This window comes from Lentzea flaviverrucosa, assembly GCF_003350445.1.
Classification (GTDB): domain Bacteria; phylum Actinomycetota; class Actinomycetes; order Mycobacteriales; family Pseudonocardiaceae; genus Lentzea; species Lentzea californiensis.
Window position 1 is genome coordinate 113,105 of sequence record NZ_QQAU01000020.1, and the last position, 57,671, is coordinate 170,775.

Below are 57,671 nucleotides of genomic sequence, written 5' to 3' on the forward strand. Positions count from 1 at the left end.
GCATCGGCTGTCCCTCGAGCGTGGAGAGCAGCATCCGCGCGGCGGCGGCACCCATCTCCTGTGCCGGCTGGCGGATCGTCGTCAGCCGAGGTTCGGTGTGTCCCGCGACCGGGACGTCGTCGAATCCGACCACGGACACGTCGTCCGGGACGGTCCTGCCGGATTCCCGCAGCGCCCGCAGCACTCCGACCGCCGAGAGGTCGTTCTGCGCGAACACGGCGTCGAACGGGATTCCACTCGCGACGAGCTTGTCCACGGCGACCTCACCACCTTCCGTGGTGAAGTCACCGTCGACGACGAGGTCCGGGTGCAGCGTCAGGCCCGCTTCCGCCAAAGCGAGCCGGAACCCGTCCAGCCTCGCCTGAGTGCACCCGAAGTGCGGGGGTCCGGTGACGACGGCGAACCTGCGGCGGCCCGCCGCGACGAGATGCCTCGCGACATCCGCGCCTCCCTGCCGGTTCGTCGTCGTCACCGAAGGGAACTCCGGGTGCGAGCCGCGATCGTCGATCATGACGACCGGCAGGCCCGCCCGGTAGAGCGTGGAGATGTAGTGCAGGGCGTCCGGGGGCTCGACGACCAGCAGGCCGTCGAAAGCGTTGGCGGACACGTGGTTCGCGAACTGGTTGAGCGACTCGGGCCCGCGGTTCAGCGTGTACAGCAGCAGCCCGTACCCGTCGGCCTCGAGCGTGTCGACGATGCCCTGCAGCACCTCGCCCATCCACGGCCAGGTGAGCGAAGGCGCGAGCATCGCGACGGTGCGGGTGCGACCCCGGGCAAGGCCGACGGCGCGGGCGCTCGGCACGTACCCGATCTCGTCGATGACCTTGCGAACACGTTGCGCCGTAGAGGCGTCCACGTCCGGCTTGCCGTTCAGCACACGTGACACGGTCGCTTTGGACACCTGGGCGCGTTGGGCGACCTCTGCGATCGTGACACGCATGCCGAACTTCCTTCCGCCGCCTCCTGAAACCGGTTTCGGTACCGGTTCCGACGAGGTGTGACGGAGTCAACAGCCTGACGTGAGGATTAGTCAAGAGTCTTGCCGGAAGTTCGTGAGAGCGTTTCCACAGCCAGGCGCATCGGCGCAGGTAGAAGACTGTCGGGTGACACGAATCGAATCACCTTGATCGATTCCTCCTTCCGTGCTCCCTTGCGCCGAACGGACTACACGTCGCGTCTCAAGTGATCGTGCACAATCGAGGTCATGGGGGTTGTGACAGCGGTCAGCCGCAACGAGGAGTACACGTTCACCAAGCCCGTGCGCGAGAGCATCACCTTGCTCGCCGGTCTGGGTGTCGAGGGCGACGTCCACCAGGGCGTCACGGTCAAGCACCGATCACGCGTCGCACAGGACCCGACGCAGCCGAACCTGCGCCAGGTCCACCTGATGCACGCCGAACTCTTCGACGAACTGCGCGACAAGGGCTTCTCCGTGGCGCCAGGCGAGATCGGCGAGAACGTCACCACGCGGGGCATCGAGCTGCTCGCCCTGCCGACCGGAACGCTGCTGCACCTCGGCCCCGAGGCGGTGGTGGAGGTGACCGGTCTGCGCAACCCTTGCCTGCAGATCGACGCCTTCTCGAAGGGGCTGCTGAAGGAGGTCGTGGGCAAGGGGCCGGACGGCGAGCTCATCCGGCGCGCGGGCATCATGTCGGTCGTTCTGACGGGTGGCGTGGTCCGGCCCGGTGACGAGATCCGCGTGTCGCTGCCCGCGGGGCCGCACCGGCCCCTGGAAAAGGTCTAGCCCCGCCCCGGGGACGGGTCGGCGAGCACAGGCCCGGCTACTCGTTGCCGAAGTGGTCGTCGAGGATCACCGAGATCGTCCGAGGCGCCTCGACCACCGCCAGGTGCGCCGCGTCCCCCACCACGTAAAGCTCGGAATCCGGCAACTCGTCCGCGGTGTTCCGCACCAACTCCGTGGGCGTCGCATGGTCCTGAGCCGCCGCGATCACCACGGTGGGCACGTCGATCTTCGCCAGGTCCGGCCGCAGGTCCATCACCCGGACGGCCTCGACACAGGCGAGGTAGGTCGGCAGGTCGACCTCCAGCAACTCGGCGCGGAAGCGCGCGACGACGGCCGGCGCGCAGGTCGGCGTGAACCACCGGGAGACCACCGAGTCCGCGACGAACTCCATCCCGTGCGCGCGCACCAGCGCGATACGTTCGTCCAACCTGGCCTTGTCCGGCACCCACGCGGTGGTGCACACGAGCGCCAGCCGGGAGATCCGGTCGGTGTGCGCGGCCAGCCACATGCCGACCATGCCGCCGAGCGACACGCCGCAGTAGTACACCTGGCGCAATCCCAAGTGGTCCAGCAGTTCGACGACGTCGCCCGCCAGGTCCTCGATCGAGCACGGACCGGTGACCGGCGGGCTGGCACCGTGGCCGCGATGGTCGAAGCGCAGCAGCCGGAACGGCAGGGAGAACTCGCTCCACAGTTCGGTGGTCGTACCCAGGGCGTTGCCGAGCACCAGCACCGGTGCGTCCTCCGGCCCGGTCAGCGTGTGGTGAACGAGCACGGCGCCACCTCCTAGCGAGACCCCGACAACCGGGAGTCTGCCTGTGGTGTTCCCCACTCGCACGACGAATTCCACCTGCAGTTCCGCACCCGTGCACAACCACCGGCCTGGCCCCCGCCGAAACACTGTTACGGGGAGCAGAATAGGTGCCTGCCGCAACCACCGACCTCACCGGGAAGCCGATGAACTCCGTTGCCCCGTTCGCGCACGAAGCCCTGTTCTACCGGGACGAGGACACCTTCCTCTCCGGTACGGCCAGATTCGTGACGGAGGGTGTCGACAGGGGCGAGCCGGTGCTGGTGGCGGTGCCCGAGGAGAGCATCGGGCCGCTGCGCGAACGGCTCGGTGACGCGGCAGAGCAGGTGCACTTCATCGACATGACCGAGGCCGGTCGCAACCCCGGGCGGATCATCCCCGGTGTGCTGATGGCGTTCAGCGCGAGCACGCAGCGCCGGTTCCGGGTGGTCGGCCAGCCGATCTGGCCAAGCCGCACGGCACTGGAGTACCCGGCGTGCGTGCAGCACGAGGCGTTGATCAACACGGCGTTCGAGGGACGGCCGGGCGTCATCCTGTGCCCGTACGACGCGGCGGCGCTGCCCGGCCACGTGCTGGACGACGCGCGGCGCACCCATCCCGTCGTGATCGACGGCGAGCGGCGCGTGGCGAGTGAGTGGTACACGGAGCCCACTGGACTGGCCGACGTCTACAACGTGCCGTTGCCGCCTCCGCCCGCGGACGCCGAGGTGCACTCGTTCTCCGTCGGCACGCTCGCGCACATGCGCAAGCTCGTGTCGGCGTACGCGCACTGGCTGCGCCGCGAACAGGTCGAGGACCTGGTGCTCGCGGTGAACGAGCTCGCGACGAACAGCATCCTGCACGCGTCGGGGCGCGGGGTGCTGCGGCTGTGGAGAGAGGGCGACACCGTGGTGTGCGAGGTGAGCGACACGGGCTCCGGCTTCCCGCCGTCGTTCACCGGCCTGTCCGGCTTCGGGATCGTGATGGTGAACCTGCTGTGTGACCTGGTTCGCACCCACACGAGTCACAGCGGTACCACCGTTCGAGTGTACTTGGGGCGGTAGGGAGTCACCGCCATCTCATCGCAATGCGCACGACACGATGACCTGTTTTCCTTGCACAGATATGACAGACCACCTCTCCCCCCTCGACATCGCTTTCCTCGCGATGGAGGGCGACACGAATCCTTTGCACCTCGGCGCGGTCGCGACCTTCGCACCGTCCACTCCGGTGCATCCGGCCCGCATCGCCGCCGTGCTCTGCGAACGGGCGCAAGAGATCCCGCGCCTGCGCCAGCGCGCCCGCACCTCGATGCTCGGCGGCGCACGGTGGGTGGAGGACCCCGGTTTCGCGCCGGAGGACCACGTCTTCACGCACCACACGCGCGGCCGTGACCGGTTCGCCGCCCTGGTCTCGCACCTGATGGCGCAGCCGCTCGACCTCGCGCGCCCGCCGTGGGAGCTGCACGTCATCACCGGCCTCGCGGGCGGCAGGTTCGCCGTCGTCGCGAAGCTGCACCACTCGCTGTGCGACGGCATGAAGGCCGTCGGCCTGGGGATTCAGCTCTTCGACCCGTCACGGCTGTCCATTCCGGACGCCGCGGAGCCGGCGGCGAAGTCGATCATCCCGTCGCTGCCGTCGCTGCGCGGCATCAAGGACGCGATCGACATCGCGTCGAGCGTGCTGATGAACACCCGCCCGCCGACGCTCAACTCACCGGTGCTCACCGCGTCCACCCGGCCACGCCGCGTGGTGATGTCGCGCCTGGATCTTGCGGACGTGCACCGAATCCGCCGCGCGCACGGCGGCACGGTGAACGACGTGTTGCTCGCCCTCGTCACAGGTGCCTTGCGCCACTGGCTTTCCGCGCACGGCAGTGCGGGGCCCGATTCGGTCGTGCGCGCCCTGATCCCGGTTAACCAGCGCTCACGCTCCGGCGACGGCGGCTCGGGCAACCAGATCTCCGGCTTCCTGGTCACGCTGCCGGTCGGCGAGGCGGACCCGGTGGAACGGCTGCGGAACGTCCGCGCGCAGATGGAGTCCGCGAAGGCCGCCGGCCCGGACCGGGGTGCCGGGGCGCTGCCGCTGCTCGCCGACAAGGTGCCGCCGCTGGTCCACCGCCTGGCCGCGCCGGTCATGGGCCGCTGCGCTCCGCTGCTGTTCGACACGCTGGTCACGTCGGTGCCGCTGCCGTCCGTCGCCCTCTCCCTGGACGGCGCCGCGCTGTGCGAGATGTACCCGGTCGCGCCCGTCGCACCCGGCCACGCCGTCGGCATCGCGCTGTCCGTCTACAAGTCGTCCGTCCACGTCTGCCTGAACACGAACCAGTCGTGGATGTCGGACGCGCACTGGCTCGACAGCGTCCTGCGCCGCGAGCTCTCCTCGTTGCAGGAGAGCAGGGAGCTGGTGGGTTTGCCTAGGTAGACGTGCGGGCACACCTGTTTTCATGAGCAACACCTTGGTCCTCGACGTGGACGGCACCCTGGTCGACACCAACTACCACCACACGGTGGCGTGGCTGCGCGCCTTCCGCACGGTCGACATCACCGTGCCCGGCTGGCGCGTCCATCGTGCGATCGGCATGGGCGGCGACAAGCTGGTGGCCGCCGTGGCGGGCGACAAGGTCGAGCAGGACCACGGTGACAAGGTGCGCCAGGCCTGGGAGCGCAACTTCGACGAGGTGCTGGACGAGATCCAGCCGCTGGAGGGCGCACACCGCCTGGTCCGCGCCGCCACCGACCTCGGGCTGGCCGTGGTGCTCGCCAGCTCGGGCAAGCGCAAGCACGTCGAGCACTACCTGAAGCTGCTCGACCCCGGCGACGTCGCGTGGACGACCTCGGACGACGTCGAGGACAGCAAGCCGGCGCCGGACCTGATCGAGGTGGCGCTGCGCGAGGTCAAGGGTGAGCGCGCGGTCGTGGTGGGCGACTCGGTGTGGGACTGCGAGGCGGCCGCACGGATCGGGTTGCCGTCGATCGGGCTGCTGACGGGCGGGTTCGGTGAGGACGAACTGGTCGACAGCGGAGCCTCGGCCGTCTACTCGGACCTCGACACGCTGCGGGCGGAGCTGGCCGACCTGCCGTTCGCCGTGGTGGAGGACCCGAAGGCCTGAAATTCCGTCGCGGAGCCGTCCGGACGGCCGATTTCTCGCACCCCCGAACTGGCGCTTCGAGGTGGACGAACAGGGGCGCCTGGTCACGATGGTTGATCCGTACGAGGAGACGACAGGCGTGCCTTTGCCCGGCGCGGACTTCGTCCTGCCACCAGGATCCGCAGCTCCTCAGTGGGAGCTCGCGGTCGAGGCGCCCGGCCTCCGAGGTGAGCGGGTGAGCAGTCCGGAAGGTCTGACGTTCCAGGTCTACGGCTGAGGAACGGCCGACGGGGTCGGCAACTCCGAAGGCTTGCGGTTCTTCTTCTCCTTGCTGGTCTTCGTAGTCTCCCCGGTCGGCTCCACCTCGGTGGTCTCGACGACCGGGGTCGACGACTGCACGACCCCACCGGCGCCTGGCTGCGGCGCCCCGGGCTCACCGGGCGCGTTCGAGGCGTTCGAGGCATCCGAGGCGCCCGGCGTCTGCACCACGGTCACCGTCGACTGCGTCACCGTCACGACCTGGGTCTGCGCGTCCGGCGTCACCGGCTTGTCCGCCGCCGGCGCCTCGTTCCCGCCACCGGCGAAGTTCGCCACCACGACGGCCACCGCGCTGACGGCGACGGCCGCGGCCGCGATCGCCAGGCGCTTGCCCTTGCGGGACCGGGGCTCGGGCACGGCAGGAGGCGCGTCCGGTGCGACGGCCGCGTCCGGCAGCAACGCGGGCAGCCCGCGGCTGGCCTCGAAGGCGGCCTGCAACGACCGGGAGCACTGGGCGGCGGTCGGGCGGCGTGCGGGGTCCATGTCCGTCATCGCGGACAGCAGCGACACCCACGCCAGCGGCAGGTCGACGGGGATCCGCGGCGACCGGGCGAGGCGGGCGAGCGCGGCCTCGGCGTCGCCACCGGGGTACTCGGTCCGCCCGGTCAGGCACTCCAGCAGCACGAGGCCCAGCGAGTAGACGTCCGCGGGCGGGCCGACGTCGGCACCGCGCACCTGCTCCGGCGACAGGTACCCGGCGGTGCCGACCAGCACTCCGGACGTCGTCACCCGCGTCACCTCCGCGACCAGCGCGAGGCCGAAGTCAGCCAGGTAGGCCTGCTTCTCGGTGTCGTCGAGCAGGATGTTGGACGGCTTGATGTCGCGGTGCACGACGCCCAGGTCGTGCACGTGGTCCAGCACCGCGGCGATCTGGCTGCCGATCCGCGCCACGAACCTCGGCGGCAGCGGCTCTCGCATGCGCTGGCGCAGCGTGCCGCCGGTGATCTCGCGCATCACGAAGTACGGGCGCCGGGACACCGTTCCGGACGCGTAGACGGGGATGATGCCGGGGCAGTCCAGCGAGACCAGCATCGAGGCCTCGCGCTGCAGGCGCAGTTCGTCGTCGGGCAGGCCAGGGCCTGAGAAGACCTTGATCGCCACCGAGGACGTCGTCGATCGGTCGTACGCGCGGTAGACCTCCGCCATGCCGCCGGACCCGAGGAGCGTGCCGACCACGAAGCGGTTGTCGATCACCGCCCCGGTCAGATCGCCGTCCCAAGGTGCGCTCATGGGCCTCCGCTCGCCTGCGCAGCAACCTAACGGGTCACCTGGAATTCCGGTACCCGCCCTACCTGAAGATCAAACTACGATCTGCCCGGCGTTGATCTCCCGGGGCCTACCGAACCCAACGACCTCCGCAGGTCATCGGTTCGCGATACGACGAAACCGTCCGAGCCGATCGCCGCGAGTTCCCGCACGGGCAGCTTGTCGTCGCGGGGGTTCAGCTCGTTAGCGAAGCCGAAGATCAGACAGCGGTCATTCGAACCGCAACGTCGCGTAGACGGGTGCCGTCACCAGACAGCCGGACGACGCCCGCCACACCCTCGCGAGCCGCGTGCGGAGATCCGTGCCGCCGCTCAGGGCCTGTGCCACGAACTGCAGCCCGAGCAGCTCCGCGACGATCTGCTCGGCCGCGTGCCGGACGTTCACCTCCGGCCGCAGCTCACCGCGTTCCCGCGCGAGCGACAGCAGCTCCCGCACCACGGCGACCCAGCCGACGACCTGCGCGGCGGCCACGACGTCGAAGAACACCGCCTCCCGCAACAGCTTCGCGCTGACCCGCACGGTGAGGTCGGAGTCCAGCCTGCGGGAGAACTCGAACGACATGGCGATCAGCGCCTGGATCGGTGACTGCTCGATCGCGAGCTGCTCGTCGCGCAACCGGTGCCACAGCAGCGACTGCTCCTCGATGATCGCGACGCCGAGCGCCTCCTTGGAGCGGAAGTGGCAATACAACGCACCTTTCGACACGTTCGCCCGAGCGCAGACGGCGGTGAGGCTGGATCCGGCGAACCCGTCCCGGTCGAACACCTCCGCGGCGGCGTGCAGCAGCTTGGCCCTGGTGCGGATCGATCTCTCGCGGTTGACGCTCATGACTCCGTCCGCGCGGCCCCTGTGGCGACGGCGGCGGCCAGTGTGTCCGGCATCTGCCAGTACTGCTCGATCTCCCCCAGGTGCACCGACACCACCAAGGCGAAGCGCACGTCCACCCGCTCCGACGTGGCCAGGACCCGCCAGCGCGCCGAACCGATCACGGCCGCGTCTCCTCCGTCGACGATCACCTGGCGGGCCGAGAGCCGCTCCAGGTCGAACGTGGCGAACAGGGTGAGGAACTGGGACTCGACCTCCCGGCGGGTGCGCGGGCCGGTCGTCCACCGGGTGCCGCCCAGGTCGGGCGCCTCCCATTCCACGGTCGGCGCGCACAACCGCGCTATGCCGGATGCGTCCTGCGCGGCCAGCCGCGCGAGAAGCACCTGCACCACTTCGACCGTCGAGAGCATTTTCTCCACCTTCTCATCCCGGTCATTGCTGTCGCAACGTCCGGCGCAGTCACACTAGTCAAAGCTCCACAATGTGAGAGCGCGCGCCCCGTTGGCCCAGCTCCCTTTAACCCAAACATCCGATCGACTGATTCCGGCGGTACGCGAACTTTCAACGACCGTCGGTATCACCGCAATGCAGGGACCCATGATCCAGACTTTGGGGCATGGTGGTCGGGACACCAACCTCATCCCACCGAAACGGAGCAGAACCGTGCTCAAGGCAGCCAGACCAGCCCCAGAGCACCAGGACGTGCCGCCCATTACCGCGCTGATTCCGCAGGCCAGGCGGGAACAAGGCCTCACTCAGCGCGAACTGGCGGACCTGTTGTGCGAGATCTCACAAAACGACAGCGTCACTCGTGAAGAAGTGTCGAGATGGGAACGCGGAAAACGCATTCCCGGCCCCTACTGGCGCGCCTTCCTCAGCACGGCGCTCGACGTGCCTCACGCCGCGGTGGACAAGGCGGCGACGATCGCACGCGAGACACGCAGGGGCACCAGGGAAGACCACCCCGCTTGACGGGGAGCGGACAGGCGCGGGAGATCTGCGCCAAGCGGAGGAGCGGTGGACCGCCGAGACCCCGCGGTCACCGTCTTCCCGCAAGTCCCAGGCAGAGAAGGTCTTTGGCCTCCTGTGACGACCGCCGGGCCCGCGCCAGACTGCGATCGTGACACCCCCAGGCAACTCCGTCGCAACGTACCTGCTGCTCGCCGGTGCCGCGCTCGGCGGCACACCGGGGGTCTCCCCGGTGAAGGTGAACGAGATCGCGCTCGGATCGAGCGGATTCGTAGAACTGCGCAACACCGGCTCCACGGGCGCAGACGTCGGAGGATGGACGATCCAGGCCTGCGCCGGCTCCACTCCGCGAATCCTCGCCACCATCCCTGCGGGCACCGTGCTGCCTCCGGGTGAATACTTCCTGATAGTCGGCAGCGCGTTCAGCGGAACGGCGCCCGGCGGGATCGTCGTCGAGACCGTGGACGGTTCGGGTGTTATCGCCCGAAACCGGCACGGCGCACACATCGACAGCGTGGGCCTCAGCTCCTCCTCACCGTGCCGGGAAGCGGGATCCGCGACACCGTGCGCAGATTCATCGCTCGGCCGTGACGGCCCCTCCCACGACACGGATCACAACTCGGCCGACTTCACCTGCCGCATTCCTTCTCCCGGCGAAAGCAATGACTGATCAATCATCAATGGCCCCTTTCGAGCCCGAACGAATGCGAGCAAAGTCAGTCCCAGCGGCAAGACAGGTCGTTCCCCCGGACCACCTGGGCCGCTACGAGAAAATATCCGAATTCACTTTCTCGAAGGGACAGGACAATGCGTCGACTGCTGAGCGGGGCTGCCGCCCTGGCAATCGCGAGCACCATTGCGTTCGCCGGACTGGCAACGGCCGCTGAGGAGCCCGAGTCTCCCGAGGTCATGCAGCTGCCGGCAGTGCTGATCAACGAGGTCTCCACCATGGGACCGAACGGTCCGCTCGACGAGGCGATCGAGCTCATCAACACCACGAGCGAGCAGGTCGACCTCAGCAACTGGGTCATCAGGATCTACAACCAGCGCAACGAGGTCATCCAGACGATCCCGTTGGTCGACCCACTCGGCGGGCCGCTCACGCTGGCGCCGGCGAACAACGTCGGCAGCACGCTGGTGCTGACGGGTGCCGAGTTCTCCGGCACCACGTCCACGCCGAACGTTCTCCCGGTGCGATTCACCGGTGTCGAAGGCATCCCGGCCCTCGGCGGTGTGGCGGTCTTCGGCAGCCTGGCCCCGACTGCCTTCAAGATCGACGGCGTCGCATTCTCGTCGCCGGTGACCACGGCCAAGGAAGGCGTCCACGCCCAGCCCGAGAACCAGCGCACCGCCCAGCTCAACGGTTCCAACACGCGCAACCTGCTGAACCAGGACACCAACAACAACCAGCGGGACTTCTCGCTGCAGGAACGCACCTTCTGATCAACTCCATCTGACCGTCAAGCGGGTGCACCGATCGAAGTGCCCGGACCACCTCCCTCGGTGGTCCGGGCACGCTCGTGTGCGGCGTGAAGTCGCCAACGGCGACTAACCGCCGCTTTTCGCTGTTTCCCAACGATTTGCGGCCCCTCATCCTGCTGTGAACTGATCACCTAGGGAGGGCGCCGTGATTCGACAGGTTCTGGCACTCGCCACAGCTGCCGCAACGCTCGTCGCACCAGTCGCGTCCACCGCGTCACCACCGCCGCGGGCGCAGACATCCGAGGCCTCACACCGGGTCACGCTCATCACCGGTGACGTCGTCGACTACACCGAACGCTCGGACGGGCGAAAATTCGCCCAGATCCACGCTGCGCCAAGGGATGGCGAGCAGCCGATCTTCCACACGATGACGACGGCGAAAGGTCTGCACGTCTACCCGTCGGACGCGATGAGCGCCGTCACGTCCGGAACGGTCGAGCGCACGCTCTTCAACGTCACGGAGCTCGTCCGCACCGGACAGTCCGATGACCGCGCGACCACGGTTCCGGTGCTGATGACCGGTGGCTTCTCCGCCAGTGCACACACCCGGATCAACAGTCTCGACGCTTCGGGCGTCCGCGTCGAGAAGTCGAAGGCGCAGGAGTTCTGGCGTTCCCTGGACATGAGCGCCAAGTCCGGCGTGCGGGTGAAGTACGACCGTCCGGTCCGCATCTCGCTCGACCAGACCACCAGGCAGATCGGTGCACCGGAGGCGTGGAAGGCCGGTCTGGACGGCACCGGTGTCACGGTCGCCGTCGTCGACACGGGCATCGACGCGAACCACCCCGACGTCGCCGGCAAGATCACCGCGTCCGAGAACTTCTCCGACGAACCGGACGTCGTCGACCGGCACGGCCACGGCACGCACGTCGCCTCGACCATCGCGGGCACCGGCCAGGGCGCCGCCGGCAGGTACAAGGGCGTGGCCCCCGGCGCGACACTCGTGATCGCCAAGGTGTTCAACGGCGCCGGTGAGGCGGACACCTCCCAGGTGCTCGCGGGCATCGAGTGGGCGGCCCGCTCCGGAGCGAGGATCGTCAACCTCAGCCTCGGTGGTGACGTCACGGACGGCAGCGACGAGATGAGCGCGCTGGTCGACAGGCTCTCCGCGGAGACGGGCGCGCTGTTCGTGGTGGCGGCGGGGAACAACGGCCCGGCGGGCCGTTCGGTCACCTCACCGGGCGCCGCCGCGTCCGCACTCACCGTCGGCGCGGTCGACCGGCAGAACAAGCTGGCACCGTTCAGCAGCACCGGTCCGCGCATCGGTGACGCGCACGTGAAACCCGAGATCAACGCACCCGGGGTCGGCGTCGTGGCCGCCCGCGCGGCGGACACCTCGATGGGCGCACCGGTCGACGGCCGGTACACGGCCGCCTCGGGAACGTCGATGGCGACGCCGCACGTCGCGGGCGCCGCGGCGCTGCTCACTCAGCAGCACCCCGACTGGGACGCGCAGACGGTGAAGAACGCGCTCGTCAGCAGCGCCACCGATGTCGGCATGTCCTGGTACGAGCAGGGTGCCGGTCGTCTCGACGTCGCACGGGCCATCACGCAGAAGGCCACGGCCACCGCGTCGGCGAGCTACGGGCGCCACGAGCGGGGCGCGGGTGGGGTGCTCACCAGGGAGGTCCAGTACGTCAACATCTCCGGCACGGCGCTCGACCTCGACCTCACCGCGGCGTTCAAGGGCTGGGACGGGAAGTCGACGACCGGGTTCGCCCTCGGCACCACCAAGTTGACCGTTCCCGCCCACGCCAAGGCGTCGGCCACCCTCACCCTCGACCCGGAGGTGGGCCCGGCGGGCGTGTACGGCGGCGTGGTCACGGCGACCGGAGGCGGCACGACGTTGCGCACCCCGGTCAGCGTGTACGAGGCACCGCAGACGTTCCCGGTGTCCGTGCGGGTCCGCGACGGTGCCGGCAAACCACCCGCACCGGCGATGGGGCAGCTGATCGACGACACCAACGGTGGTGACGACGTCAACGACCCGTTCGACGAGACCCTGAGCTACTACTTCGACGTCGTGAACGGCGAAGGGGTCGCGAACGTGCCGAGCGGCCGCTATTCGGCGGTGACCTGGGCGACCGAGAACACGGCGGGAGTGCGGCGCTGGTCCGCGCTCGCCGCACCGGAGCTCACCGTCACCGGCGCCGCCGACGTCTCGCTCGACGCGCAGAAGACCGTGCCGATCGAGGTCGTGCCACCAGGTCCGTCCGAGCAGCGCGACCGCACCGTGACGATGCGCCGCGTCGTACCGGCGGAAGGGGAGAAGTCACCGCTGATCACCGAGATGGCCGCCGCGCTCGGCAGCGCACCGTGGGAGATCCGCGCGACGCCTTCCGCGGCGGCGAAGAAAGGCGCGATCTCGTTGCAGGACAACCTGACCCTGCAGACCGCGACGGTCACAGCGTCTTCGGGAGGCCGGACGCTCAGGACGGACGGCGACGTGGCCGTGCTGTCCGCGAGGTGGCCCGGTGAGCGCGACCTGACCCTCGGCGGGGACACGGCACTGGTGAAGATCAAGCCGGACACGCCCGCCAACATGGTGAAGGCGGCGAACACCGCCGCCACCACCGCGGCCCAGGCCGGCAAGAAGGCGATCTTGTCCTATGTGGACGCTCCGGGTGCGCTCGCGCTCACCGGGCTCTCCAGCGCCTCGCTCCCGGCGCTGGGCGTCGGCAATTCGGACGGCGAGTTCCTCGCGAAGCAGACGTCCATGAGGCTGACCGTCAAACCCGGCCCGGAGTCGGTGTTCAACCTGAGCTTCCTGGACGCCAACGGCATCCCGGCCGACCACCGCCGGACGGTGGACCCCGCCAAGCTGGTCAAGCGGCAGACCGCCTACCACGCCGACAAGCCGGGCCTGGCCGTGCAGAAGACGTGGTACCCGTTCCCGACCGGGCTGTGGCAGACGCAGATCATGCGCGGCACCACGTTCACCCCACCCGCCGCGTGGAACGAGTACATCGGCCCCGGCGACGACCGGATCGTCTGGAAGCGGCACGTGACGCTGAGCGGAACCGATGCCAAGGGTCAGCGTGCGGCCATGACCATGTTCCAGGAGAACGTGTTCCGCGAGGGCGCCGCTCCCGCACAGGAACGGTGGTTCGCCGGACCGATGCACAGCACCGCGATAGCGCTGCAGTCCGATCACCCCGCTCGCTACCCCGCCGCGAACGGCGCGTGGCGGCAGCTCTGCTCGAACTGCCGGACGGGCGACACGTTCGTCCCCGCCCTGCAGTGGACCGACGGCAACCCCGGCCACTACACGAACCCCTACCAGAACAGCAAGTTCTTCACGACCACCAAGGTCCGCCTGTTCCGGGGCGACGCGGAGATCCCGGCCACCCAGGAGCCACTGGCCTTCTACCCCACCTTCACGATGGCGCCGGAGAAGGCGGCCTACCGGCTCGAAACGGTCGAGACGCACGCTGCGGGAGCGATCGCGGGCGCGGTCAACCCGGTGCTGTTCACCCTCGCCCCGCGCACCGAGACCACGTGGACCTTCCAGTCCTACCGCTCGCAGAACCCTCCTCCCCCCGGATACGCGTGTCACGCCGGCCAGCCGGCCTGCCAGTTCCAGCCGCTCATCCGGCTCCGCCACGACCTGCCGCTCGGACTCATGAACTCCGCGCCGGCGGGCACACCGTTCACCTATCACCTGCACGCGTCCAGCAACGCACCCATCACCCTCGTGAAGGTGCAGTGGTCGTCAGATGACGGCAGGACGTGGAACCAGGCGGCGAGCCAGCCGAGCGGAGATCGCTGGCAGGTCACGATCGACAAACCGAGCGGCGACGTGTGGCTGCGCACGGAGGCAAGGGACGGAGCGGGGAACACGGTCGTGCAGACCATGCAGAGGGCTTTCCGCACTCACTCCGGTAGCTGAGGTGGCAGCAGGGACCTAGCCCCTCGAGCCGCGGCGCGCAGACCCGCCTGGAAACGGGTCTGCGCGCCCAGCTCGTCCATCAGCCGGTGCAGGCGGCGCTGGTAGGTCCGGTAGCTCAGCCCGAGCTGCTTCGCGATGCTGCGGTCCGGCAACCCGGTGGCCAGCAACGCGAGCAGCCGCGCGTCCGCGATCGAGACCTCGGTGCTCGCGGGCTGCCCCGGCAACGACAGCGGTACCGCGTCGTCCCAGAGCTTGGCGAACAACGCCCCGAGCGAGTCGAGCAACGCCGACCGGTGCACGATCACCGCGCTCTCCAGCGTCGTCTCGGTGCTGTACAACGGGATCAGCCCGAGATGGGAGTCCGCGAGGATCATCTTCGTCGGCGCGGTCGCGACGACCCGCGCCTCCTCCCCCAGCGACAGCCCCATCTCCAGGTCGGCGCGCAGGTCGTGCAGCTCCAGTGCCCGGCGTTCGTAGATGCCCCGGAACCGGACGCCGCGGCGCAGCAGCTCCTCCTCCACCGGGTGCAACGACGTGGGCGCCTTGGCGTACGGCGGTTTGTCCACGAACCGCACCTCGTGCCGGGCCGTGCGCATCACCTGGTCCGCGCGCCGCGAGATCGCCTCGGCCCCGTGCACCACCTCGACGAGGTCCGCGGGAGCGCGCACGCCCGCCGCCCGCTCGTAGCGGACCTGCAGCGCGCCCGCGAGCAACCGCTCCCGCCGCAGGTCGTCCTCGCGACGCAGGAAGTATGCCGCCAGCGCGACGTCCGGGGCGACGGCCGTGTGCAGCCCGTCGACCTGGTGGACGAAGCCGAGTTCGGTCAGCGACCTCAGCGCCGTCCGCACCACGTGCTCGGCGAGGCCCGCCGCAGGGCACAGCTCGTCCAGCCCCAGCTGGTAGGAGTCCACGAGCACCTCGTAGACCGCGAGTTCCGCCGGACGCAATCCGAGCACGCAGGCCAGTATGCCGACTTCGGGCGGCCGTTGACGCGGGGCCGGAAACGGCTCGGAGGGTTTCGCTCAGTCCCGGACGAGGTGCGCCTGGAGGTCGTCGACGAACCGGGTGAGCAATCGGCCGAACGCCGTCTTGTCCTCCTCGGACCAGTCGGCGACGGCCTCGGCGAACCAGCCGAGGAGGGCCTCCAGATAACGCCCGGACGCCCCGGCGCCCTTCTCGGTGAGCTCGACGAGACGCGCGCGCTGGTCGTCGGGATCGGTGACGCGACGGACCAGATCAGCGCGCTCCAGGTCGTGCAGGTGCCTCGTGACGTGAGGGCCGACGACCTGCATCCGTGTGGCGATCTCCCCCACCCGCAACGGCCGGTCGGCCATGCGCAGGGTGATGAGCACGGTCAGGCCGGGGCGGTCGATCCGGAGCCCGGCGTGCTCCACCGCCCGCTCGATCAGCTGGCTGCGGTTGAGCACGGTGCCCAGTTGCATCAGTTGCGGCAGCATCGCCGCGGGGTCCAGGCCGCTCATCTCACACCTTACTTACCTAACTTAGGTATATGCTCACGTCAGTCGCGCATCACGGTAGCGATCATCCTGATCCGAAAAAGGATACCTAAGTTAGTTATCTGGAGGCACCATGAGTTCGGTCCTGATCTCCGGCGCCAGCATCGCCGGCCCCGCGCTCGCGTTCTGGCTGCGGCGGCGCGGCTTCGACGTCACCGTCGTGGAGAAGTCCCACGCCCTGCGCGGCGGCGGCTACCCGATCGACATCCGCGGCACCGCGCTGGGAGTGGTCGAGCGGATGGGCCTGCTCCCCCGGCTGCGCGAGGCCCACGTCGACACCCGCCGGATCACGTTCCTCGACGCCGGCGGCGCCCAGGTCGCGTCGGTCCGGCCGGAGGCGCTCACCGGTGGCGACGGCAATGATCTGGAGGTCCGGCGCGGCGACCTGGCCGAGATCCTCTATGCCGTCGTGCGCAACGACGTGGAGTTCCTCTTCGACAACACCATCGTCGCCATGAACGAGCACCCCGGCGGCGTGGACGTGACGTTCCGCAGCGGCCTCGAACGCACCTACGACCACGTGATCGGCGCCGACGGGCTGCACTCGGTGGTGCGCGAGCTGACGTTCGGGCCGGAGGAGCGGTTCCACCGCTACCTCGGCTACTGCTTCGCGGGCTTCACGCTCCCCAACCACCTCGGCCTGAGGCGGGAAGCCCTGCTGTGGAACGAACCCGGCCGCGCCGCCGCGCTGTACGCCGTCGGTTCGAACGACTCCATGCACGGCTTCCTGAGCTTCGCGCGCGCCGAGGCCCCGTTCCGCGCCTTCCGCGACCCGCAGGCCCAGCGCGACCTCGTGGAGGAGGTGTTCGGCGGCGACGGCTGGGAGGTGCCGCAGCTGGTCAAGGCGATGCACGAGGCCGATGACCTGTTCTTCGACGCGGTCAGCCAGATCCGCATGCCGCGCTGGTCGTCCGGCCGCGTCGCGCTGGCCGGGGACGCCGCGCACGCCCCGTCGTTCCTCACCGGGCAGGGGTCGAGCCTCGCGCTGGTCGGTGCCTACGTGCTGGCGGGCAACATGAACGACTTCGGGGCTTACGAGCGCACGATCCGGCCGTTCGTCGAGGCGAACCAGAACCTGGTCGACGTCGGCAACGCGGAACTGTTCCCCGGCACCGCCGAGGCACTGGCCGCGCGCAACGCCGCCCTGCGTTCACGCGAGACGATGCCCGCCGAGGCCGCGCGCCCCGAGCACTCCGCGCTGACCCTGCCGGAGTTCGGGCTGCGTGAGTGAGTTCGGCTGCTATCTCCTCAACAGCTCGTCCACAGGCGGCTCACAGGATTCGGCCGCAGTCTGGGTCGCATGACGGACAACCACGACCGCGGCCTCCAGTTCGACCTCGCCACGCTCATCGGGCGCAGGCGGGCGTTGTCGCTGCTCGGCGGCGCGGGCCTCACGCTCGTGGCCTGCACCCCGTCGACCACCACCGCGACCTCGACCACCACCACCGGCTCGTCCACCACGGCCGGCGGCTCGCCGCTGGAGACCATCCCCGAGGAGACCGCCGGCCCCTACCCCGGCGATGGTTCCAACGGCCCGAACGCGTTGACGCAGAGCGGAATCGTGCGTTCGGACATCCGTTCCAGCTTCGGTTCCTCCAGCCGCACGGCCGAGGGTGTGCGGCTGACCATCGACCTGACGGTCCAGAACGACGACGGCAAGCCGTTCGCGGGTGCCGCGGTCTACCTGTGGCACTGCGACATCAACGGCGACTACTCGATGTACTCGGACCGCGTGAAGAACGAGAACTTCCTGCGCGGGGTCCAGGAGGCCGACGCGTCCGGCAAGCTGACGTTCGTCAGCGTCTTCCCCGGCGCGTACGCGGGACGCTGGCCGCACATCCACTTCGAGGTCTACCCGAGCCTCGCCGAGGCGACCAAGGCCGGCAACAAGATCACGACCTCGCAGCTCGCGCTGCCCGAGACGACGTGCAAGGAGGTCTACGGCACGACCGGGTACACGCAGAGCGTGCAGAACATGTCGCGGACCTCGTTGAAGCAGGACATGGTGTTCCGCGACGGCGTCGACCACCAGATGGCGACGATGTCGGGCGACGCCGGCTCCGGCTACACCGCCTCACTGACCTTCGCGGTGCAGGGCTAGCCACAGTTCCGCGCGCAGGCCGGGCGAGTCGAGCGAACGGTTCAGCGCCTGCTCGGCCCTGCGCACCCGGTTGCGCACCGTGTGCCGGTGCACGCCCAGTTCCGCCGCCGCCGGGTCCCACGCGCCGTGGTGTGCCAGCCACACTCGAAGCGTCGCACGGGTTTCCGCGTCGAGCGGGCGCAGCAACGCGTCGGCGAAGCCGTCCGGCAGCGGCAGGTTCCCGGCGAGCTCCTCGAACGTGCGGACGCCGGCATTCCGCGCCTGGCGGGCCTCGCGGTACCCCCGCGCGACGCCGGGCTGGTCCACTTCGGACGAGGCAAAGCCGTCGAACTCATCGGTGAGCACGACGAAGTCGCCGTCGTGCTCGGCCCAGAACACGTCGTCGTCCGGTGGTCCGGCGGCGAGGAAGACCCGGAACCGGCCGGGCAGTCCGTCGACCGCGAGCCCCGCGAGCAGCATCCGGAACTGGCCGGCACGGAGTTCTCTCCTGGCCGCGTCGACGGAGTCGTGCTGGGCCAGTGCGACGACGAGCAGCGACGCCGCCGTGTTGACGATCCCCGGCTCCGGCCTGGCGGTGCCGACCGCCAGAACGCCTCGGGCGCGGCTGCCGAGGACCTGGAGGAACACGTGCACGCCGTCCAGCTCGAACGCGGCGCTGGCCAGGCCGCCCGCGGCCTTCAGGCGGGCGAGCTCGGCGGTCAGGTCCGGGACGAGCCGTGGGTTGTGGGCGTGCACGGGCCGGCCGGCCACGTCGAGCAGCACGGCCCAGCCGTCGATCCACTGGCCGAGCCTGCGCACCACTCCCCCGGCACCGGTCCTCACCGCGGCTCTGGTGAGTGCGCGCTGGGCTTCGCTGGTCCTGGTCAGCGCCGCGTACTCGTCGGCGGCGAGCGCCTTCGACACCGCCTTGCTGATCGCGATGAACGGCACGTCGCGCGGCACCTCGACGAGTCCCAGTCCCACTTCCGCGGCCGCCTCCACCAACGCGGGCGGCACGACGTCGTGGCCCAGACCGGTGCCGAAGCCGAGTCCGACGACCCCCGCGCGCACGAGCCGTTCGACGTACCCGTCCCGCAGGGCGTTGAGGCCTGTCGTGAGCAGCAGCTCGCCGCCCTCCAGGAACGGGGTGGGATCCGCGAGCTCCGTGCCGTGCACCCACCCGACCGGCCTCGACACGTCTCCTGCCAGCACCGGCAACGCCAGCTTCCCCGCGAGTTCCCGCACCGTGATGGGCATGTGCCACTTTGTACAACCTGACCCGTGCAGATCGCCATTTCAGACACTGCGCCTGCCGCTGACCAGGGCCATGCTGGGCACATGACGCGTCTGCTGCCCAAGAATCGGCTGGTGACCGCGATCCCCGGTCCCCAGTCCCTGGAGCTCCAGGCGCGGCGCAAGGGCGCGGTCGCCGCCGGGGTCGGTTCGACGCTGCCCGTCTACATCGACTCCGCCGACGACGGCCTGCTGATCGACGTCGACGGCAACCAGCTGATCGACCTGGGCTCCGGCATCGCCGTGACGAACGCCGGCAACCCCGCCCCCGCCGTGGCCGAGGCCGTGCGCGCGCAGATCGACAGGTTCAGCCACACCTGTTTCATGGTCACGCCGTACGAGAGCTACCTCGAGGTCTGCGAGCAGCTCAACGAGCTGACCCCGGGAGACCACGAGAAGCGGTCGGTGCTGTTCAACTCCGGCGCCGAGGCCGTCGAGAACGCGGTCAAGATCGCCCGGCACGTCACCGGCCGGCAGGCCGTCGTGGTGTTCGACCACGGCTACCACGGCCGCACGAACCTCACGATGGCGTTGACCGCCAAGAACATGCCGTACAAGCACGGGTTCGGGCCGTTCGCTCCCGAGGTCTACCGCGTGCCGGCGTCCTACCCGCTGCACGACGGCCTGACCGGTCCCGAAGCGGCGGCCAGGGCGATCGCCGCCGTCGAGAAGCAGGTGGCCGCGGACGACACCGCAGCCGTCGTGATCGAGCCGATCCAGGGCGAGGGCGGGTTCATCGAACCCGCCGAGGGCTTCCTGCCGGCGATCGCGCGGTGGTGCCGGGAACGCGGCGTGCTGTTCGTCGCCGACGAGATCCAGACCGGCTTCTGCCGCACCGGTTCGTGGTTCGCGCTCGACCACGAGGGTGTGGTGCCGGACCTGATCACCACGGCCAAGGGCATCGCGGGCGGGTTGCCGCTCGCGGCCGTCACCGGCCGCGCCGAGATCATGGACGCCGTGCACGTCGGCGGTCTCGGAGGCACCTACGGCGGCAACCCGGTGGCGTGCGCGGCCGCGCTGGGCGCCCTCCGCACGATGCGCGAGCGCGACCTCAACGCCGCTGCCCGCCGCATCGAGGAGACGGTGCTGGGCCGGCTGAGGACGGTCGCGGAGAAGACGGACGTCATCGCGGACGTCCGCGGCCGCGGCGCCATGCTCGCCATCGAGTTCACCGAACGCACGCCCGACGTCGCCGCGCGCGTCGCGAAGGCGTGCCACGAACAGGGTGTCGTAGTGCTGACGTGCGGCACTTACGGCAACGTGATCCGCCTGCTGCCCCCGCTGGTCATCCCCGGCGACCTGCTCGCCGAAGGACTCGACGTGCTCGAAGGAGCTCTGCTCGCATGATCGACTTCCACACCCCCGAAGACGTCGAGAACGCCGTCGCGAAGGCGCACGCCGTCGCACCCGAACTGGCCGCGTTGCCCGCGCACCGCCGCGCGTCCGCCCTGGACCACGTGTCGCGACGCCTGGGCGAGCGCGCCGAGGAGTTCGGGCAGGCCATCAACGACGACTCCGGCAAGCCGCTGAAGTGGGCACGCGTCGAGGTGACCCGTGCGATCTCCACGTTCCGCTGGGCCGCGGAGGAGGCTCGCCGGTTCTCCGGCGAGTTGCAGCGCCTCGACACCGACCCGTCCGCCGAAGGCCGTCTCGCGCTGGTGCGCCGGGTGCCGCGCGGTCCGGTGCTGGGCATCGCGCCGTTCAACTTCCCGCTGAACCTGGTGGCGCACAAGGTGGCGCCCTCACTGGCCGTCGGCGCGCCGATCGTGCTGAAGCCCGCGCCCGCCACGCCGAAGGTCGCGTTCCTGCTCGGCGAACTGCTGGCCGAGACCCACCTGCCCGACGGCGCCTTCGCGATCCTGCACCTGTCCAATGAGGACACGGCAGCCCTGGTCGAGGACCCGCGCCTGCCGGTGGTCTCGTTCACCGGTTCCGGCCCGGTCGGCTGGGGCATCAAGGAACGCGTGCCGCGCAAGCACGTCACCCTCGAACTGGGCGGCAACGCGGCCGCGATCGTCGCCCCCGACTGGCAGGACCTCGAGTTCGCGGCGCAGCGCATCGCCACGTTCTCGATGTACCAGGCCGGTCAGTCGTGCATCTCGGTGCAGCGCGTCTACGTGCACACCGACGTGTACGACGCCGTCTCGGAAGCCGTCGTGCAGCACGTGAACAAGCTCGACGTGGCCGGGGACGTCGGCCCGTTGATCAACGACGCCGCGGCCGACCGCGTCGAGTCGTGGGTGCGCGAAGCCGGCGCCACGGTGCTGACGGGCGGAACGCGTGACGGCCGCACGTACGCGCCCACCGTGCTGACCGACGTGCCGGAGGACTCGAAGGTCAACGCCGAGGAGGTGTTCGGCCCGGTCGTGACGCTCACGCGGGTGGACAGCGTCGAAGAGGCGTTCGACCGCGTCAACGCGTCCCGGTACGGCCTGCAGGCGGGCCTGTTCACCACGGACGTGCGGCTGGCTTTCCGTGCCGCGCAACGGCTCCAGGTCGGCGGCGTGATCGTCGGCGACGTGCCGAGCTACCGGGCGGACCAGATGCCGTACGGCGGTGTGAAGGAGTCCGGCATCGGCCGGGAGGGTCTGCGCGCGGCCATGGACGACCTGACCGAACAGCGCGTCCTCGTGCTGACCGGACTGGAGCTGTGACCGGCGGACGGGTTCGTTCTTGACCTTGACTGCGATGATTTGCCCGTGGCCGTCACGATCAGGGATGTCGCACTCCAGGCTCAGGTCTCCGTTTCGACCGTCTCGCGCGCTCTGAGCGCACCGGGACTCGTCAAGGAGGCCACCCGGCAACGGGTCCTGGACGTCGTCGCCGGGCTCGGTTACCAGCCGAACCGGGCGGCGCGAAGCCTGATCACCGGCCGCACCGGGAACCTCGGCATCGTGGTGCCCGACCTGCTCAACCCGTTCTTCCCCTCGATCCTGCGGGGCGTGCAGACGAGGGCGGGCGAGGCGGGCACCTCGGTGTTCTTCTGCGACAGCAGGGAGGACCCGGACACCGAGGCCGAGCTCGTGCGGACGATGGCGGCGCAGGTCGACGGCGTGGTGCTGTGCGCGTCGCTGCTGTCCGACGACACGATCGTCGACCTGGCGGCGGTGACGCCGCTCGTGCTGATCAACCGCATCGTGCCGGGTGTCTCGTCGGTCCTGATGGACAGCGCCTCCGGCATGGACCAGGTGGTCGCGCACCTGGAGTCGCTGGGCCACGAGGACCACGTCTACCTGGGCGGCCCCGCGGCGGCGTGGTCGAACGACCGCAGGATGCAGGGCCTCGCCGGCCGTGCTCGGCTGCTCGGCTCGTTCGAACCGAACTTCAACGGCGGCTACGCCGCCGCCGAGCAGGCGCTCAGCACCGGTGCGACGGCGTTCATCTGCTACAACGACCTGATCGCGCTGGGCGTGCTGGCCTACCTCGCGGCGCACGACGTGAAGGTGCCGGAGCAGATCAGCGTGACTGGGTTCGACGACATCCTCTACGCGACGATGTGCTCCCCAGCGCTGACGACGGTCCACATGCCGACCGAGGCCGCCGGCGAGGTCGCCGTCGACCTCCTCGCCTCGCTGCTCGACGGCGGACCGGCCGAGCACCGGGAGCTCCCGACGACGCTCGTGGTCCGCGCGAGCACGACCGCGCGACCGCGGCCTGCCTGACGCCCGGCACGAAACAGGCTTGGACGCATTCCTCGCGAAGAACGAACAACTGGTCCGCATTCGGGCCGAGGGAGTCGCTTCGGGGTGACTCCCTCACGCAGCCGATGAGTGATGTCTAGTCGTAACCGCGAACGTGCCCGTCCTCGTCGGCGAGAATCTCGTAGCCGTCCATGCCCAGCTCCTTCCGTTGGTGTCCGACCTCATGAACCGTAGAGCCTCAGACGCGTCCTGTGGAGTGAATTTACATCGCAATCGGGGGTAGCCGAAGATAACCCAGAGCAGTCGGGGTGACGGCTCTATCTCGATTCCGAAGCGTCAAGAACAGCGCAAGAATAGGCCGATCACCTACGCGTAACAAAGCGTTCCCAGGCATGATCGGAAATCGATTCAGTGATCGTGAAAGTCCTGGAAGACCCGGATGGCGAATCGCGCCGTTACGACTGTGCGAAGAGTCACCGGAGCCCGGCGGTCTCCGTGACCGCCCTCAGTGCCGCCACCACGGCGGAGAACGGCGGCACGAACGGCTTCGCGGCCGGCACCTCGCCGTGCCACCGGACCCCGCCCCCGTCGATCCGCGACGGCGGCAACGGCACGAGCGTCCCCAGCCGGTGCGTCAGCGCGCCCCGCGCCCGCAACCGGATCAGGTTCACCTGCGACGCCTCGTCCGCGGACTCGGTGAGGACGAGCCATCGCCCGGGAGCCCCCGCGGCCGAAGGCAGCACCACCACCGGGCCGCCCAGCATCCGCACGGACAGGTAGTCCTGCACCTCCCGGCCGATCCCCGCCGCCATCTCCACGGCGGACACCGCGTGGTCGGTGGTCAGCAGCAGGCGGTTCTCCGACCGCAGCACCAGCCACCCCCAGCCTGAGTAGCGCTCGAGCGCGCCGGCGAACGTGTCGAGCTGCGGCAGAACTCCGGCCGGTAGTACTCCCTTAGGCGAGTTCATGGATCTCACCCTCACTTGTTTCAGTACGGTGTAACTCCGATCACACGATTTGACTCTCCGCCGCCTTGAACTCACTATCGGCCCGCCATCGGCACACTCGAACGGGGCTGGAGAGCGTGAGTCACCTGCGGGAACGGCATGTCACCATGATCGCGCTGGGAGGCGTGATCGGAGCGGGCCTCTTCGTCGGGACGGGCGCCGGCATCGCGCTCGCCGGACCGGCGGTGCTCATCTCGTTCGGTCTCGCCGGAATTCTGGCGTTGCTCGTCCTGCGCATGCTCGGGGAAATGGCGGCCGAGCACCCGAGCGGCGGCGCGTTCTCCGTGCACGCGGAAAAGGCGATCGGGCCCTGGGCCGGGTTCACGGTCGGCTGGACCTACTGGGCGGCGGTCGGTGTGGTGCTCGCGGTCGAGGCGACCGGCGCTGCCAAGATCGCGTCGGGCTGGGTGCCCGCGGTGCCGCAGTGGGTGTGGGTGCTGATCTTCATGAGCGCGCTCACCGCGGTGAACCTCGTGGGCGTCCGCAACTTCGGCGAGTTCGAGTTCTGGTTCGCGGGCCTCAAGGTCGCCGCGATCGTCCTCTTCCTCGCGCTGGGGGCCGCGGCCATCGCGGGCCTGCTCCCCGGCGTCGACTCCCCCGGCACGCAGAACCTGAGCGACTTCCTGCCCCACGGCTGGGGAGGCGTCATCGCCGGGTTCATGGCGGTGGTGTTCGCGTTCGGCGGGCTGGAGGTCGTCACGATCGCGGCCGCCGACGCCGAAAACCCCCGGCACGCCGTCAAGAAGGCCGTCCGGACGTCCATGACCCGGCTGCTCGTGTTCTACCTCGGCTCGATGGCCGTCGTCGTGACGCTCCTGCCGTGGAACGACTCCGAGGTCGGCGCGAGCCCGTACGTCGCGGTGCTGAACCGGATCGGGATCCCGGCGGCCGGGCAGATCATGAACGTCGTCATCTTCGTGGCGCTGCTGAGCGCCATCAACGCCACGCTCTACGGCGCCGCGCGCATGCTGAGCTCACTGGCCGAGCGCGGCGAGGCCCCGAAAGCGTTGCTGGCCAAGAAGAACGGTGTGCCGCGCAACGCGGTGCTGGCCTCCACGGCGTTCGGGTTCTTCTCCGTGCTCCTCAACTACCTGTGGCCGGACACGGTGTTCCTGCTGCTGCTCAACGCGGTGGGCTCGGCGCTGCTGGTCGTCTGGGGGTTCATCGCCATCTCGCAGATCCGGCTGCGCCGCACGATGGAGAACCCGGCGGTCCCCATGTGGGGCTATCCGTACCTCTCCTGGCTGGCGCTGGCCGCGATCGCCGGCGTCATCGTGCTGATGCTGAGCGACGAGCAGGCCCGCGGGCAGATCCTGTCCACGGGCGTGCTCGTCGCCGTGGTCGCGGCGGTGGCGCTGAGCAGGTCGGCCTTGCGCCTGCGCCACCACGACCGGACCTGACGCTCAGCCCGTGACGTTCTTCAACCGGTAGGGCTTGTACTTGGTGTTCGTCAGGCCGTACGTGAGCGCGCGGTGGTCGGTGCCGTGGCTGCCGCGTTGCTCGTAGGCCATGTACTGCGACTTGTCGGCCTTCGTCCACTTCTCGAAGATCACGACGTGGCGGAAGTCGTCGCCGGGTTCGTCGACCGGGTCGATGAAGAGATCACCCGGCTTGAGATCGGCGATCTTGATCGGGGTCGTGTACTTGCTGGTGGCGAGAGCGACGGTGTTCGGTCCACCCTTGGGATTGGCGTTCCCCAGTGTCGCGGCCATCGAGACAAAACCCGAACAGTCCTGCCGATAGCCGTCCTTCCAGTACTTGGACATGCTGTACGGCACCTGCTTGCCGTTGTTCGCGGTCAGCCACGTGGCCGCCCGCTTGAGCACCTCACCCCTGCTGATCTGCGCTTCCGGTGTTGCGGTCGCCACGGGCGCGCCGACGAGAACGAACGCGAAGAACGCAGCGATCACAGCTGAAATGAATTTCACCATTTCCCCCTGCTTCGAGAAGAGCGAATCTCGCGATCCACCCGAACACGGGGTGCGATGGGACGTCAAGGTCGTCCGCTGAATTGCCGGCGATCTCAAACTTTAGTGGTAACTCGACCGAGCGAATTCTTCGCGATCAGGCCGATCGGCTCTGCGGGGTCAGCAGTTCGTTGATGGAATCCAGCGAGATCCCGAGCGCACCGGCGAGGGCGGCGATGGTGAAGAACGACGGCGTGGGGGCGCGTCCCGTCTCGATCTTGCGCACGGTCTCGGCGGACAGGCCGGCGCGTGCCGCGATCTCGACCATGCTCGCCTCGCCGCGGGCGTCCCGCAGCAGCTGACCGAGCCGCCTGCCGCGCTCCCGTTCCAGCGACGTCAGTGGGATGCGCACCATGCCTGCGGATTCTACGCGAAACGGGCGCCCTGGGTGACGTGAGAAAAGTCCGTTGCGAGCCCCGCCGGGCTCGACGTAGGTTCGTCTTACACACGAGAGGAGGTGGTCCGAAGTTGTATAGCAACAGGACTCGTGAGGTGGCTGTCCGATAGGACCGCCTTTTGGTGACGCCTAGTCGTAAACCCAGGCAGCCACCCGACCCCCGGACTTCGAGCGCTGGTCCCGCTCGGCCTGCTCGCGCAGGAGTCGTCCGGGGGTTGTCCCGTTTCAGGGCGTCTTCAGGGCTTTCAGGTCCGCGACGAACGCGTCGAACGCCTCGCTGAAGTTCTCCGCTCGAACAACGGACGACGGGTGCACCGTCACCCCGACCTTCAGCCCGTCGTGCTCCAGCACCTCACCGCGGTGCTCGGTCAGCTTGAACGACGGCCCCAGCACCGCCTTGGCCGCCACGGCCCCCAGCACGACCACGAGCCAGGGCTTCACCACCCGGATCTCCTCGCGCAGCCAGGGGAAGCACGCCACGACCTCGCTGCGCCGGGGCTGCTGGTGGATCCGGCGCTTCCCGCGCTCGGTGAACCGGAAGTGCTTCACCGCGTTCGTCAGGTACGCCTTCGAGCGATCTATGCCGGCGGCCTCGAACGCCTTGTCCAGCAACCTCCCGGCGGGCCCCACGAACACGTGCCCTTCGGTGTCCTCGCGATCACCCGGACACTCCCCGACCGCCATCAGGCGGGCCGGTACCGGGCCCTCCCCGAAGACTGTCTGCGTCGCGTCCCGGTAGAGCTCGCACCCGTGACACCCCACGGCCGCAGAACGCAAAGCCGCCCAGTCCGCCCCCTCGGGGACGTACTGGGCGGCATCCGCGTTCTTGCCAGGACCGCTACTTGTCCGAGCGGAAGGCATCCTTGACCTTCTCGCCGGCCTGCTTGATGTCGGCCTTGGCGCGCTCCGCGCGGCCCTCGGCCTGCCACTGCTCGTTGTCGGTGGCGTCGCCGACGGCTTCCTTCGCACGACCCTTGAGTTCTTCGGCCTTGTTCTCGAACTTCTCATCGGCACCCATGCAACTCGGTTACCCGGCGAGCACCGTCCGAAACAGTTGATAAGGTGATCACTCGCGGTTGAGAACCCAGCCGCAAGCCGATGTGACGGCTTGCCCTGGGTGTGCCCGCCTTTCGCAATGCAGCTCCCGAGCACCGTCGTCACACCGGCATGCCGCTGTGACACGACGACGCGAAAGGAGCCGGCGGTGTCGTCCGCGAGAATCACCGCCCTCGAGGCCGAGGTGGCGGGGCTGCGCAAGGCTCTGGTGTCCCGGACTGTCATCGGGCAGGCCACGGGCCTGATCGCCGCACGCAAACCCTGCACACCCCAGCAGGCTTTCCAGCTGCTGGTGCACATCTCCCAGCACCACAACATCAAGCTGCACGTCGCCGCGGACCGGCTGGTCACGGCGTTCGTGCACGCGTACCTGGGTCGGCCCGTCGACCTGGCCGACCAGATGTTGTGGGATCACGTCGACGCGACGACCGCGAACGAGTCCGGTGGAAGCGACGACGGGTTCGCCGAGGAGGCGAGCAGCACTTCTCCGTGAGGCAGCGGGACGGGGGTCGTGCCGAGGTTCACCACCACGCGGATCGCTCCGCGGTGCAACACGAAGCACTCCCCGTCCTGCTTCACGACGAACCTGTCCAGTCGCGGGTCGGCCAGCTCCGGGCGGGAGCGGCGCAACGCGATCAGGGCCTTGTAGGTCTCCAGGACTTCGGCGTGATCACCCTCCCGCACCTCGTCCCAGCGCAGACGCGAGTTCTCGACCGTCTGGGGCGACATCGGGTCCGGAACGTCGGATTCGCCCCATCCGTGCCGTGAGAACTCGCGCCTGCGGCCGGTCCGGACGGCTTCCGCGAGCTGCGGGTCCGGGAACGACGCGAAGAACTGCCACGGGGTGGACGCCGCCCACTCCTCCCCCATGAAGATCATGGGCGTGTACGGCGAAGTCAGCACGATTGCCGCTGCACACAACAACTTTCCCGTCGACACGGACGCGGTCAGCCGGTCGCCGGTGGCCCGGTTGCCGATCTGGTCGTGGTTCTGCGTGTACGCGAGGAACCGGTAACCGGGGATCAGCGCGGTGTCGACCGGCTTGCCGTGGTGCTTCTCACGGAACGACGACCAGGTGCCGGCGTGGAAGAACACCTTCTCCAGCGTGTTCTTCAACGCTCCCGGCGCCGCGAAGTCCTCGTAGTAGCCGAAGGTCTCGCCGGTCAGCGCGACGTGCAGGCAGTGGTGCAGGTCGTCCGACCACTGCGCCTGCAGGCCGTAGCCGCCGGCTTCGCGCGACGTCACGAGCCTGGCGTCGTTCAGGTCGGACTCGGCGATCAACGTGAGCGGACGGCCGGCGGACGCCGACAGGGCGTCCACCTCGGCGGCCATCTCCTCGAGGACGTGGGTCGCCCTCTGGTCGGCCAGCGCGTGCACGGCGTCGAGCCGCAGCCCGTCGACGTGGAAGTCCCGCAACCACTGCACCGCGTTGTCGATGACGTACCGGCGCACCTCGTCGGAGCCCGGCCCGTCCAGGTTCAGCCCGGGGCCCCAGTCGTTGCGCCCGGCGAAGTACGGCCCGAACTTGTCGAGGTACGCACCGGACGGCCCGAGGTGGTTGTAGACGACGTCCAGCAGCACGGCCAGGCCACGCGCGTGGCACGCGTCGACGAACCGCTTGAACCCGTCCGGCCCGCCGTAGGGCTGGTGGACGGCGCCCCACAGCACGCCGTCGTAACCCCAGCCCTCGACGCCGTCGAAGCTGTTGACCGGCATGACCTCGACGAACGAGATGCCGAGGTCCACCAGGTGGTCGAGCTTGCCGATGGCCGCGTCGAACGTGCCCTCGGGCGTGAACGTGCCGATGTGCAGCTCGTAGATCACGCCACCGGGCAGCGCCCGGCCGGTCCACCCGCTGTCGGTCCACGCGAACTCGTGGGAGTACACCCGCGAGGCCTCGTGCACCCCGCCCGGCTGCCAGAGCGACCGCGGATCCGGGTACGCCTGACCTTCGATGACGAACGCGTAGTCCGTGCCCTCCGGCGACTCGACGTCGGAACGCCACCAGTCGCCGTCGCGCTTCATCTCGTGGTCGGCACCGTCGACGCGGACGTGCACCGACTCGGGCGTCGGCGCCCAGACGGAGAAGCTCACTGATCCCCCTGCACCAGCAGCGCTACCGGATAGGTGTCGAGCAACGACGCCAGGTCCTCCGTCGCCGGACGCCCGGTGAGGACGTCCGTCCACTTCGCACCCGGCAACGGCAGAACCGTGTCCTGCCAGCCCTTCTGCTCCAGGCCGACCGGCAGCCTCGTCGCCACCGTGATCACCCCGGACCGTTCGAACGCCAGCACGTGCTCGGCGGCCGGGCCCTCGGCGTGCAGCGGCCGGTAGCCGTGCAGGCCGCGCTTGCGCACGTGCAAGGCCTTCTGCACCACGAGGAGCTTGGCCGCGCCCGAGTCGTCTACCTCCGGCAGCCAGCCGGACTCGATGCGTGCCAACAGGTCCCGGCGCACGTCGTAGTCGACGGGCCTGCGGTTGTCCGGGTCGACCAGTGAGAAGTCCCACAGCTCGGTGCCCTGGTACACGTCCGGCACGCCCGGCGCGGTGAGCTGGACCAGCTTCTGCCCCAGCGAGTTCGACCAGCCGGGAGCCTTGATCCGTTCGGCGAACGCGGCGACCTCGGGCTCGTTCAGCGCCTTCGCCGGCCACGCGGCCACCTCGGCGTCGAACTCGGCGTTCCGGTCGACCCACGAGGTCTTGATCTTCGCCTCGCGCGACGCCTTCTCCAGGTACTGGCCCAGCCGTTCCTCGGTGAGCGGCCACGCGCCGACGACCGACTGCCACGCCAGGCGGTTCAGCGTCGGTTCGGAGAGGCCGTGCTTCTGGCTCATCCCGGCCTCGAACGCGAGGTAGGCGTCCGGGATCTCCGCGAGCACGGCGAGCCTCGCCCGCACGTCCTCCGAACGCTTCGTGTCGTGCGTCGACAGCGCCGTCATCGCGGCCGGCTCGGCGGACTCACGCCGCGCCGCGCGCTGGTGGAACTCGCTGACGGGCAGGCCGAACCTGTCCGGCGAGCCGCCGACCTCGTTGAGCGCCACGAAGTTCGTGTACCGGTAGAACGCCGTGTCCTCGGTGCCCTTCGCGACGACCATGCCGGACGTCTGCTGGATCCTGGTCGCCAGCTCGCCGTGAGGATCGGCGCGGACCTGCTCGTCCAGCGCGCGCACGGCGGGCGACCTGCTCAGCCTGACCGCGGTCTCCCAGTGCCCGAGGCCTTCCGGGAGGTACGACCGGTAGACCGGGAAGTTGACCATCACCTCGGCGACCGCCCGGCACGCCTCCTCGAACTCCACCCCTTCGACGAGGCGCGCGATGCGGCGCACCTCCGCCACCAGGATGGAGTCCGCGACCTGCTGCCGTGAGGAGTGCTCGACCGAGTGGAAGTCGCCTTCGTAGGCGTCCGTGGGTGCGATGAACACGCCGCAGATCTCGCGCAGCGCGTCATAGCCCGTGGTGCCGTCGACCGGCCAGCTCTGCGGCAGCGACTCGTCCGGCCCGAGGATCTTCTCCACGACCAGCCAGCCGTCGAAGTGCTCGCGCAGCCGCCGGAAGTAGCCGCCGGGGTCGGCGAGCCCGTCCGGGTGGTCGATGCGCAACCCCGTCACACCCCACGACAACACCTCCCGGTGCGTCGCCTCGAACACCTCGGGATCCTCGACCCGCACCGCCGCGAGCTCGGTGATGTCGAAGAACCTGCGGTAGTTCAGCTCGGTGTTCCCGCGCCGCCAGTTCGCCTTCAGGTAGTGCTCGTGGACCTCGTCGGGAGCGTCCTCGCCCAGCACGGGCAGCAGCACCTTGCCCGACGACCAGTCGATGTCGAAGTACCGCGCGTACTTCGAGGCCTGGCCGTGTGCGAGCACGTCCTCCCACCACGGGTTCGGCACGACCATGTGGTTCGGCACGATGTCGACCACCAGGCCGAGGTCCAGCGCCTTCAGCCGGGCCTGCAGCGCGACCCGCTCGGCGTCGCCGCCCAGCTCGGGCCGCGCGCGAGTCGGATCGGTGACGTCGTAGCCGTGGGTCGAGCCCTCCCGCGCGTCGAGCATCGGCGACCCGTACAGCGCGCCCACTCCCAGGCGCGCCAGGTAGTCCGCGATGCCGGCGGCGTCGGCGAAGGTGAACGACGGGGTGAACTGGACGCGGTAGGTCGAGGACGGCGCGCCCATCAGCCCACCCGCTGCAGCACGACGAGCGACCGCGCGGTGAGCGACAGCTGCCCGGACGCGGCGATCGGCTTCTCGTTGCCGCCGACCTCCCCGGTCGTGGTGTCCACGACGACCCTCCACTCGGGACCGTACTCGGGCTCGGGCAACGTGACCTGGATGTCCTCGTGGTGCGCGTTGAACGCCATCAGGAACGAGTCGTCGACCACCCGCATGCCGCGCGAGTCGAGGTCCGGGATGCCCTCGCCGTTGAGGAAGACGACGATGCACTTGCCGAAGTCGTCCTCCCAGTTCTGCTCGGTCATCTCCTCGCCCGCCGGCGTGAACCACGCGATGTCGCGCAGTTCCTCACCCTTGCGGATCGGCCGGCCCGCGAAGAACCTGCGGCGCCGGAACACCGGGTGCGCCTTGCGGAACGCGGCGAGCGCCGAGGTGAACTCGGCCAGCTCGGCGTTGGCCTCGAGCAGCGACCAGTCGACCCAGGAGACCTCGTTGTCCTGGCAGTAGGCGTTGTTGTTGCCGTTCTGCGTGCGGCCGAACTCGTCGCCGTTCACGATCATCGGCACGCCCTGCGACAGCAGCATCGTCGCCATCAGGTTGCGCCGCTGCCGGCGCCGGAGCGCGAGGATCTCCTCGTCGTCCGTCGGCCCCTCGACACCGCAGTTCCAGGACCGGTTGTGGCTCTCGCCGTCCTGGTTGTCCTCGCCGTTGGCCTCGTTGTGCTTCTCGTTGTACGACACCAGGTCGTTCAGCGTGAAGCCGTCGTGCGCCGTCACGAAGTTGATCGACGCGTAAGGCCTGCGGCCGTCGTCCTGGTAGAGGTCGCTGCTGCCGGTGATGCGCGAGGCGAACTCACCGAGCGTCGCGGGCTCACCGCGCCAGAAGTCGCGGACCGTGTCGCGGTACTTGCCGTTCCACTCCGTCCACAGTGGAGGGAAGTTGCCGACCTGGTAGCCACCTGGCCCGACGTCCCACGGCTCGGCGATCAGCTTGACCTGCGACACCACCGGGTCCTGCTGCACGACCTCGAAGAACGTCGCCAGCCTGTCCACGTCGTAGAACTCGCGCGCCAGCGTGGCCGCGAGGTCGAACCGGAAGCCGTCGACGTGCATCTCGGTGACCCAGTACCGCAGTGAGTCCATGATGAGCTGCAGGGTGTGCGGCGTGCGCACGTTCAGCGAGTTGCCGGTGCCCGTGTAGTCCGTGTAGTACTGCGGGTCGTCGTCCTCGAGCCGGTAGTACGACTCGTTGTCGATACCGCGCATCGACAGCGTCGGCCCGAGGTGGTTGCCCTCCGCCGTGTGGTTGTAGACGACGTCGAGGATGACCTCGATGCCCGCCTGGTGCAGGGCCCTGACCATGCCCTTGAACTCCTGCACCTGGTTGAGCGGCAACGCGGCGTAGCCGTCGTGCGGTGCGAAGAACCCGATCGTGTTGTAGCCCCAGTAGTTGCTGAGCCTGCGCTCCGCCAGCGTGTGGTCGCTGATGAACTGGTGCACCGGCATCAGCTCGACCGCGGTGATGCCCGTCTTGACGAGGTGGTCGATCATCACCGGGTGCGCGAGACCCGCGTACGTGCCCCGCAGGCGCGGCGGGATCTCCGGGTGGTCGATGGTGAGACCGCGAACGTGCGCCTCGTAGATGACGCTCTCGTTGTACGGCGTCTTCGGCAGCCTGTCGTTCGTCCAGTCGAAGAACGGGTTCACCACCACGGACTTCGACACGTACGGCGCCGAGTCGTCGTCGTTGCGCTCGTCCGGCGACCCGAACTTGTAGCCGTACAGCGCCTCGTCCCACGACAGGCCGTTCGAGATGGCCTTGGCGTACGGGTCGATCAGCAGCTTGTTGGGGTTGCAGCGCAGGCCTCGCGACGGGTCGTGCGGACCGTGCACGCGGTATCCGTAGCGTTGTCCCGGGCCCACGCCGAGCAGGTAGCCGTGGTGGACGAAACCGTCCACCTCCGGCAGCCGCACGCGTGTCTCCGTGCCGTCCTCGTCGAAGAGGCAGAGCTCGACGTACTCCGCGACTTCGGAGAACAGGGCGAAATTGGTGCCCACTCCGTCGTAGCCGGCGCCAAGCGGGTAGGGCCTACCGGGCCAGGGTCGCACAATGCTCCTCGTCGCAAGAAACTAGCTGCTGAAAAGACCATATCCGTGCGACAACGTCGTGGCATCACGTCGTTGTGGCACGGCAGGCCGGGTTCTCATCCGGTCCGGTCACCCGGTGCGGGGACGACGCGTCAAGGCCACCAGCCCACGTGCAGCGGGACTTCCGGTGGGCGCCACGTCCGTTCAGGCCGCCGGGGCTCCAGGTGTGTCAGCCCGGCCTTCACCGCGCCACGATCCGAGCGGATCTTGGACGACGGGGACCAGCGGGCTGCCACGACCAGACAACTACCCAGTCGGCGCGCTTCGTACTCCTGCTGACGGAACTCCGTGAGCGGGGCCGGCACGACCTGCGGCGCGACGCGGCCGGCGCGTGCGCCGAAGCGCGCGCGAACCTCGCGGCACCGCGGTGTGCGGGCAGCGCCCGCGCCGGGGCCGGGTTCGATGCGAACCGGCAGGCCTGGTGAACGATCACACCCGAACCCTACGAGCGAGCACTGACGTTTCCGGCCCGCTGCAGCAAGGTTCTCACGAGAGTGGGAGCGGCTTGATTCGATCGTGTGATCGTCACCCTGCGGCGACTACCGGACGCAGTCACACCCCTTCGTGCGCCAGCACCAACTGGCCGCGGGCGGCGGTCAGCAACGTGCGGGCTTCCTGGATCTCCACGTACTTCAGGTGTTCACACGCGGCCTCGGCGCACGCCAGCGCGTGCTGCAGGGCCGTGTTGTCGTCCACGGGACCGGCGTCCCGCAGCGCGTCGCGCAGGGATTCCTCCGCGCGCCGTGCCCCGACGACCGGGTCGCCGAGCGCAGTGGGTCTCACCGAAGCGAGGACCTGCTCGACGGCCAGTTCAAGCACGCCGGTCGATGTCCGCGTGCCCACGGCTGAGCTCATCTGGTACGCCACCTCCAAGAACGTTCGTCTTCCGCCGTCCGGTGACGGCCTTACAGTACTCCTCAGGTCTATGACCTGCCGTTACGCAAAAGTTTCATCTTCCGCGGCTGCGGAGCGGCCGGGTGACCTCGCGGACGCGGGGGAAGAACTCGTCCAGGTCCACCGGCAGGGGGATTCTCCAGTTCGGGTGCTCGTCGATCGTGCCCGGCACGTTCGGCTGCCGGGTTTCCCGCAGAGCGTCCTGAGGTGAAGTCAGGACCAACGCGCAGGGTGCCTGCGCGAGCAGTTCGTGGGCGCCCTCGACCCTGTCCGCGGGCTTGATGCCCTCCTGGCGCATCAGCTCGTCGAAGTCGGGGCCGTCCGGTCCGGCGAAGAACGTCGCCGCGGTCGGCAGGTCGTGCGTCGAGATGCTGGCCATCTGGTTCGGGTTCCACTGCGACGGCGGGATCAGCGGGTGACCCTCGGCGTAGTAGTCGCGCTGGAAGTAGAGGACGGCGCTGGTCAGCATGCCGTTCTCCTGCAACGTCTTCGTGACGACCGGCTCGACCGTGCCCAGGTCCTCGCCGACCACGACCGCGCCCGCCCGGTACGCCTCCAGCGCGAGCACGCCGAGCATGGCGTCCGCGTCGTAGTAGACGTACGTGCCGCGCGACGGCGGCTCGCCCGGCGGGATCCACCAGAGCCGCCACAGGCCCGCGACGTGGTCGATGCGGATGCCGTCCGCGTGCTGCAGGACGCTGCGCAGCACCTGCCTGAACGGCCGGTAGCCGGTCTCGGCGAGCCTGTCCGGGCGCCACGGCGGCAGGCCCCAGCCCTGGCCGTCCGCGCTGAACGCGTCGGGCGGCGCGCCCACCGTGACGTCGATGGCGAACGCGTCGGGGTCGGCGAACGTGTCCGCGCCACCGGGGTCGACGCCCACCGGCAGGTCGTGGATGACGCCGACGGCCATGCCGGCCTCGTGCGCGGCGAGCCGGACGTCCTGGAGCTGACGGGTGCAGAGGTGCTGCAGCCAGGCGTAGAACGCGACCCGTTCGGCCGGTGGGTCCTCCCGGTCGGCCGGCCACTCGCGCCAGTCCTTGCCGTGGACCTCGGCGAGCGCGCAGTAGGTCGCGAACTTCTCCAGCTCGGCGTCCATCTCGACCTCGCCGCCGGGGAAGAGCAGTTCGAGCGCCTGCTTCTTCGCGTCCCACACGGCGTCGTAGTCGATCAGGTCCTGGTTCGCGGGTTTGAGGTCGCGGATGAGCTGCCGGGTGCGCGGGCAGGCCTGCAGGAACTCGGCCGTGTCGGTGACGCGCAGGTACAGCGGGTTCGCGAACCGGCGGCTGGTCGGCGAGTACGGCGAGCGCTCGACGGGGTGCGTCGGGCTCGGGGCCTGCACCGGGTTGACCAGCACGACGCCGGCGTCGAGTTCGAGGGCCGACCTGCGGGCGATCGTGGCGAGGTCGGCGAAGTCGCCCATCCCCCACGACTCCTTCGAGCGCGCGGCGTAGAGCTGCAGCATCCAGCCCCAGGTGTGCGGGACCTCGGGCAGCGTCCTGGGCGCGACGGCGAGCGTGACGGTCTGGTCCGCGGTCACCACGCGGTGCCAGCCGAGCGGCACCGAGTCGGGGAGGTGCCGTTCGACGGCGAACGAGGTGCCGTCCTCCAGCTCGATGGTCGCGGGACCGCCCAGGTCGTACGTCTCGTACTCGCGGATGACGATCGTGGGCGGGAGCTTCTGCTCGGCCCTGCGCCGCTCGACCTCGGCGAGCTCGCGGACGACCGAGTCCTCAGTGGACGCGTCGACTCCGAACTGGGCGAGGATCTTGACCACGACGTCGCGATCGACCGCAACCTCTTGCTGGTCCGCGTTTTCGTATCGAGTGGCTACGCCCCAAGCGTCCGCCAGCCGCGTCACCAACTGCTCCACAGGTACAAGCTATGTCACAGCTCGGTCCGCATTACCAGAGCAAATGGTCCCTGGTCACCCGATGGGTGCAGGCCGGTCGGGACACGTACGCAGAGGTGCTTTTACTTAGACATCCGATGCTTCGCCTGGAATTGCCACAACGGCCTCGACCTCCACCAGGAAATCGGGCCCGAACAACGCCGCCACCTGAACCAGTGTGCTGGCGGGGTTGTGCACCTCGCCCAGCGCGGGACGCAGGATTTCGTCACGCACGGCACGAATCGTCTGGACCTCGGATGCGTCGAGCACGAACCAGGTGAACTTCACGACATCCGACCAGTCGGCGCCAAACCTCCGGATGACGTGATGAAGATTGCTCAGTGCCTGCCGCGTCTGCGCCGCCAGGTCGTCGACCCCGACCACGCACCCGGCCGCGTCCACCGCCACCTGACCGGAGATGAACGCGAGCTTGCCGGTGACCGCCACGGCGTGCGCGTAGCCGGGGGTCATCGGCAGCGCGGCGAGCTCGGTCAGGCGTTCTTCGGCGGGCATGGCCGCCACCCTACTCAGGCGACGGGCCCGCTGGAGTTGCGCACGACCAGCCGCACGTGGTGCTCCGCCGGTTCGATCTCCCCGCCCCTGATCAGCGTGAACAGGTCCGCGACGGCCCGCTCCCCCTGCGCCTTCGCTGCCCCCTCGACGGCGGTCAGCCCGACGACGCGGGTGAGTTCCTGCCCGTCGAGCGACACGATCGACACCTCGTCCGGCACCGCCCGCCCGTCCCGCTGCATGCGCAGGAAGATGCCCACCGCCGCGGCACCGTTCGAGCTGATCACCGCGGTCGGCAGGCGCTCGCCGTCGAGCAGCACGTCCACCACCTGCTCGCCGCCGTCGACCGTCGGCGAGCACCAGACCGTCCACTCGGGACGTACGGCGAGCCCGGCGGCGACCAGGATCTCGTCGTACGACTCGTCGACGCCGTCGGCCAGCACCAGGGCCACGTCGCGGTGCCCCAGCCCTTGCAGGTGGGACACGGCGGTCCGCAGCGCGTGGCGGAGGTCGGTGTCGTCGACCGTGACGTGCGGGACCTCCAACGACTCCAAGGCGACCTGCTCCACCTGGGACAACGACAGGGACAGCAGCAGCACACCGTCCACACGACGCCCCAGCGGCAGCTCGCCGAAGAACTTGGCGCGCGCGTCCTCGTCCCCCAGCACGTAGAGCAGCACGTCGTACCCGGCCTGCCGCAACGCGCCCTCCGCGCCCGCCAGCACAGGGCTGACCTCGGACGTCAGCACCGCGATCGCGTACCGGCGCCCACCGGCCAAAGAGGAGGCGTCACGCGCGATCGCGTACTTCATCCGCCGCGCGATCTCGCTCACGTGCTGCCGGGTCGCCTCGGACACGCCCGGTTCGCCCCGCAGCGCACGCGATACGGTCGCAGCGGACACCCCTGCGGCCTTGGCCACGTCGGACATGCTGGTCACGGCCCGAGCGTATTGGAGATCCATGAAGCCAGGCGACCTCGCCCCCGACTTCACACTGCCCGACCAGGACGGCACCGACCGCAAGCTGTCGGCGCTGCTCGAGGCCGGCCCGGTCGTGCTGTTCTTCTACCCCGGCGCGATGACCACCGGGTGCACCGCGCAGAGCTGCCACTTCCGCGACCTCGCGAAGGAGTTCGAGGAGGCGGGCGCCCAGCGCGTCGGCATCTCGATGGACGACGTGGCGAAGCAGAAGCAGTTCGCCGAACTGAACAACTTCGACTACCCGCTGCTCTCCGACACCGGCGGCGACGTCGCGGAGCAGTACGGCGTGCGGCGCCGGTTCGGGCCGATCCCGGTCAAGCGGCACACGTTCGTCATCGGAGCCGGCCGGGAGATCATCGAGGTGATCAAGAGCGAGTTCTCCATGAACGCGCACGCGGACAAGGCGCTGGCCGCGCTCAGGAGTCGGTGATCGTCAGCACGCCATAGGGCCCGGAAGCCTTGCCCTCGCGGACAGTCGCACCGTCGATCGTGTACTTCCCGTGCACCTCGGCACCGTCCGAACCCGCCACCACCACGAGCATCACGGACTCGGACGCGCGGCCGGCGGGCACCTCGACGGTGCGCGTCCACGGCAGCGTCACGCCCGCCTCGTTGTGGATGGACGCGCCGACGGTCGCGGTGACGTTGAAGGCCTTGCCGGTGCCGGTCACCTCGAACACGACGGTCCGCTTCGCCGGTGCGGGAGACGACTCCGGCACCACCGAAAGCGGGCCGGGCTCCGGTTCAGCCTGCTGAACGGCGTCGCGCACCGCGTCCACCGCGCGAGGCCCGTACATCACGCCGCCCACGGCCAGCAGTGCGATGACCAGGAGGAAGATCCACGGGCCCTTCCGGGTCCTGCGCACCTCGTCGTGCAAAGGCGGCGCGACGCCGTACTCCGGTGGCAGGTGTGGCGGCAAGTGCGACATGGGACCCCCTGCTCAGGGAGTCGATCTCGCGCCTCCCGCTGTTACTCGGACCTGGGACGCGCCGCGGCACGAAAAGGATCCGTGCCGCGGCGAGCGCAATGCCGGATCAGCCGGTCCGCGCAGCGGTGAGCGCGACACCGGATCAGCCGGTCCGCGCCACGCCGGCCCGCGCGAGCCGTTCGACGTGGTCGGCGCTGAGCGGGCCGGCGTCGTGCCGCCGGTACTCCGCCGCCAGTTCGCGTGCCCGCAGCCGGAACGTGCCGCCGTGCAGCACTTCGCGCACCGCGGCCTTGATCGCCTTCTCCGACGGAGTCGACGTGCGCAGGTTCAGCCCGGCGCCGGACCGTTCGACGCGGGCGGCCACCTCCGGCTTGTCCTCCGTCGTGCCCGCCACGACCAGCGGGACGCCCTGTGCGAGCGCGAGCTGCACTCCGCCGAACCCGCCGTTGGTGACCATGGCGGAGAGTTCCGGCAGCAGCCTGTCGTAGGGCAGGAACGGCGCGGTGAAGGCGTTGGCGGGCAACGGGCCCACGTCGTGCGCGCCGGTGCTGGCGACGACGGTGACGTGTTCGTCAGCGAGCGCGCGGATGACGGGTAGGACGAGTTGCCCGAGGTCCGTGTCCGCGACCGTTCCCTGGGTGACGTGCACGATCGGGCGTCCGGCGGTGATCATGCGGTGCCACCAGTCCGGCAGCGCGGCCGCCGGTGCCGGGTCGACCAGCGCACCGACGAACTGCACCTGCGGCGGCATGAACGAGCGCGGGTGTTCGAGGCCGGCGATGCCGTTCTGCAGGTGCAGGTGTGGTGACACGGTCGCGAGTTCGCGCTCGCCCTCGGGCAGGCCCAGGCCGGTGAGGATCCGGGCGCGGTGGTCGAGGACGGGCTTGAACAGCACGTTGTCCAGCAGCCCGCGCACGACCGCGTACCGCAACCGGGCAAGCGCGCCGGCCCGGTGCTTCAGGCCCGGACCGAACGGCGGCACGTCCGGCGCGGGCAGCATCATCGGCATGACGCCGACGCTGACGGCGCGCGGGCCTCCGAGCTGTTCGAACACGCTCGCGCCGATGTACGCGGCGTCGTGCAGGACGAGGTCTGCCGGGCGTTCGGCCAGCGCCTTCCGCAGGTCGCCGACCTGCGTGGGGATCGGGTCGAGGAACACCGCGGTCATGTCGTAGCGCAGCTTGGTGATGCCCTTGAGCTTGGCGCGTTCGGGGAACAACTCGTCGACGTTGCGGCCCTGGTGGTCGATCGACGGGTCCATCTCGACGAACTCCGCGCCGGTGGCGGCGATCCGGTCTGCGAAAACACGGCCGGTGCACCAGCGCACGTGGTTGCCTCGCTCGGTCAGCGCACGGGCGATGGGCAGCAACGGCGCCACGTGGCCGGGGACGGGCATGGTCGCGAACAGCAGGTTCAGCACGGCCTCAGTCGACCAGACCGCGCTTAACGCTTCCTAATCCGTCATCTCAACCCGGCCAGCACGAAGTCCGCGATCTCCCCCGCCAGCTGGGCGGGCGTCTTCTGGCCGTCCGGCCGGAACCACATGGGCAGCTGGTTCACGACGCCCAGCGCGATCCGCACGACGGTGTCCGCGGGCACGACGGAGCTGAACTCGCCGTCCGCCTGCCCCTTCTCCACGACCGCGAGGAACGTCTCGTGGTAGCGGCGGCGTTCGGCGCGGAAGTCCGTCATCCGGTCCTCGCCGAGCCGGTGCAGCTCCCGGACGAACACCGCCGTCTCGTCGACCCGTTCGGCCGTCGAGATGACGAGCGAGGCCAGGATCTCGCGCACCGTCTCGGCGGCGGACAGGCCGAGGCCGATGATCCGGTCCATGTCGGCGGACTGGGACGTGATCAGCAGCCGGTAGATCTCGAAGAGCAGGTCGTCCTTCGAGCGGAAGTAGTGGTACAGCGCTCCCTTGGTGACCTCGGCGGCCTTGACGATCTCCTGCACCGAGGTCGCGTCGTAGCCCTGCGACGCGAACAGGCGCACGGCCACGTCGATGATCTTCTGCTCGGTCGCGCTGGGCACGGGTCATCCCCGGGGTGCGAGCGCGCGTGCCTGCTCGGCCTGGTCGCCACCGGTCGGCAGCAGCGCGATGATCGGGGTGTCGACGCCGTTGGCCTGGTACTCGGCCACGCGGCTGCGGCAGTGGTCGAGCGATCCGTGCACGACCAGCGCGTCCACGACCTCGTCCGGGATCGCCTTCGACGCGGCCTTGCGGTCGCCCGCCGCCCACGCCTCGTGCATCGGGCGCAACGCCTCACCGCGGCCGAGCCAGTCGTGGAACGCCGCGTACGCCGGCACGGTCAGGTAGGTGCTGATCAGCATGCGACCCAGTGCCCGCGCGGCGTCGGCGTCCTCGGTCGGGCACACGAAGATCCGTGCCGCGAGCTCGGCGTCGCCCAGTTCGGAACGCACCTGGGCCACGTCGGTGGCGGCGAGCCAGTTCGTGATCGCGCCGTCGGCCTCGCGACCGGCCAGGCGCAGCATGTTCGGGCGCAGCGCGGCGAGCATGATCGGCACCTTCTCCGCGGGCGGGCGCTCCAGCTTGAAGCCCTTCACCGAGAACGTGTCGTAGTCGGCGGAGACCTTCTCGCCCGCCAGCGCGGCCTTCAGGAAGCGCAGCGTGTCGCGGGTGCGCTTGAACGGCTCCTCGAACGGGATCGCGTTCCAGCGCTGCACGATGGCGGGCGACGACGAGCCGATGCCCAGCACGAACCGGCCGCCGGTCACCTCCGCGAGCGTCGCGGCGGTCATCGCCAGCGTGGCGGGGCCGCGCGTGTAGACGGGCGCGATCGCCGTGCCGAAGCGCAGCTCCGAGGACCACTGCGCGGCCAGGGCGAGGGGCGTGAACGCGTCGGTGCCGGTCGTCTCGGCCGACCACACGTCCGTGTAGCCGAGCCCGGCGAGCTCGGACACCAGCGCGCGGTGCTCCAGCACCGGCACACCGATCAGCGGCAGCGTGATTCCCCAACGAGCCATGAACGCCTCCATGTTGACTTGCCCGCCACCCTACCGACCGGTCGGTATGCCCACAACCTCACTTCTTGCGAGCCATGGTCAGCCCGTCCGCGATCGGCACCAGCACCGACTCGACCCGCGTGTCGGCGAGCACGAACCTGTTGAAGGCGTCGATCGCGGCGGCGTTGCCCTCGGGCTGCTCGTCGGCCGCCTCGCCGTAGTAGAGGGTGTTGTCGGCGAGCAGCAGGCCGCCCTGCCGCACGCGCGGCACCAGCAGGTCCCAGTAGTGGACGTACCCGACCTTGTCCGCGTCGATGAACACCAGGTCGATGACCGGCTCCTCCGGCATCTCGGCCAGCGTCTGGGCCGCCGCGCCGAGCCGCAGGTCGATCCGGTCGCGCACGCCCGCCGCCTGCCAGGCCTCCTCCGCGATGGAGGTCCACTCGGTGGAGACGTCGCAGGTGATGACCTTGCCGGACGGGGGAAGCGCCTGCGCGAACGCCAGCGTGGAGTAGCCGGTGTAGGTGCCGACCTCGACCACGGTCTGCGCGCCGGTGATCCTGACCAGCAGCGACAGCAGCACCGCCTGCTCGTGCGGGATCTGCATCTCCGCCGAGTCGCCGAGTTCCAGCGTGCGCGCGATCAGCTTCTCCTGCACCGCGCTGGGCCGGCCGGCCTGCTCGCGCACGTAGCGGTAGATCTGCGGGGTCATGACCACGGCCTTGAAGTCGTTCACGCGCGGCCTTCTCTCATAGTCGGGTGGCGAACGTCCTGAGTGTCTCTCCGTACTCGGGGCTCAGCGGGTGTTTCGCGAGGTCGTGACCGATCGCGGACAAAACGGCGGCGCGGTGCGCGCGGTAGCGGCTCACGCACACGTTCTCCCGGCTCACGAGGAAGAACTCGTCGAACCGCGCCCGTTCGGCATCGGTGGTGGACATGCGCGCACGGCCGGACTCGCGCAGCAGCGACGGGCCGCCGGGCACGAGCCTGCGCATGACGTCCATGTGCGCCACCAGGTTCGCCTTGCTCGCAGAGGTGAGCGGTTCGGCCGCCACGGACCCCAGAGCGGCACGCGCCCGGCGCAGCAGACCGGGCAGTGGCTCGTAGTCACGTGCCCACCGCCCGCTGAACGCCGGGTCGAACGTCACCATCATCGGCCGGATGACGTCCTCGTACACCTCACGGGAACAACTGCCCGAATAGGCGAGCATCACCGAGTACGCGTCGTATCCAAGCGCAGTGAGGCGGACTAGCTGCGAATCAGGCTCACGTATCAGCCGATCGAGTGAAGCCGAAAGAAACTTCCAGACCAGGAACGCGCCGTGGTGGCCGAGGAACCACCGGTGCACGGCCCGCTCGACCGGATCCTCCGGGGTGTCGATGGCGATCGGGAGCTGGAAGCAGCCGGTCGCGCACGGGATCAGTTCCTCCTCGGGCATCGGCAGCCGCAGGACCGGCAGGTCGACCCAGGTGTGCCCCCACCGGGGGAGGCAGACGGGAGCACTCATCAAGCACCCTCCACTTCGGACACGAGACTGTCGAGGACGTCCGCCACCCGGCCCAGCGCGGTGTCGAGCGGCCGGTCCTCGGTGATCGGTGGCACCTCGTCCGCGAGCCGGTCGAACACCGCCGCGAGCCGCGGTCCCTGCGGACGGCGCGCGCCGACGTGCACGGCCTGGCGCAGCCCGATCGCGAGCCCCGCGTGCAGGTACCGCAGCAACCGCGCCTGGTCGAGCGCCGTCAGCGCGGCCTGGGTGCCGAACGGGACGACGTCCTGGTTGTGCAGGTTCGTCGGCAGGCTCTGCACCGAGGCCGGCGTGGCCGCCCTGCGCATCGCGGCGACGGTGGCGGTCGCGCAGAGCTGGACGCCCTGCAGCGCGTGGTGCTGACCGGGCAGCGGGCTGAGCATCGGTGGCAACCCGTTGCTGCGGTGGGGGTCCACCAGCAGGTCGAGCTGACGTTCGGCCAGGTTGCCCAGCTGCACCAGGGCGACGTTGAGCTGGTCGGCCGCGAAAGCGCTGGGCTGGCCGAAGAAGTTGCCGCCGTGCACGACCTCCCCGGTCTCCGGGAAGAACAACGGGTTGTCGCTCACGCCGTTGAGGTCGCGGCGCACCACCTCGTCGGCGTGCCGCACGCTCGTGCCGGCCGCGCCGATCAGCTGTGGCGTGCAACGGATGCTGTACGGCTCCTGCAACGGGCGCGCCCCGGATGGCGTACTGCCTTCGAGCCAGGTCCTGATGGACGCACCCGACTCAGCGACGTCCGGATGCCCGAACGCGGCCAGTAGTCCAACCGACGTGAACTCGGTGCCGCAGCCGAGGACGTCGGTCATCAAGGCGGACAACAACTCCGCCGTCCGGCGCGCGCGAACCGCCTGCGCGACAGCGAGTCCGAGTGCTGCGGCGGTCACCGAAATGCCGTTCACCAGCGCGAGCGCGTCACGCCCGTCGAGCACGAGTTTCTGGAGTCCGGCAAGTGTGAGCGCTTCCACGGCGGGCATCAGCCGTCCCTGGAAGAAGGCGTTCCCGTTACCGCGCAAAGAATGCGCCACGTAGGCGAGCGGCTGGAGATCACCACTCGCACCGAGTGAGCCCAAACGAGGCACCGCGGGTGCGAATTCGGTGTCCAGCATGGCAGTCAGCGAGTCCACGACCTGCTCGGACACTCCGGATCGCCCTTGCGCCAAGGAGAACAACCGGGCGAGCACGGCCGCACGAGCGACGGCGGGCGGCAGCAGTTCACCGTGGCCGACGATGAGGTGGAAGAGGGTGTTGTCACATTGACCTGCACTGTCCGGACGGCCCGCGAACTCGACCAGCGGGCCGAAACCCGTTGTGACACCGTAGATCGCGCGTCCGGACGCGCTGACTTCGAGCACGAACCCGCGGCAGCGCGCGATCCGGTCGCGCACGTCCGCCGGCAGTTCGACGTGCAACGGGTCGCGGGCGAGTTCGAGGTGAGCCGGTTCGAGGTGCGCGGCCAGGTTCAGGGCAGCAGGGGATGTTCCGACAGGCACGACGCCTCCTGGGATTTGGGGAGCCACTCGCGACGATCCCCGTTGACCCGTCAGCGAGGAAGGGCCTTATGTACGCATCAAACGAGGAAAATTTCTCAGCTGTCCTTCGGCGTGATCAGGGCACCGGAGCGGTGATCGAACTCTCCGCGCACGATTCGGGCCAAAAGATCGGCCGACTGCTCCACCGGGGTGAACATGCCCGCGGCACGCTGAGACCTCGACCACTCCGCGATCCTGAGCCGGTGCGGATCACCGGAGTCCATCGTGGCGCCGCGGCGCATCAGGCCGATGTCGACCATGCCGGGGTCGTAGCTCAGCACGGCGATCGGCCGGTTCTTCAGCTCCACCGCGAGGTTCTCGGTCAGCTTGATCACGGCCGCTTTGGACACCGAATACGCCGTAACGTAGGGCCATCGGTGCGCGCCCGCGTTGCTTACCACGTTGATGATCCGTCCGCTCGTCATCGCGCGGATGGCGGCGTTCGCGGCGAACGCGGTGCCGCGCAGGTTCACCTCGAACGTGTGCCACCAGTCGTTCTCGTCGACCTGCCACGTCGGACCGACCGGCCCGCCGAGCGCACCGTTGTTGACCAGCACGTCGATCCCGCCGAGGCTCTCGATCAGCTTGGCCGTCGCGTACGGGTCCCCGAGGTCCGCGACGTGGGTCTCGACGTCGACGCCCTGGGCCCTCAGTTCGGATTCGGCGGTGCAGAGCGCCTCTTCGTCGCGACCGGTGAGGACGAGCTGATGTCCCTGCGCGCCAAGGACACCGCTGAACGCCCTGCCGAGCTCCTTGGCGCCACCGGTGATCAGCACCTTCACTGCGAGGGAGCCTTCAGCAGGCGACGGAGGATCTTGCCCGACACGGACCTCGGTATCTCTCGCACGAACTCAACCTGGCGGATCTTCTTGTACGGCGCCACCTCCGCCGCCACGAACGCCATCAGTTCGTCCGCTGTGACGTCGCCTTGCGTGACCACGAAGGCTTTCGGGATCTCGCCGTTAACCCGATCGGGCGCACCGATCACCGCCGCGTCCCGGACCGCGGGATGACTCCGCAGCACCGCCTCCAGTTCGGCAGGCGCGACCTGGTACCCCTTGTACTTGATCATTTCCTTGATGCGGTCCACGACGTGGAACCGGCCGTTGTGGACGCGCACCAGGTCTCCGGTGCGCAACCAGCCGTCCACGAAGGCATCGCGCGTGGCCTGTTCGTCGCCGAGGTAGCCGTCCATGACCTGCGGGCCGCGGATGAGCATCTCGCCCACCGCCGCGTCCGTCGTGGTGCCCGGCTCGACGATCCGCGCTTCCGTGCCGGGACACAGCACACCGACGCTGGCAGGGTCGGATTCCACGTCATCGTCGAATGTCTGGTGCGTGCCACCGGCTTCCGTGAGGCCGTAGCCCTGGCGGACGGGTGCCCGGAGCTTGCGCTCGGCTTCCCGGCGGACGGCGTCGTCGAGTGGCGCGGCACCGCAGAGGACGAGCTTGAGGCCGAGTTCCGGGACCGGTCCCTCGTGGTCCGCGATGGCGGCGGCGAGCGGCGGCACCAGGAACGCCCGCGTGACGCGGTGTTCTCCGAGGCGCCGCAGGTAGGTGCCGGCGTCGCTGCGGGGCATGGTGACGAGCGTGGCGCCACCGAGCAGACCGGAGTCGAGGATGACGGCGAAGCCGTAGACGTGGAAGAACGGCAGGTTCGCGGCGAGCACGTCGGTCTCGTCGATGCGCCAGCCAGGCCGGTGCTGCTCCAGGTTCGCGACGAGCGCGCGGTGGCTCAGGCCGACGGCCTTGGTGAGACCCGTTGTGCCACTGGAGAAGAGGACGACGGCGGTGCTGCCGGGATTTCCCGGCGGGAGCGAATCTTCGTCGCTCGCGCTCGCGGGAAGGTCGTCGAGGTCGAGCGTCGTCGTGACGTTCGCGAGTTCTTCGAGCCGCGCGATCTCCGGCGGCGTGAGCATCGGGTTGATGAGCGCGGCCGTCGCCCCCGCGGCCATGACCGCGTGCAGGCCGACGGCGTAGCGCGGCCGGTTGCCGCTGACGATCGCGACGGTGTCACCGGGCCTGATCCCGTTGCGCACCAAGCCTTTGGCTGTGGTCTCGACCTGTAGTGCCAACTCGGCGTACGTGAGCGACTCGCCCGTGACAGCGTCCACGAGAGCGAGCTTGTCGTTGTGCCGCGCGTGTTCCAGCACGTGTTCGGGGACGGTGCGCTCGGGAACGGCCACCGCGGGCAGGGGGCTGCGGTAGATCACTGGCTCGGCTCCGGTCTCCACGCCGCCGCACCTCATGCACGGCGGCGTGGCCGGAGACTATCGGGAGTTTTCGTGATCGTGTGACCGGATTCGGTCAGAGACTCACACCGCGCTCGGCCAGCCAGCCGACGGGGTTGACCTTCTGCCCGCCCGCGACCCACACCTCGAAGTGCAGGTGCGGCCCGGTCGACTGACCGCGGTTGCCGATCGTCGCGATCTGCTGCCCGGCCTTGACCTTCGCACCCTGCGCGACGTCGATGGTGTTCATGTGCCCGTAGACGGTGATGGTGCCGTCCTCGTGCTGAACGCGAACCCACAGCCCGAACCCGGACGCGGGCCCGGCCTCGACGACGGTGCCGTCCAGGACGGAGACGATCGGCGTGCCGATGGCGTTCGCGATGTCGACACCGTTGTGGCTGGTACCCCAGCGGGCACCGAACCCGGACGTGAACGACCCCTGGGCGGGCCGCACGCACTTGGGCCGCTTCGCCTCCTCCTCGGCCGCGACCCGCGCAGTCTCGGCCGCGATCCGCTCAGCCTCGGCCTTGGCGACCGCCTGCCGCTGCGCGTAGGCGCCCTCAGCGGACTTGAGCGCCTCGGCGACGTGGAACTGCGCCTGGATCTGTTCGGCCTGCAACAGCTTGCGCGCCTCGGACCCGGTGCTGACGTTGTGGATCGTCTGCGGACCCTGCGGCTGAGCCTCGGCCGTCATCGCCGCGGCGAGGTTCTTGGTGGCCGCGACGGGGGCGATCATGCGGTCCACCGGGCTGACGGTGGTGGCCGCCTGGGCGAAACCGGCGCCGGCGATGGCGCCCGCGGCGACCACCACCGCAACTGCCTTCTTGCGGTCCAGGTCCACCTTGGTGATGACGTCCACCAGGGGACCCTTCGAACGATGCCGTGCCAAACCTGTCTCCATGCACTCGGGGGAGTTCGGATGACCGCGCTTCGCCTGGCGTCGGGGGGCCTGGCTGCGGGCTTCGGGGGCCCGGTGGTGGACTGGACCGCTTCGGGGGTGATCCGTGTCCTTGCGGTTATCGAACCGTGACATGCGGCGCAGAACGTAACCTCGTGTGACCGGCGCGGGCAAGCGAAGTGGGTGTTCAGGTGATTAGGCCCACTGCTGGTTACTTTGGGTAGTTGAGTAGTTCAGGGCTTGGTCAACGCGCTTTAGACCAATCTGCGGGTTGGTGTTTGTACTGGTCAGTCGCTTTATCGTGAAAGGTTTGCTGGGGGGTGGGGTGGGGAACGGGCCTGGTTGGCGGTTACTTCGGGTGGCTGGGTCGTTTGGGTGGGCTGGGTTGGGGCTCGGGAGGCGGCGCGGGCTGGCGAGCATGCGCGGGCAGGCGAGGCGGCGCGGGCAGGCGCGAGGCGGCGCGGGCGGGCGTGTGCGGGCTGGTGGAGGCCGTGCGGGCCGGCGTGAGGCGGCGCGGGCGAGCACGTGCGGGCTGGTGGGGCCGTGCGGGCCGGCGTGAGGCGGCGCGGGCGAGCACGTGCGGGCTGGTGGGGCCGTGCGGGCCGGCGTGAGGTGAGTGGCGCCGGTTCCAGCGGGTGGTCACCTGCCGTGCGAGCGGGTCAGCGTGCGAGGGCGGGTCGGTGGGCAGCGCGCGGGTCGGCTTGCGTAGGCCTGTTCCTGTTCCAGCGGGGTGGTCGCCTGCCGTGCGAGAGGTCGCCTTGCGAGGGTGGTTGCTCAGGCAGTACCGGGCCGGTGCGGGTCATCGCCGCTGCGCGGCGATAGCGGTTGGGGCAATGCGTGGGTCACCACCGCTTCACCAGCCCGCAGAGGTTCACACGGCTCGGCTTCGCCCTTGCGACTGGCGACACGGCGGCTCGGCTTCGCCGTTGCCCTGCGCGCAGGGAGGGACGCCTCGGGCTCCGCCCTTGCGTTGGGCGACAGGGTGGCTCGGCCCCACCTCAACCAGCCCTGACCGCCCGGCATCTCCACGCTTGGCCCCACCGCCTGACGAAGCCCGTCGCCCGGCTGGTCCCCCTCGGCCACTCACCCGTCTCACTCCGAGTCGGCTTCTCCACGCCCAGCCCTACGCCGGTCGGCCGCTCGGGAGCCGCTCGCCCGGCTTGACCACACCCGGCCCCGCTCGGCCTCTCCCGCTCCGCCTGGCTGGGTCCTCCCCCGCCCAACGCAAAGGGGCCGCCGAACGCGCGTGGCGTCCGGCGGCCCCTTTGGCCGTGCGGTGCTTACTTGTACCTGGGTGCGGCTGGCGGCAGTGGTGCCACCGGGAGACCCTCGTGGATCGCCTTCATCGCGTTGAACCAGGTGGGTGCGGCTACCTGACCACCGAAGACGCCCTGTGAGCTGCCGGGGCAGAGGCGGATCGGGTTGGCGCAGATGACCTGCGGGCTGTTGCCGTCGGCGTAGGTCATGACCGCACCCGCGTACTGCGGGGTCGCGGCCAGGAAGGCGACCGACTTGTGCTCTTCGGTGGTGCCGGTCTTGCCGATGGTCGGGCGGTTCCAGCCGGAGCCGCTCGCTGCTGCCGCCGCGGTGCCGCTGCCGGTCGTGTCGTGGGACATGCCCTGGGCGAGGCTGTTCGCCAGTTCCGGCTCCACGGCCTGCTCGCAGGGCATCTCCTTCAGCGGGACGTCCTTGCCGTAGCGGTCGATGACCTTTTCGACCGGGGTCGGCGGGCACCAGGTGCCGCTCGAGACGATGGTCGCTGCCACGTTGGCCAGTTCGAGGACGCTGGTGGCGCCGGGGCCGAGGGTGTACGAGCCGGCGTTGTTCTGCTTCGTCCAGTCGCCCTGGGACGGGCCGTTCGAGCCGTCGGACTTGAGGGGCTCCGCGCCGCGGTTGACGCCGGTGAGGGTCTCGCGCATGCCGAGCTTGTAGGCCATGTCGACGACGTTGTTCAGGCCCGCCTGCTCCTGCAGGATCACGAAGCCCGTGTTCGGGGACGTCGCGAGGGCCTGGGTGAGCGTCATCTCCTCGGGGTAGTCGCCCGCGTTCTGGACACGCCACGCCGAGCCGCCGTTCGGGTAGACCCGCGAGTTGTAGACCTTCGGGACCTTCACCTTGCGGTCGATACCGGTGACGCCGTTCTTCATCGCGGCGGCGGCGGTGAAGATCTTGTTCACCGAGCCGGGACCGAACGGCAGGACCTCGGCGGGCACGGGGCGGGCGACCTGGCCGAGCTCGGCCTTGTTGCCGAAGTCGCGGGAGGCGACGAGGGCGCGCACGCGGTGCTTGTCGGCGCCCGGCTGGACGACGGACATGACGTTCGCGATGCCGTTCTGGGTCTTCGGGACCTGCTGCTCGGCCGACTGCTTCGCGGCCTTGGTGGCCTTCGGGTCCATCGTGGTCTTGATGGTGAGGCCGCCGCGCTGCAGCTGCTTGTTCGTGATGCCGGAGGCGCGCAGGTAGTCGAGCAGGTAGGAGCAGAAGAAGCCGTAGATCGGGCCGTCACCGGCGCCGACGCAGCCCTTGGGCAGGATCTGCAGGTCCTCGACGATGCCCAGCGGCTGGGCCTTGAACTCCTCGGCCTTCTTCTTCGCCTCGGTCTCGTCGGAGCCGAACGCGCCGTTCTCCCGCATCTTGTCGATGACGATGTTGCGGCGCTCCAGCGCCTTGTCCGGGGAGGCACCGGGGTTCAGCGACGACGGGCGGTTCGCGATCGCGGCGAGCAGTGCGGCCTGCGGAACCGTCAGCTTGTCGGCCGTGGTGTTGAAGTACGCCTTCGCGGCGGCACCGACGCCGTAGGTCTGGTTGCCCAGCGGCACGATGTTGAGGTAGCCGGTGAGGATCTCGTCCTTCGTCATCTGCTGCTCGAGCTGCAACGCGACGCGCGCCTCGCGCATCTTGCGGCCGACGGTCGCCTCGGTGGCCTTCTCCCAGGCCTCCTGCTCGTTGTCGGCGCCGAGCACGAACGCCATGTAGTTCTTCACGTACTGCTGGGTGAGCGTCGACGCGCCCTGCGTCGCCCCACCGTCCACACCGGCCTTGGCGGCGGCACGGGCGATGCCCTGCCAGTCGACGCCCTGGTGGTCGTAGAACCGCTTGTCCTCGATGGCCAGGATCGCGCCCTTCATGGTGTCCGCGATGTCCTTGGTTTCCAACGGGATGCGGTACTGGTCGTACAGGTAGGCGATCGGGTCGCCGTTCATGTCCTGGATGGTGGTGACGAGCGGCAGCTCACCCTTCGCGAGGTCGCCCGACGTCTGGTCGACCGTGTCGGCCGCGCGGTTGGACGCGAGCCCGAGACCTCCGACGAACGGGAACACCATCGCAGCGAGGAGGACGCCCGCCGTCAGGCACAACCCCAGCAATTTGACCAAGCCTGACGCGCGTGCGGCGAACAACCCGCAACTCCTTCCGAACAAACCCCAGAGACTCTCTACGTATTAAGTCGCGCGGGAGGCCCGTGAGGTTGCGTCCGCTGATCGACTGTTTTCAACCTACCGGAGCAGTCGAAGGCCGATCGTCGGACTGGCCCTGCGCACCTCGACGCCCGTGTGGTCGGGAAGCAGGTCGTCCAGGAACCCGTAACGCGACAGTTCTTCGTCCGGCCGCCTGCTCACCGTCCGCCACCAGACCGCGATGTCTCCCCAGCCCGGTGCCGACAGCGAACCACCGAAGTGCTGCACGGACAGCGCGGCGCACAGGTTCGCGAACCGCACCCGGTGTTCGAGCGGCCACCCGGCCAGAGTGCCCATCACGAACCCCGCGCCAAACACGTCACCGGCACCGGTCGCGTCGAGTTGGGCGACGTTGAGCCCCGGCACGTCCACGCATTCGCCGGTGGCGCTGTCGACCGCGACCGCTCCCCCGCCGCCCCGTGTGACGACCACCACCGGCACGTGCTCGGCCAGCCGGCGCGCGGCGGCCTCCGGCGTGTCGGTGCGGGTGTACCCCTGCGCCTCCACGTGGTTCGGGAGGAACACGTCATAACCGTCGAGCCTGCGCAGCAACTCCGGCGACCACGCCCCGGTGCGGTCCCAGCCGATGTCGGCGAAGAGCTTCGCGCCGTTCTCCTTCGCCGTGCGCACCCACTGCTCGTCCTCAGCCTGGATGTGCACGAAGGCCGCCCGTGTCGACGGCGGCGGAGAGAAGAGGTCATCGGCGATGACGGGCGACTTGTGCCCGTGCGTGACCATGCTGCGGTCACGCTCCATCGCCATGGACACGGTCACGGGCGAATGCCACCCGTAGAAACGACGACAGTAAGAGAGGTCGACGCCCTCCTGGTCCGCGAGCACGTCCCAGCAGAAGTCGCCGTACGCGTCCTCCCCGAACGCCGCCGCCAGCGCGGTCTTCAGCTCGAGCCGGCGCAACGCCACGGCGAGGTTCGCGATGCCGCCGGGACACGACCCGAGTCCCTCGGCCCACACCTCGGTCCCCGGCTCCGGCGGCCGGGGCAGACCGGTGAAGATGATGTCGAGGAAAACGGTGCCGGTGAGCAGCACGTCGTAGGCGGGTTCCGGGTCGGCCATGCGTAAACCTTGCCACCCGAGGCCGGTGAGCGCGCCCAGGCACGACGACGACCGCGGCCGAACGCCTCGATGCAGGACACTCCCCGTTCCTGTCCTGCCGGCGAGCCCCCGCCGCGATCATCGAACGGCTCAGCCCTCCTCGGCGATCATCTCCCGCATCCGGGTGAGCGCGCGGTGCTGTGCGACCCGCACCGCACCCGGAGTCGAGGAGACCGCCATCGCGACCTCCTCGGCGGACAGGCCCACGGCCACCCGCAGCACGAGGATCTCGCGCTGGCGGGGTGGCAGCTTGTGCAGCAGGCGCGTGACCTGGGCCATCATCTCGCCGTTGACGGCGTGCTGTTCCGGGCCCGTGTCGAGCGACGGGCAGTCCGGCAGTTCCGGCACGACCTCGGCGCGGTTGCGGACGGCGCGCCTGCGGGCGTCGGCGACCTTGTGCGCGGCTATGCCGTACACGAACGCGAGGAACGAGCCGGGTTCGTAGCGGTACTTCGACAACGCGCCGAGCACCGCCACGCACACCTCCTGCGCTATGTCCTCGGCCGAGACCAGCGTGCGCTCGCGGCCACCGACCCTCGCGCGGCAGTAGCGCACGATCAGCGGCTGGATCCGGCCGAGCAGGTGCTCGACCGCCCGTCTGTCTCCGGCAAGAGCGGCATCGACGAGGTCGGCGAACTCGGCTTCGGCGAGCCACTGATTGGAGACCGGTGCCTGGAGCACCCGACGGCGCATGGGCACCGTTGGCCGGTTCCAGGCCTCTGTGCCTTCACCGGGCACGAGGACCGCGACACCGCCACCGGCCCGCACGGCTGTGGGTAGAACCATCCCGGCGACCTCCTCCACTACAGCGACACTTGGGGCTTCACTGAAGAAGAGACCGCAGCGAGCCGATTGATACCGCCTGCTTCAAAGAGGACCACGAAGTCCGCACGGGCGGGGGAACCAGCACCCTTTTGGGGTAGAACGTGGTCCTAACGGCCCAGTCGTTCGGCCATGCCGAATTGCTGCACCCCCAGGTACCCGACGCGGAAGCCGGCCTCCGAGTAGGCCAGGTAGAACTCCCACATCCGGCGGAACGTGTCGTCGAAGCCCAGGTCCCGCACCTCGTCCCAACGGGTGAGGAACGTCTCGCGCCACCGGCGCAGCGTCTCGGCGTAGTCGAGGCCGAACGACCGCGACTCGACGATCTCCAGCCGGGTGTTGTCGCGCACCGAGTCCTCGATCGACCGCACGGACGGGATGAGCCCGCCGGGGAAGATGTACTTGTGGATCCAGGTGTAGCTGGCCTTGCTCGCGATCATGCGGTCGTGCGGCATGGTGATCGACTGCAGCCCCACGCGGCCGCCCGGCGCGAGCACGCGGTCGAGCACGGAGAAGTACTCGGGCCAGTATTCGGCACCGACTGCCTCGATCATCTCGACGCTGACGACGGCGTCGTACCGGCCGTGCTCCTCACGGTAGTCACGCAGTTCGACCGTCACCTGATCGTGGAGACCTGCGTCCCTCACCCGGTCCAGTGCCAGCTTGCGCTGTTCGGCGGAGATGGTCAGCGACGTGACCGTGGCACCCCTCTGGGCGGCGCGGATGGCCAGCGCGCCCCAGCCCGTGCCGATCTCCAGCACGCGTGAGCCCGCGCGCACTCCGGCGTAGTCGAGCACGCCGTCGATCTTGCGCAGCTGGGCCGTGTGCAGGTCGGCGTGCCCGCCCTCGAACAACGCCGACGAGTACGTCATCGTCTCGTCCAGGAACGTCGCGAACAGCTCGTTCGACAGGTCGTAGTGCCGGTGGATGTTCTGCCGCGAGCCCGCGACGTCGTTGATCTCGGTCTGCCGCCGCTCCGCCCACCGCCGCAGCAGCTGCAGGCTGGGCGGGATCAGCGTCGAGAGCTTCGCCGCGAACACCGAGAGCACGTCCGCGAGCTCGTCGGACTCCCAGTCGCCCACCATGTAGGCCTCGCCGAAGCCGATCTTGGCGTCGGCGCCGAGGCGGTGGAAGAACTCGCCGGGCCGGACGATCCGCATCACCGGACCGCCCGCTCCCCACGTCCTGCCGTCGGCGAACCGGACGGTCACCGGCAGCGGGCCCACGGCCCTGCGGAACAACGCCTCGGCGATGCGGGCGCGCATCGGCGAACGCGGTGCCGTGAACAGTCCGGGCCACATGCCCTGGCCGGGACGGGGCAGGGACAACGTGCTCATCCATTACTCCTGGGGATGATCGGAACACGCCTCAGGTAGAGGGCGATGCCATGACGGCGGATCAGCGCGGACACGCGCTGGGGCATCAGCGGACGGCGCAGCAGCATGCGCAGCCCCGAGCTGCGCTCACCCCTCATCGTCGCGCTGAAGGTCGTCTTCCCGTTCTGCCGCAACGCGATGGTCACGGACAGCTGGTCACCCGGCTTCGGCATCTTCATGACGTAGTGGCCGTCAACCTCGAGGAACGGGGAGACGTAGAACTCCTTGTCGACCGACGCACGGCCCTTGTCGTCGGTGCGCAGCAGATAGCAGTGCCGTCCGCCGTAGGTGTTGTGCACCTCCGCGACGACGCACACGAGCTCTCCGGAAGAGTCGTGGCACCAGTACACGGACAGCGGGTTGAAGACATAGCCGAGCACGCGCGCGTTGGCGAGCATCAGGACCTGGCCGCCGCCGAGGTCGATGCCGTGCCCGGCCAGCCACTCGTCCAGGTTCTCCCGGATGGTCTTCTCCGGTGACCCGAGGTGGTCGCGGGCCTCGAACTTCGCGAACGGGCGGGCCCACCAGGACAGACTGGGCAGCTCGGCCAGGTCGACCAGCCACATGTAGGCGCGGTGGCTGAACGCCCGGTCGATGAGCTCGCGGCGGGCGTGCGTGATGACGACGTCGTAGATCACCACGCGACGCCGAGGTGCTGGGCCGCGCGCACTCCCGACGCGCAGCCGTCCTCGTGGAAGCCCCAGCCGTGGTACGCGCCGGCGTAGGCGGTCGCGCCGGTGTTGATCTCGGGCAGACGTCGTTGCGCCGCAACGGACTCCGGCGTGTAGATCGGGTGCTCGTAGACCATCTTCGCGAGCACGCTGTCCGGGTTCACGTCGTGCGGGTTGAGCGTGACGACGAAGTCGCGCGGTTCGTCCAGCCGCATCAGCCGGTTCATGTGGTAGCTGACGAGCACCTGGTCGTTCGCTTCGTGACAGGCCCGCTTGTAGAGGTTCCACGACGCCCGCGCGCCGCTCGCGCGCGGCAGGATCGAGGCGTCGGTGTGCAGCCAGGTCTCGTTGCGCGAGTACTGGAACGCGCCGAGCACCTCCTTCTCCTCGCGCGTCGGGTCGGCCAGCAGTCCCAGCGCCTGGTCCGGGTGCGTGGCGATGACGACGTGGTCCGCGGTGTGCAGCACGTTGTCCTCGTCGCGGATCTCGACGCGGTCGACGCCGCGCGTGACGGCCCTGACGGGTGTGCCGACGTGCACGGCCTTGAGGCCCTTCACGGCGCGGTCGACGTACGTGCGTGAGCCGCCGACGACGGTCTTCCACTGCGGGGTGCCGCCGATCGCGAGCATCCCGTGGTTCGCGAGGAACTCGAACAGGTACCAGGCCGGGTACTTCATGCTCAGCGCGGCGCCGGACGACCACACCGCGCTGACCAGCGGCACGATGAAGTGGTCGACGAAGTACCGGCTGTACCCGCCGATCGCGAGGAACGCGCCGAGCGTGACGTCGTGCGCCTCCTCGTGGTCGAGGACGCGCCGGGCGTGCTTGTAGAACCGGGTGACCTCGGCGAGCATGCGCAGGTACCGGGGGTTGGCGGCGTTCTTCGGCTGCGCGAACAGGCCCGGCAGCTTCCTGGCACCCGCGTACTCCAGGCCGCAGCCGTCGCACCGGACGCTCATCGACATCTCGGAGTCCTGAGTGGACACGCCGAGCTCGCGGAAGAGCCTGATCAGGTTCGGGTAGGTCCGTTCGTTGTGGACGATGAACCCGGAGTCGACGTGCACGCCGTCCAGGTCGTGCGTGTGCGCGTGCCCACCGAGCCGGTCGTCGGCCTCGAACAGCGTGACGTCGTGCCTGCGTTGCAACACATATGCGGCCGTGAGCCCGGCGACCCCTGCTCCGATGACGGCGACCTCAGCCACGCGAGCCTCCCAAAGGCACGTCGAGGCCTCGCGGCGAGGCCTCCCGCATGGCATTCGCGATGTCGGGTGCGACCGGTTCGAGTCCGAGTTCACCGTGGACGAAGGAGACGACCAGCCGGGTCCAGTCCCGCGCCCTCCTGAGCATCGCGTGCCCGTCGCCGACGACGCTGAACCGCGCCACCCGGTCCGTCACGGTCTTGGCCTGCCGGGCGAACGCCAGCGACCTGGCCGGGTCCGTCATCCGCTCCTGGTCGCCGTGCGCGATGAGCAGCGCCTTGCCCCTGAGCTGCTCGTACGGCTCACCGGGCACGAGCCACGGCGCCAGCGCGCACACGGCCACCACGCCCGGGTGGCCGGCGACGCGCAGCGCGGTCCGGCCTCCCATCGAGTGCCCGACCAGCACGACCGGCCTGCCGGGGTGGAGCTCGGTGATCCTGTCGAGCGCCCACCGCGCGTCCTTCACCGGATCGAGGCTCGGCGCGTTCCAGCCGCGGACCCGGTAGCGCATGTTCCACACCTCGACACCGGGCGCGCGCAGCGCCCGGGCCAGCGGGACCATGCGCAGGTACGCGAGGTTGTGGCGCCGGACGGGGCCGGTGCCGTGTTCCCGTCCTCCGTGCAGCACGAGCACGACAGCGTTCGCACCGCCCTGCGGTTTCAGCACGTCTACCTGCGGATGCACACCTGCTGTTCGTGAGGCCACGCCCTTCGGCTCGCCCGTTGAGAGCCAGCTCACACCGGTAGTGTCGGACCCGTGATCGACCACATCACCATCTCGACCGAGGCAGGCTCCTTCGACGCCATCGCGTCCGGTCCCGAGGACGGCCGCCCGGTGTTGCTGCTGCACGGTTTCCCCGAGGCCGCGATCGAGTGGGAGCACCAGGTAGCGGTGCTCGGCGTGAACGGTTTCCGCGCCGTCGCACCGGACCAGCGCGGCTACTCCCCCGGCGTGCGCCCGGAACAGGCGTCCGAGTACACGGTCACGCACCTGGTCGGCGACGTGCTCGCGATGGCGGACTCGCTGGGCTGGGACACGTTC

At 69.5% G+C, this 57,671-nt stretch carries 55 protein-coding genes (2 of these 55 running past the window's edge); 18 read left to right on the forward strand and 37 right to left on the reverse strand.

The genetic code is table 11. The features are described 5' to 3' along the window. A protein-coding gene (locus tag DFR72_RS41725; protein WP_090065120.1) for a LacI family DNA-binding transcriptional regulator crosses the window boundary here: on the reverse strand, positions 1-940 show its 5' portion. The gene continues 56 nt to the left of window position 1, outside the view; 940 of the gene's 996 nt are visible here — the first part of the coding sequence; it begins with the start codon at positions 938-940; the stop codon falls past the left edge of the window. 264 nt (positions 941-1,204) lie between these two features. Here DFR72_RS41725 and DFR72_RS41730 point away from each other — a divergent pair, with 264 nt between their 5' ends. Then, a complete protein-coding gene (locus DFR72_RS41730; RefSeq protein WP_090065121.1) occupies positions 1,205-1,744 on the forward strand; it encodes an MOSC domain-containing protein in 540 nt (179 codons plus the stop codon). A gap of 37 nt (positions 1,745-1,781) precedes the next feature. On the opposite strand, the gene DFR72_RS41735 is transcribed toward DFR72_RS41730, so the two are convergent. Beyond that, positions 1,782-2,519 (reverse strand): alpha/beta fold hydrolase, encoded by a 738-nt coding sequence (locus tag DFR72_RS41735; protein ID WP_090065122.1) that lies wholly within the window; start codon positions 2,517-2,519, stop codon positions 1,782-1,784. Between the two features lie 146 nt (positions 2,520-2,665). Here DFR72_RS41735 and DFR72_RS41740 point away from each other — a divergent pair, with 146 nt between their 5' ends. The 4 genes from DFR72_RS41740 to DFR72_RS46080 all read left to right on the forward strand — a co-directional run bounded on the left by DFR72_RS41740 (position 2,666) and on the right by DFR72_RS46080 (position 5,902). Then, entirely contained in the window at positions 2,666-3,598 is a 933-nt protein-coding gene (locus DFR72_RS41740; protein WP_245983895.1) for an anti-sigma factor RsbA family regulatory protein, read from the forward strand. Positions 3,599-3,659: 61 nt separating this feature from the next. Beyond that, positions 3,660-4,958: a wax ester/triacylglycerol synthase family O-acyltransferase gene (locus tag DFR72_RS41745; RefSeq protein WP_090065123.1), complete on the forward strand. Its 1,299-nt coding sequence runs from the start codon at positions 3,660-3,662 to the stop codon at positions 4,956-4,958. Between the two features lie 22 nt (positions 4,959-4,980). After that, positions 4,981-5,646 carry an HAD family hydrolase gene (locus DFR72_RS41750; protein ID WP_090065124.1) on the forward strand — a complete coding sequence of 222 codons (666 nt, stop codon included), beginning with the start codon at positions 4,981-4,983 and terminating at the stop codon, positions 5,644-5,646. Positions 5,647-5,764: 118 nt separating this feature from the next. Then, positions 5,765-5,902 (forward strand): hypothetical protein, encoded by a 138-nt coding sequence (locus DFR72_RS46080; RefSeq protein ID WP_170176648.1) that lies wholly within the window; start codon positions 5,765-5,767, stop codon positions 5,900-5,902. On the opposite strand, the gene DFR72_RS41760 is transcribed toward DFR72_RS46080, so the two are convergent. The 3 genes from DFR72_RS41760 to DFR72_RS41770 all read right to left on the reverse strand — a co-directional run bounded on the left by DFR72_RS41760 (position 5,893) and on the right by DFR72_RS41770 (position 8,444). Further along, complete coding sequence (locus DFR72_RS41760) at positions 5,893-7,173, reverse strand: serine/threonine-protein kinase (RefSeq protein ID WP_090065126.1); 1,281 nt, start codon at positions 7,171-7,173, stop codon at positions 5,893-5,895. The genes DFR72_RS46080 and DFR72_RS41760 overlap by 10 nt on opposite strands. A 246-nt stretch (positions 7,174-7,419) precedes the next feature. Further along, positions 7,420-8,037: a ScbR family autoregulator-binding transcription factor gene (locus DFR72_RS41765; protein ID WP_090065127.1), complete on the reverse strand. Its 618-nt coding sequence runs from the start codon at positions 8,035-8,037 to the stop codon at positions 7,420-7,422. Further along, positions 8,034-8,444, reverse strand: coding sequence for a nuclear transport factor 2 family protein (locus tag DFR72_RS41770; protein ID WP_090065128.1), 411 nt, complete (start codon positions 8,442-8,444; stop codon positions 8,034-8,036). Before DFR72_RS41770 ends, DFR72_RS41765 begins: the two co-directional genes overlap by 4 nt. A gap of 253 nt (positions 8,445-8,697) precedes the next feature. On the opposite strand from DFR72_RS41770, the gene DFR72_RS41775 reads away from it, so the two are divergent. The 4 genes from DFR72_RS41775 to DFR72_RS41790 all read left to right on the forward strand — a co-directional run bounded on the left by DFR72_RS41775 (position 8,698) and on the right by DFR72_RS41790 (position 14,374). Further along, positions 8,698-9,006, forward strand: a complete 309-nt coding sequence (locus DFR72_RS41775) for a helix-turn-helix transcriptional regulator (protein WP_245983896.1) — start codon at positions 8,698-8,700, stop codon at positions 9,004-9,006. A 229-nt stretch (positions 9,007-9,235) separates the two neighbouring features. Further along, positions 9,236-9,673: a lamin tail domain-containing protein gene (locus DFR72_RS41780; protein ID WP_170176649.1), complete on the forward strand. Its 438-nt coding sequence runs from the start codon at positions 9,236-9,238 to the stop codon at positions 9,671-9,673. Positions 9,674-9,810: 137 nt separating this feature from the next. Continuing rightward, a complete protein-coding gene (locus tag DFR72_RS41785) occupies positions 9,811-10,446 on the forward strand; it encodes a lamin tail domain-containing protein (protein WP_090065130.1) in 636 nt (211 codons plus the stop codon). Between the two features lie 184 nt (positions 10,447-10,630). Next, a complete protein-coding gene (locus DFR72_RS41790) occupies positions 10,631-14,374 on the forward strand; it encodes a S8 family peptidase (protein WP_245983897.1) in 3,744 nt (1,247 codons plus the stop codon). Here DFR72_RS41790 and DFR72_RS41795 read toward each other — a convergent pair. Further along, a complete protein-coding gene (locus DFR72_RS41795; protein WP_245983898.1) occupies positions 14,359-15,330 on the reverse strand; it encodes a helix-turn-helix domain-containing protein in 972 nt (323 codons plus the stop codon). The two genes, DFR72_RS41790 and DFR72_RS41795, sit on opposite strands and share 16 nt — an antisense overlap. A 66-nt stretch (positions 15,331-15,396) precedes the next feature. Continuing rightward, on the reverse strand, positions 15,397-15,855 hold the full coding sequence (locus DFR72_RS41800) for a MarR family winged helix-turn-helix transcriptional regulator (protein WP_211335747.1): 459 nt from the start codon (positions 15,853-15,855) through the stop codon (positions 15,397-15,399). Positions 15,856-15,964: 109 nt separating this feature from the next. Between DFR72_RS41800 and DFR72_RS41805 the strand changes: the two genes are divergently transcribed. Continuing rightward, complete coding sequence (locus DFR72_RS41805) at positions 15,965-17,122, forward strand: FAD-dependent monooxygenase (RefSeq protein WP_090065132.1); 1,158 nt, start codon at positions 15,965-15,967, stop codon at positions 17,120-17,122. Between the two features lie 69 nt (positions 17,123-17,191). Further along, on the forward strand, positions 17,192-17,992 hold the full coding sequence (locus DFR72_RS41810) for a dioxygenase family protein (RefSeq protein ID WP_090065133.1): 801 nt from the start codon (positions 17,192-17,194) through the stop codon (positions 17,990-17,992). Here the strand turns inward: DFR72_RS41810 and DFR72_RS41815 are convergent. Next, a complete protein-coding gene (locus DFR72_RS41815) occupies positions 17,966-19,228 on the reverse strand; it encodes a PucR family transcriptional regulator (RefSeq protein ID WP_090065134.1) in 1,263 nt (420 codons plus the stop codon). The genes DFR72_RS41810 and DFR72_RS41815 overlap by 27 nt on opposite strands. Positions 19,229-19,309: 81 nt before the next feature. Here DFR72_RS41815 and gabT point away from each other — a divergent pair, with 81 nt between their 5' ends. From gabT to DFR72_RS41830, 3 genes are read left to right on the forward strand one after another with little or no spacing between them, the layout of a single operon-like run. Beyond that, positions 19,310-20,611, forward strand: a complete 1,302-nt coding sequence (gene gabT / locus DFR72_RS41820; RefSeq protein WP_090065135.1) for a 4-aminobutyrate--2-oxoglutarate transaminase — start codon at positions 19,310-19,312, stop codon at positions 20,609-20,611. After that, the gene (locus DFR72_RS41825) at positions 20,506-21,918 is read left to right on the forward strand and encodes an aldehyde dehydrogenase family protein (protein WP_425459944.1); all 1,413 of its coding nucleotides are present in this window, start codon (positions 20,506-20,508) and stop codon (positions 21,916-21,918) included. Before gabT ends, DFR72_RS41825 begins: the two co-directional genes overlap by 106 nt. A 45-nt stretch (positions 21,919-21,963) precedes the next feature. Next, on the forward strand, positions 21,964-22,926 hold the full coding sequence (locus tag DFR72_RS41830; RefSeq protein ID WP_090065137.1) for a LacI family DNA-binding transcriptional regulator: 963 nt from the start codon (positions 21,964-21,966) through the stop codon (positions 22,924-22,926). Between the two features lie 452 nt (positions 22,927-23,378). Here DFR72_RS41830 and DFR72_RS41835 read toward each other — a convergent pair whose 3' ends face one another. Beyond that, positions 23,379-23,873 (reverse strand): hypothetical protein, encoded by a 495-nt coding sequence (locus DFR72_RS41835; RefSeq protein ID WP_090065138.1) that lies wholly within the window; start codon positions 23,871-23,873, stop codon positions 23,379-23,381. 146 nt (positions 23,874-24,019) lie between these two features. Here DFR72_RS41835 and DFR72_RS41840 point away from each other — a divergent pair, with 146 nt between their 5' ends. After that, a complete protein-coding gene (locus DFR72_RS41840; protein WP_090065139.1) occupies positions 24,020-25,312 on the forward strand; it encodes an amino acid permease in 1,293 nt (430 codons plus the stop codon). A gap of 3 nt (positions 25,313-25,315) precedes the next feature. On the opposite strand, the gene DFR72_RS41845 is transcribed toward DFR72_RS41840, so the two are convergent. The 4 genes from DFR72_RS41845 to DFR72_RS41860 all read right to left on the reverse strand — a co-directional run bounded on the left by DFR72_RS41845 (position 25,316) and on the right by DFR72_RS41860 (position 27,294). After that, positions 25,316-25,822 (reverse strand): NlpC/P60 family protein, encoded by a 507-nt coding sequence (locus DFR72_RS41845; RefSeq protein WP_090065140.1) that lies wholly within the window; start codon positions 25,820-25,822, stop codon positions 25,316-25,318. Between the two features lie 154 nt (positions 25,823-25,976). Then, on the reverse strand, positions 25,977-26,234 hold the full coding sequence (locus DFR72_RS41850; RefSeq protein ID WP_090010909.1) for a helix-turn-helix domain-containing protein: 258 nt from the start codon (positions 26,232-26,234) through the stop codon (positions 25,977-25,979). 267 nt (positions 26,235-26,501) lie between these two features. After that, positions 26,502-27,137 carry a UdgX family uracil-DNA binding protein gene (locus DFR72_RS41855; protein ID WP_090065141.1) on the reverse strand — a complete coding sequence of 212 codons (636 nt, stop codon included), beginning with the start codon at positions 27,135-27,137 and terminating at the stop codon, positions 26,502-26,504. Beyond that, a complete protein-coding gene (locus DFR72_RS41860; RefSeq protein WP_090065142.1) occupies positions 27,115-27,294 on the reverse strand; it encodes a CsbD family protein in 180 nt (59 codons plus the stop codon). The genes DFR72_RS41855 and DFR72_RS41860 overlap by 23 nt, the downstream gene beginning before the upstream one ends. 186 nt (positions 27,295-27,480) lie before the next feature. Here DFR72_RS41860 and DFR72_RS41865 point away from each other — a divergent pair, with 186 nt between their 5' ends. Continuing rightward, positions 27,481-27,825, forward strand: coding sequence for an ANTAR domain-containing protein (locus DFR72_RS41865; RefSeq protein ID WP_245983899.1), 345 nt, complete (start codon positions 27,481-27,483; stop codon positions 27,823-27,825). On the opposite strand, the gene treZ is transcribed toward DFR72_RS41865, so the two are convergent. The 7 genes from treZ to DFR72_RS41900 all read right to left on the reverse strand — a co-directional run bounded on the left by treZ (position 27,744) and on the right by DFR72_RS41900 (position 37,866). Continuing rightward, complete coding sequence (gene treZ, locus DFR72_RS41870) at positions 27,744-29,426, reverse strand: malto-oligosyltrehalose trehalohydrolase (RefSeq protein WP_090065144.1); 1,683 nt, start codon at positions 29,424-29,426, stop codon at positions 27,744-27,746. The two genes, DFR72_RS41865 and treZ, sit on opposite strands and share 82 nt — an antisense overlap. After that, complete coding sequence (treY, locus tag DFR72_RS41875; protein ID WP_090065145.1) at positions 29,423-31,501, reverse strand: malto-oligosyltrehalose synthase; 2,079 nt, start codon at positions 31,499-31,501, stop codon at positions 29,423-29,425. Before treY ends, treZ begins: the two co-directional genes overlap by 4 nt. Further along, complete coding sequence (gene glgX, locus DFR72_RS41880; RefSeq protein ID WP_090065146.1) at positions 31,501-33,606, reverse strand: glycogen debranching protein GlgX; 2,106 nt, start codon at positions 33,604-33,606, stop codon at positions 31,501-31,503. Before glgX ends, treY begins: the two co-directional genes overlap by 1 nt. 591 nt (positions 33,607-34,197) lie before the next feature. Continuing rightward, positions 34,198-34,500, reverse strand: coding sequence for a hypothetical protein (locus DFR72_RS41885; RefSeq protein WP_090065276.1), 303 nt, complete (start codon positions 34,498-34,500; stop codon positions 34,198-34,200). A 94-nt stretch (positions 34,501-34,594) separates the two neighbouring features. Beyond that, positions 34,595-36,409, reverse strand: a complete 1,815-nt coding sequence (locus DFR72_RS41890; protein ID WP_090065147.1) for a 4-alpha-glucanotransferase — start codon at positions 36,407-36,409, stop codon at positions 34,595-34,597. A gap of 105 nt (positions 36,410-36,514) precedes the next feature. Then, positions 36,515-36,940, reverse strand: a complete 426-nt coding sequence (locus tag DFR72_RS41895) for a RidA family protein (RefSeq protein WP_090065277.1) — start codon at positions 36,938-36,940, stop codon at positions 36,515-36,517. Between the two features lie 14 nt (positions 36,941-36,954). After that, positions 36,955-37,866 carry a LacI family DNA-binding transcriptional regulator gene (locus tag DFR72_RS41900; RefSeq protein ID WP_090065278.1) on the reverse strand — a complete coding sequence of 304 codons (912 nt, stop codon included), beginning with the start codon at positions 37,864-37,866 and terminating at the stop codon, positions 36,955-36,957. 31 nt (positions 37,867-37,897) lie between these two features. Here DFR72_RS41900 and DFR72_RS41905 point away from each other — a divergent pair, with 31 nt between their 5' ends. Then, entirely contained in the window at positions 37,898-38,347 is a 450-nt protein-coding gene (locus DFR72_RS41905) for a peroxiredoxin (RefSeq protein WP_090065148.1), read from the forward strand. Here DFR72_RS41905 and DFR72_RS41910 read toward each other — a convergent pair. The 17 genes from DFR72_RS41910 to DFR72_RS41990 form a co-directional block, all read right to left on the reverse strand. Then, positions 38,334-38,846, reverse strand: coding sequence for an MmpS family transport accessory protein (locus DFR72_RS41910; protein ID WP_090065149.1), 513 nt, complete (start codon positions 38,844-38,846; stop codon positions 38,334-38,336). The genes DFR72_RS41905 and DFR72_RS41910 overlap by 14 nt on opposite strands. 142 nt (positions 38,847-38,988) lie before the next feature. After that, positions 38,989-40,266 (reverse strand): glycosyltransferase, encoded by a 1,278-nt coding sequence (locus tag DFR72_RS41915; RefSeq protein ID WP_090065150.1) that lies wholly within the window; start codon positions 40,264-40,266, stop codon positions 38,989-38,991. Positions 40,267-40,307: 41 nt separating this feature from the next. Then, positions 40,308-40,877, reverse strand: coding sequence for a TetR/AcrR family transcriptional regulator (locus DFR72_RS41920; protein WP_090065151.1), 570 nt, complete (start codon positions 40,875-40,877; stop codon positions 40,308-40,310). A gap of 3 nt (positions 40,878-40,880) precedes the next feature. Beyond that, a complete protein-coding gene (locus tag DFR72_RS41925) occupies positions 40,881-41,831 on the reverse strand; it encodes an LLM class F420-dependent oxidoreductase (protein WP_090065279.1) in 951 nt (316 codons plus the stop codon). A gap of 58 nt (positions 41,832-41,889) precedes the next feature. Then, positions 41,890-42,546, reverse strand: coding sequence for an O-methyltransferase (locus tag DFR72_RS41930; RefSeq protein ID WP_245983900.1), 657 nt, complete (start codon positions 42,544-42,546; stop codon positions 41,890-41,892). A 13-nt stretch (positions 42,547-42,559) separates the two neighbouring features. Then, entirely contained in the window at positions 42,560-43,318 is a 759-nt protein-coding gene (locus tag DFR72_RS41935) for a hypothetical protein (RefSeq protein WP_090065152.1), read from the reverse strand. After that, positions 43,318-44,826 (reverse strand): HAL/PAL/TAL family ammonia-lyase, encoded by a 1,509-nt coding sequence (locus DFR72_RS41940; RefSeq protein WP_211335750.1) that lies wholly within the window; start codon positions 44,824-44,826, stop codon positions 43,318-43,320. Before DFR72_RS41940 ends, DFR72_RS41935 begins: the two co-directional genes overlap by 1 nt. Before the next feature lie 95 nt (positions 44,827-44,921). After that, positions 44,922-45,647, reverse strand: coding sequence for an SDR family NAD(P)-dependent oxidoreductase (locus DFR72_RS41945; RefSeq protein ID WP_090065153.1), 726 nt, complete (start codon positions 45,645-45,647; stop codon positions 44,922-44,924). Continuing rightward, entirely contained in the window at positions 45,644-47,098 is a 1,455-nt protein-coding gene (locus tag DFR72_RS41950) for an AMP-binding protein (RefSeq protein ID WP_245983901.1), read from the reverse strand. The genes DFR72_RS41945 and DFR72_RS41950 overlap by 4 nt, the downstream gene beginning before the upstream one ends. A 73-nt stretch (positions 47,099-47,171) precedes the next feature. Then, on the reverse strand, positions 47,172-47,954 hold the full coding sequence (locus tag DFR72_RS41955; protein WP_245983902.1) for a M23 family metallopeptidase: 783 nt from the start codon (positions 47,952-47,954) through the stop codon (positions 47,172-47,174). A gap of 1,319 nt (positions 47,955-49,273) precedes the next feature. Continuing rightward, positions 49,274-51,391, reverse strand: a complete 2,118-nt coding sequence (locus DFR72_RS41960; RefSeq protein ID WP_245983903.1) for a transglycosylase domain-containing protein — start codon at positions 51,389-51,391, stop codon at positions 49,274-49,276. A 96-nt stretch (positions 51,392-51,487) separates the two neighbouring features. Beyond that, on the reverse strand, positions 51,488-52,522 hold the full coding sequence (locus tag DFR72_RS41965) for a carbohydrate kinase family protein (RefSeq protein WP_090065156.1): 1,035 nt from the start codon (positions 52,520-52,522) through the stop codon (positions 51,488-51,490). Positions 52,523-52,651: 129 nt separating this feature from the next. After that, complete coding sequence (shbA, locus tag DFR72_RS41970; protein WP_245983904.1) at positions 52,652-53,347, reverse strand: RNA polymerase sigma factor ShbA; 696 nt, start codon at positions 53,345-53,347, stop codon at positions 52,652-52,654. A gap of 146 nt (positions 53,348-53,493) precedes the next feature. Then, entirely contained in the window at positions 53,494-54,720 is a 1,227-nt protein-coding gene (locus DFR72_RS41975) for an SAM-dependent methyltransferase (protein WP_090065157.1), read from the reverse strand. Continuing rightward, on the reverse strand, positions 54,717-55,397 hold the full coding sequence (locus DFR72_RS41980) for a DUF1365 domain-containing protein (RefSeq protein WP_245983905.1): 681 nt from the start codon (positions 55,395-55,397) through the stop codon (positions 54,717-54,719). Before DFR72_RS41980 ends, DFR72_RS41975 begins: the two co-directional genes overlap by 4 nt. Beyond that, on the reverse strand, positions 55,394-56,632 hold the full coding sequence (locus DFR72_RS41985) for an NAD(P)/FAD-dependent oxidoreductase (RefSeq protein ID WP_245983906.1): 1,239 nt from the start codon (positions 56,630-56,632) through the stop codon (positions 55,394-55,396). Before DFR72_RS41985 ends, DFR72_RS41980 begins: the two co-directional genes overlap by 4 nt. Then, entirely contained in the window at positions 56,625-57,368 is a 744-nt protein-coding gene (locus DFR72_RS41990; RefSeq protein WP_425459945.1) for an alpha/beta hydrolase, read from the reverse strand. Before DFR72_RS41990 ends, DFR72_RS41985 begins: the two co-directional genes overlap by 8 nt. Positions 57,369-57,386: 18 nt before the next feature. On the opposite strand from DFR72_RS41990, the gene DFR72_RS41995 reads away from it, so the two are divergent. Then, on the forward strand, positions 57,387-57,671 hold the 5' end (the start) of the coding sequence (locus tag DFR72_RS41995; RefSeq protein WP_090065160.1) for an alpha/beta fold hydrolase. 540 nt of this gene lie beyond the right edge of the window; the window shows 285 of its 825 coding nt (coding positions 1-285); the start codon lies at positions 57,387-57,389; its stop codon lies off the right edge, out of view.

Coding starts and splice junctions, on each gene's coding strand:
- DFR72_RS41855 (WP_090065141.1), bottom strand. CDS start 27,137: ATGCCTTCCGCTCGGACAAGTAGCGGTCCTGGCAAGAACGCGGATGCC.
- DFR72_RS41750 (WP_090065124.1), top strand. CDS start 4,981: ATGAGCAACACCTTGGTCCTCGACGTGGACGGCACCCTGGTCGACACC.
- gabT (WP_090065135.1), top strand. CDS start 19,310: ATGACGCGTCTGCTGCCCAAGAATCGGCTGGTGACCGCGATCCCCGGT.
- DFR72_RS41815 (WP_090065134.1), bottom strand. CDS start 19,228: ATGCCCATCACGGTGCGGGAACTCGCGGGGAAGCTGGCGTTGCCGGTG.
- DFR72_RS41800 (WP_211335747.1), bottom strand. CDS start 15,855: ATGAGCGGCCTGGACCCCGCGGCGATGCTGCCGCAACTGATGCAACTG.
- DFR72_RS41765 (WP_090065127.1), bottom strand. CDS start 8,037: ATGAGCGTCAACCGCGAGAGATCGATCCGCACCAGGGCCAAGCTGCTG.
- DFR72_RS41730 (WP_090065121.1), top strand. CDS start 1,205: ATGGGGGTTGTGACAGCGGTCAGCCGCAACGAGGAGTACACGTTCACC.
- DFR72_RS41900 (WP_090065278.1), bottom strand. CDS start 37,866: ATGTCCGACGTGGCCAAGGCCGCAGGGGTGTCCGCTGCGACCGTATCG.
- DFR72_RS41860 (WP_090065142.1), bottom strand. CDS start 27,294: ATGGGTGCCGATGAGAAGTTCGAGAACAAGGCCGAAGAACTCAAGGGT.
- DFR72_RS41965 (WP_090065156.1), bottom strand. CDS start 52,522: ATGGCCGACCCGGAACCCGCCTACGACGTGCTGCTCACCGGCACCGTT.
- DFR72_RS41810 (WP_090065133.1), top strand. CDS start 17,192: ATGACGGACAACCACGACCGCGGCCTCCAGTTCGACCTCGCCACGCTC.
- DFR72_RS41805 (WP_090065132.1), top strand. CDS start 15,965: ATGAGTTCGGTCCTGATCTCCGGCGCCAGCATCGCCGGCCCCGCGCTC.
- DFR72_RS41910 (WP_090065149.1), bottom strand. CDS start 38,846: ATGTCGCACTTGCCGCCACACCTGCCACCGGAGTACGGCGTCGCGCCG.
- DFR72_RS41760 (WP_090065126.1), bottom strand. CDS start 7,173: ATGAGCGCACCTTGGGACGGCGATCTGACCGGGGCGGTGATCGACAAC.
- DFR72_RS41905 (WP_090065148.1), top strand. CDS start 37,898: ATGAAGCCAGGCGACCTCGCCCCCGACTTCACACTGCCCGACCAGGAC.
- DFR72_RS41785 (WP_090065130.1), top strand. CDS start 9,811: ATGCGTCGACTGCTGAGCGGGGCTGCCGCCCTGGCAATCGCGAGCACC.
- DFR72_RS41835 (WP_090065138.1), bottom strand. CDS start 23,873: ATGAACTCGCCTAAGGGAGTACTACCGGCCGGAGTTCTGCCGCAGCTC.
- shbA (WP_245983904.1), bottom strand. CDS start 53,347: ATGGTTCTACCCACAGCCGTGCGGGCCGGTGGCGGTGTCGCGGTCCTC.
- DFR72_RS41850 (WP_090010909.1), bottom strand. CDS start 26,234: ATGGTGCGCATCCCACTGACGTCGCTGGAACGGGAGCGCGGCAGGCGG.
- DFR72_RS41975 (WP_090065157.1), bottom strand. CDS start 54,720: ATGAGCACGTTGTCCCTGCCCCGTCCCGGCCAGGGCATGTGGCCCGGA.
- DFR72_RS41885 (WP_090065276.1), bottom strand. CDS start 34,500: ATGAGCTCAGCCGTGGGCACGCGGACATCGACCGGCGTGCTTGAACTG.
- DFR72_RS41840 (WP_090065139.1), top strand. CDS start 24,020: ATGATCGCGCTGGGAGGCGTGATCGGAGCGGGCCTCTTCGTCGGGACG.
- DFR72_RS41935 (WP_090065152.1), bottom strand. CDS start 43,318: ATGAGTGCTCCCGTCTGCCTCCCCCGGTGGGGGCACACCTGGGTCGAC.
- DFR72_RS41770 (WP_090065128.1), bottom strand. CDS start 8,444: ATGCTCTCGACGGTCGAAGTGGTGCAGGTGCTTCTCGCGCGGCTGGCC.
- DFR72_RS41925 (WP_090065279.1), bottom strand. CDS start 41,831: ATGGCTCGTTGGGGAATCACGCTGCCGCTGATCGGTGTGCCGGTGCTG.
- treY (WP_090065145.1), bottom strand. CDS start 31,501: ATGGGCGCGCCGTCCTCGACCTACCGCGTCCAGTTCACCCCGTCGTTC.
- DFR72_RS41895 (WP_090065277.1), bottom strand. CDS start 36,940: ATGCCCGCCGAAGAACGCCTGACCGAGCTCGCCGCGCTGCCGATGACC.
- DFR72_RS41745 (WP_090065123.1), top strand. CDS start 3,660: ATGACAGACCACCTCTCCCCCCTCGACATCGCTTTCCTCGCGATGGAG.